Source organism: Limnobacter sp. UBA3528, from assembly GCF_002377005.1.
GTDB lineage: Bacteria > Pseudomonadota > Gammaproteobacteria > Burkholderiales > Burkholderiaceae_B > Limnobacter.
Genome location: NZ_DFOZ01000046.1, coordinates 1 through 46,729 on the forward strand (window position 1 = coordinate 1; position 46,729 = coordinate 46,729).

The following is a 46,729-nucleotide window of genomic DNA, read 5'->3' on the forward strand; positions in this document are numbered from 1 at the left end:
GAGCGAGGTGAGTCAGGGTGAATATCAAAAAGGGAAATACAGGTTTTCTGGCGAATGATTGGGATTCGCGCTGGTTGAGAAGACAATTGCGATGATTCGACACAAAACCGCAACATCACACTGGCATAAAGGGAAGTTAGTACTTTTTCAACACTTCCTTGTATCGCCTAAATGAAAAAAATCTTCGAGACTTTGCACGAACAGCGCTGGGACGACCACCGCTATTATCACCACAGCCGTATCAATCAAAGCCTGCACTTGCTCAGCGCGCTGTCTTTCCTGTTTGGCTACGTATTGTTGTTTATCGATCCAGTATCCGCAGCCTTGGTGGCATGGTTGGTGGCCATGACAAGTCGCCAAATCGGTCATTTCTTTTTCGAGCCCAAAACCTACGACTATGTGAACGATGCCACGCACGATCACAAAGAAGACATCAAAGTGGGCTACAACCTGCGCCGCAAAGTTATCTTGCTGAGCATTTGGGGTGCCTTGCCGATTTTGATCTGGTTTAGCCCGTCTACCTTCGGATTGTCTCCCACTGGTGCAGACATGACCAGCTTTGTGCGCAGTGTGGGTGAATCGTGGTTGTGGCTGGGCTTGGGTGGTTTGGTGTTTAGAACCATTCACCTGTTCTTCATTCGTGACATCGAAACAGGTTTGGTTTGGGCCCTGAAAATTATCACCGACCCATTCCATGACGTGAAGATTTATTACAAGTCGCCGTTCTATCTGCTCAAAGGTCAGCTGATTGATCCCATGGACGATGTCAAGGCACGCCAGGTTTCTTTTAGTACCCGCCGCTGAATCTTCTTGTTGCTGTTGCAGGCCTCGCTGGTGTCCCACCATCCGTCGGCCTGCATGCAACGGGCTGCTTGAATAAAGCGGTCACAAAATACATCAAAGTCTGCATCGGTGTAGTTGTGGCTGAAAATCATTCGCCCCGACCCAACCCAACTCAGCATCACGCCAGCTTGCAACAGGTAAAACTGAAACATCCAGTTAAAGCGCGACGGCGTGTTGTACAAAATCGTGAATATTGAAGTCATGTTTTGTACTTCAACGGGCAATTCCAGCTCCGTCAGTCGTTTGTTCAATGCCGCGCGTCGTGTATTCCACGCAGTGTCCACATTCTGATACATCCGTTCTATTTCAACGCTGTCGATGTGCTTCAAAAACAGGTTCATGGTTTGCATCACATAAGGGTGAGAATTGAATGTGCCCCGTGCAAAGCAGATGTCTGCTGGCTTGTTGTTGCGATAGCGCTTCATCAACTCGGCCTTGCCGCACAACACACCCACAGGCAAGCCTCCGCCCAATGTTTTGCCATAGGTCACCATGTCGGCACGCACACCAAAATAATCCTGTGCGCCACCTTTGGCCAAGCGGAAACCCAAAAACACTTCATCAAGAATCAACACGATTCCATTTTCTGTGCACACCTGTCGAAGTTGCTTCAACCATTGGGTATAAGCCTCTTTGTCATAACTCGCTTTGCGACCACTGCTGATCAGGGCTGAATCGCCCGGCGCATTGGTGTTGGGGTGCAAGGCTTGCAGCGGATTCACCAGTACGCAGGCAATGTCCTTTCGGCTGGCCAGCACATGCAATGTGCGTTGGCTCATCTCCTGCAATGTCAATGTTCTGTTCGCGTTCACAGGGTTGCCAATTCCAGGCTGAACATCGCCCCACCAACCATGATAGGCGCCGGCAAAACGCACAATGCGTTGGCGGCCAGTGTGGTATTGCGCAAGGCGCACGGCCTGCATCACGGCTTCCGTACCACTCATGTGATATGAAATTTCGTCCTGACCAGCCAAGGCCAGAATTCGGCGTGTGTTGTCCAGCACCACTGGGTGGTAGGGGCCAAGCACCGGGCCAAGCTGGTCCATGTCAACAGCCGCCTGCCGTATAAAGCTTTTGTAGGTGTCGTAGCCCAACAGGTTTGTACCGTAGGCACCAGTCACATCAATGTACTCATTGCCGTCGATATCCCACAGATGAACCCCTTCCGATTTACTGAGAAACAGCGCCGGCAAAAGGTTCTCATTGACCATGTTTCTGAATTGAAAGGGCACACGGTACTTGTGCGTAAATTGCGCGTCAGAAATACTGCTGATTGCTTGTTCCAGCAAACGTTTGCCTTGCGGGGCCCGTCTCAGCAAATCTTGTGACAAGCTTTGAAAGCCCTTGCGACGTTTCTCGACGAGCAAATCATCGGCACCGTCACAATTGAAAAATGAATCTGCTTCCAGGCTGTAATGCGGTATCAGCTTCGACACACGCTTGGCCATGCGTACATGCCCACTCAGGCCGGGGTGTTTTGCGCGCGACAATTGGAGTCGGCGATGTGCTTTCAATACAAGGTATGCGCTGGCGCTGGCGCCAAGCAGTAAAGTCAGGCTGTCAAGGTTCATACACATTTCTGTCAAATACAACAGGTATGGTTGTACGCCATCTCGGTGACAGGCTGATTAAATTGCAAAAAAATACACAGGCAACTTCTGCGCTTCAAGCGTCCCGCATTCAGTTGCAGGAAAGTGCCAACTTCATGTTGACCAATCGAATTCCCCGCTTGTTCAGCTCCTGGTTGATGGGCAAGGTCAGCAAAATCAAACACCCGTGGTTTGCACAACCAGCCTTGTGGCTGTGGCGCCATTTTGCAGATTTAAGCTTGCACGAAGCGCAAAAGCAGCAATTCAACTCCATTCACGATTGCTTCACTCGCGCACTCAAGCCGGGTATGCGGCCAGTGGCGACGAATGCCCTTGGCACCTGCCCCTGCGATGGAATTCTGGGTGCCCATGGCTTGGTTGAGAACGGCAGTCTGCTCCAAGTAAAAGGCTTCCCTTACGCCATAGAAGAGCTACTGGTAGACCCTGTATTGGCCATGAAATTCCATGGTCATCGATACCTCACCATTCGGATTACGGCTAGCATGTATCATCGAATGCATTCGCCACTGGATGGGGTGGTGGAGCAAGTGGATTACATTCACGGGGACACCTGGAATGTGAACCCAGTGGCACTGAAGCGGGTAGAAAAACTGTTTTGTAAAAATGAAAGGGCGGTGTTAAGCGGTAAAACCGCACAAGGTGAGCCGTTCGCAATTGTGCCGGTGGCGGCAATATTAGTGGCTGGCATTCGTTTGCACTGCACTGGCCGTGTATTCAATCAAAACGACCGCGGGCCTCAACGTGTGCGTACCCACACCCCCATTCACAAAGGTGAAGAGCTGGGGTGGTTTGAGCACGGTTCAACCATTGTATTGCTGGTGCCACCACACTGGAATCTGGCGCAGGGCCTGACTGAAGGAAGCCGTGTGTTCATGGGGCAAGCCCTGTTCGAATAATTCGGTTATTCTTGCGCCCTATGGACATATTGATCAGCGAAGAAAAGGGCGTTCGCCAACTTCATTTTGGCAGTGACTGGGTGCAAGGGGCCATGCGAATCGCAAGGCCGTATGCGCTCGAGCTTGAATACACCCGTGAAATGATGGCCCCGTTACTCTTGAACCCCGAAGCAAACTGGCCGCGCAATGCCCTGTTCGTGGGTTTGGGGGTGGGTGCACTGCCCAAGTTTTTACACAAGCACAGGCCCAGTTGCAAAATTACCGTGGTGGAAATATCACACGCAGTGGTTGCGGCTGCACAAATGCATTTCAAGCTGCCGCCCTTATCCCCGAACTTTCAGGTTGAAGTGAATTGCGGTGCCGACTACATGGCCAGTGCAGTGAGCAAAACTGACCGTCAATTTGATTTGATCATGGTGGATGGTTTCGATGGCAAAGCCAAAGTTGGCCCCTTGAATTCAACTGCGTTTTACTTGAACTGCAAAGCCTTGTTGAGCGAGCAGGGGTATTTTGTGGCGAATCTGTTAAGCAATCAGAAAGATTCCACTCAAAGTAAACAACGCCTGCTGGACGCATTCGACGGTCATGCCATGGCCTTGGCGCCTTGTGCCAGCGGCAATGTGATCGCGCTGGCCCATGTGGGTACTGGTTTTTTCTCCATCGAGGCTGATTTGTATGCCAATTGCCATCGATTGAAAGAAGAAACTGCCCTGAATTTGTCCAATACAGTGGCCAAACTAATCGAGGCCGCTCCAAAAGTTTAAATTGCATGCCTAAAATAGGACACAAATTAAACTTAAAGAGACTTCGCAGCCATGCAAAAAGATCAACAACCCATTTGGTTTTCCACGCCCGATCTGGAAAACATGAATGCCATGTGTAAAAACACAGCCTGTGAGGCCATGGGCATTGAAATCACCGAAGTAGGGCCTGACTACATTCGCGGTACCATGCCAGCCGATAGTCGTACATTTCAGCCATTTGGGCTGGTTCACGGCGGGGCAAATGTGGTGCTGGCTGAAACCCTGGGCAGCATCGCGGCCAATTTGATGGTCGACAACAGCAAATTTTATTGTGTTGGGCAAGAGGTCAACGCCAACCATTTGCGTGGCGTTAGAAGCGGCAAAGTAACAGGCACTGCCAAATTGTGGCATGCCGGCAAAAGTTCTCAAGTCTGGAGTATTGAGTTACATGATGACAGCGGAAAACTCAGTTGTATTTCCCGACTCACCATGGCTGTTGTGCCTGTTCCCGGTTCAAAATAACTCATGTCGAAAGTCACTGTGAAACAAGATAAAAACGTGCTTGGCGGCCCCTTGCTCGCCTGTTCCTATGCGCCCCTTACCGGTTTTATGCGAGATGGCTGTTGCAGCACTGGCCCCAACGATTTGGGTCGTCACGTCGTGTGTGCAAAGGTCACTCAGGAATTTCTGGAGTTCCAGTTGCGCATGTGCAACGATCTTATCAGCCCCATGCCCCAGTATCGTTTTGCCGGGCTGAAGCCTGGAGACCGTTGGTGCGTATGTGCCAGCCGCTGGCTGGAGGCCTATGAAGCGGGTATTGCTCCACCAGTGTATCTGGAGGGCACCAATCAAACTGCGTTGGAAATTGTGCCCCTGGAAACCTTGCTTGAACATTCAATCGTGTAAAGGATCTCATGGTTAAAAAACTTGCCTCGCAGTGGCTTTCTGCAGCCCGTATAAGTCCCACGGCCTTGTACACGGGGCAGGTTTGGCAATCCACAGGTCGATCCATTCCCGAACTTAAATCCATGCCGGCCAGTGCGCTTCACATGGCGCTGGCACCTTCCATGTTTGTGTCCAGAAGCTTCGGTGGGCCGACACTGGAGGATTTTTTGCTGGCCCGGCATGATCTCATCGATCACCATCTGACTGAACTGATTGAATCGGGCAAAGCCACTCAAATCATTGAGATTGCAGCGGGTTTGTCGCCCCGCGGCAGTCGTTTCGTTGAGCGTTACGGCGACAAAATTACTTACATTGAAGCCGACTTGCCAGGCATGGTTGCCCAAAAGAGAAAGTTACTGGCTACCCGGCTGCGTGCGTGCCCCAATCATCACGTCAAAGTAGTCGATGCTTTTGCAGAGCAGGGCGCACACAGCCTGGATGGTTTGGCCATGCAGTTGGATACCAGCCAAGGTTTGGTTGTGGTGACAGAAGGATTGTTGAATTATTTTGACAAAGATTCCGTGTTGAACCTGTGGGCCCGAATCTCTTCAACTTTGGCTCAGTTCCCGCAAGGGGCCTATCTTTCCGATATTCACTTGCAAGCCCAAAATTCAGATCCCCTCGCGCAGGCTTTTGTTGCCGGGCTTGGTATCTTCGTTCGTGGCAAAGTGCATCTTCATTTTGAGACAGCCGGTCATTTGCAATTGAGTATGGAAAATTTGGGTATGGCCTGCCAGGTACTCAAGCCCAGCGACTTTGCTCAGCAAATACCTGCGTGTTCAGGCAAAGGTGCAGACTTTTGTCGCATCTTGTTTGCGCGCCCTGCCAGTGCGGTAAAGTAGACGCACAACAAAAAATCAGAACCACCAGCAGGAGACAAAATGCGATTTGAATTATTGCGAGGCATGTTGGCCTCGGCAGTGTGCTTTGCGCTCAGCGGCACGGTAGCAATGGCTCAGACAGGTTCAGTAAACGCCTTGGGTGCTGAAATAGCGGGCAATGCGGCCGGTACTATTCCGGAATGGACAGGCGGGCTTACCAAAGCGCCTGCTGGGTTTGATCCCAAGAAGGGCTACGTCGATCCATTTGCAGGTGAAAAACCCTTGTTTGTGGTGAATCAAAGTAATTTGGCCCAGCATGAAAAATTTTTGCCTGCGGGGCAAATCGCCTTGATCAAACGTTATGCAAACTACAGTATTCCCGTTTATAAAACGCATCGCACTGCTGCTTTTTCTTCAGAAATGATGACGAGCATCAGCACGGAATCTGGCAAAGCCAAGTTGGCGCATGGTGGTTTGGCGATTGAGGGTGTGCAATCTACCAGCGTGCCTTTTCCTCAGCCCAAAAACGGGCTTGAAGCAGTCTGGAATACTTTGCTTCGGCGCCCGGCACAAACGTTAAGGTCGCACACCGCGGGCTTTGTGGCAGGCAATGGCAGCAAGCCGATTACATTTGCCAGCAGCCAAACCATTGCTTGGGCGCCATCCATCGGCAAAGCAGGCAGTACCTTGTTGTTCGCGTTGATTGGCGAGTCTACAAAGCCTTCAGCACAATCGGGTGAAGCCCTGCTGGTGCTTGACACCCTGAATTTCAAAGAAGACACCCGCAACGCATGGATCGTGAATTCTGGCCAGCGGCGAGTATTGCGCGCACCTGAACTGGTGCACGCTGCCCCGGCCGGAAATACCGATGCTTTGCGCACAGTGGACGACATTTACGGATTTAACGGTTCGCCTGAACGTTTTGAGTGGAAGTTGCTGGGCAAGCGTGAAATGTACATTCCTTACAACAACTACAAGCTTAGTGACAAAAGCCTGAAGTACGACAACATGATCAACGATGCTTTCGTGAAACCAGAATTAACCCGATTTGAGCTGCACCGGGTTTGGGTGATCGAAGGCACCTTGAAGCAGGGCGCAGAGCATATCTACTCCAAGCGCACCATGTATGTTGATGAAGACAGCTGGTACGTTGCCCTGATGGATCAATACGACACCAAAGGTGAACTGTGGCGCGTCAAAATGCTCTATTTGATGCAGGCGTACGATGCACCGGGCTTGTACACCTCTGGTGAAGTGCAGCATGATTTGAATGCACGTAAATCCGTATTCAGCGCATTCCAGAATGAAGAACCAGCCACAGAGTTCAATGTGCCTGTTAAGCCAGGAGACTTTACGCCCGCAGCACTGCGTAAATTGATGCGCTAACCTGGTGTGAAATTGCACCGCGATTTAGAGTGCTTTTTCATCAGTACCGGGCGACCAGCCACTACAATGTCGCCCAACTCACTTTGTATTCGCAAGGACCTTTCGCAGCATGGCTGAGCAGGACAAATCCGACAACGTAGAAGCCAATGCCAAGGCTGATGCCGATGGCAGCACCATGGATCGCATCAAAACCGGTGCATTCGAACGCAACGTTGCCTTGACACGCATGGGCGTGGGTGCGGGTGCCAAAATTGCCAGCCACACCGTGCGAAATTTCTTTCGTCGTGGTGATTCCAAAGACGAGGCCAACCGAAACTTCTACCGCGCTCAAGCCAAAGAACTGGCCGATGAGTTGGGTCGTTTGAAAGGCAGCGTGATGAAGGCGGGGCAAATGTTGTCTTTGTATGGGCAATATTTTCTACCCGAGGAGGCTGTGGAAGTGCTGGCCACACTTCAGGACAACACGCCGGCAGTCAGCTGGTCATTTGTTGAGCCACAGTTGATTGATGCGTTGGGCGAAAAGACCATTGCAAAGCTCGATATTCAGCGAAAACCCATTGCTGCTGCATCTTTGGGGCAAGCGCACCTGGCCACCATCAAAGCGACCGGTGAACAGGTTGTGGTCAAGATTCAGTACCCCGGCGTGGCCAATGCCATCGACACCGATATACGTACTTTGTCCCGGTTAATTTCCGCGACTCGACTGGCACCCAAGGCACTTGATTTGACCGATGTATTCAATGAACTACGCGACATGCTCGTTCGTGAATGCGATTATCTGCAGGAGCGTGAGTTCACGGAAACTTTTCACGACCGGTTGGCAAACAACTCACGGTTTATAGTGCCCAAGGTTTACCCGGAGTTTTGCGCCCAGCGCGTGCTGACAACACGTTATGAACCTGGATATTCTGTGTCTTCCAAAGAAGTGCAGGCCTTGTCGCAAAGCCGCCGAAATGCCTTGGCCAAAAGTTTTGCAGAGTTGTTTGTGACCGAGTTTTTCGATTGGAATCTGGTTCAGACCGATCCTCATTTTGGAAACTACCGGGTCCGCATCGATTCTCAGGGTGAAAACGACCAAATCGTGACGCTCGATTTCGGGGCAACCCGTCCTTTCGACAAATCTTTTGTGGAAAGCTACGGACGCATCGTTCGGGGATCACTTCAGGCGGACAGGCGCGAGGTTGCCCAGGGCGTCCTGGAGATTGGTTTGATGGACGCCAGCACCCCACAATCATTTCTGGAGGGATTTGGCGACCTGACGGAACTGATTGTTGAACCGTTTCGAAAACCATTTGACCCCATGGTGCCTGATCGGCTTTACACCCCCGGTGGTGCTTACCGATTTGGCGACACCGATTTGCCAGCGCGGGTTGGTCAAACTGCAGCATTGAAAATGATGTCCAAGCATTTCAAGATACCTCCGCAGGAAATTATATTTCTGCATCGTCGCATTGGTGGCGTACTCGTCACCCTGAAAACCTTGCGGGCTGAGCTGCGCCTGCATGAGTTACTTAAGCCTTATTTGGGTTTGAGTTAGTTCTAGAAACAACTCGATTTTCCTTTGTCCGAAATTATCAATTAAAACTCTGCTTTGACGCCAAAGCAGCAGGAACCTTTGTACCTTAGCGCGCTCTAAATGTGCGTTAATGGTTATCGCACTGCATATTAATTATCTTTATTGAGCATATAGAGTAATTTGCATTGCTCTGCCCATAGGCTTGTGGTCAAATAGTTCAAGTTGTCCTAGACAAAAAGGCGAACAAGATGTCAACAGCGCAAGACTCGATCGGTGTGGTGGTACTGGAGCCCAACAAACAGTTGTTGGACAAAATTTGTGCGTTCGCTCAAAAAGTATGGGGGCAGCATGAAGTGTTGCCGCGTCAAACTGGCAAGGAACTGGCGTTGGCTGCCGAGAATCTGAATGTGGGTCTGGTGGTTGTGCGCGCAAGCTTCCAGCGTTCAAGTGCCTTGATTCAAAGCACTTTGCTGGACATGTATGCCGCGGGCTCACAAATTCTGGTTATTCAGGACACTCCCTTCAGGGTGTCGGAGACAAATTGGGCCTCTTTTGCGGGCCTTCACTTTTTGTCCGACAAAGCCACCGACGACCAGCTGAATGATCTGCTCACAATGACCTTGGTTCGTCACTGTATGCCCCAGTTCAACAAATTGATTTGACCTAGACAGACAATCTAAGTCATTTACAATTTCTTCAACTTTCAACGTAAATTAATCGTGTCGCCGTGGCCCAGTAACTCAAAGTCGCTGGGTTGCACACTGTGTTTTTCCAAGGCAAGTTTCAAATCGCCAATGGGTTGATCGAGAGGTTCATCGGTCAGTTCAAAAGTACCCCAGTGGATACCCATTGACTTGGATGAACGAACATCTTTGTGAATTTGCACGGCCTCATCCGGGTTAATGTGTTGTGCTTTCATAAACCACCGAGGCTCGTAGGCACCGACTGCAATTGCGCTGAAGTCGAATGGACCCAAACGTTTTCCAATTTCTTCGAAGTCTTTGCTGTAGCCGGTATCGCCAGAGAAATAGAAGTTCAGCTTGGGGTTTTTCATCGTCCAGCCTCCCCACAGCGATTTATTTCTGTCTGTCAGCGTACGCGCTGACCAGTGATATGCCGGTACGAAAGTAATCTGATTCTCCCCGATGGTGTGAGTTTCCCACCAGTCCATTTCCTTGACGTTTTCAACACCCCAGCTTTTCAGCAGTGACTCAAGGCCAAGTGGTACAAGAAAAAGAGTATCAGGTTGTTGTTTGGCCAGTTTGACCACTGTGTTGTGATCCAGGTGGTCATAGTGGCTGTGGCTAATCACCACAACATCGATTTTTGGAAGGTTTTCAACACGGCTTGGTGATTGAACCTTTCGGGAAGGTCCAGCCCATTGCACTGGAAATGCGCGAATCGAAAAGTGGGGGTCGGTCAACATCGTAAAACCATTTGCACGAACCATTACAGTGGCGTGTCCTAGCCAAGTGGCTGTGGTTTCCGAGTATTTGGAAAGTTGGCTTTTGTCGAAGGCCTTCAGGGGGAAATCGGCATAACTGGCGATGAATTCGCCGGGAGGTGGTGGCAGGTCTTTGCCGAATCGTTCCCGGTACCAACGAAGCAGATCCGACATTGGTTTTGAAACAATCGTGCCATCCGAGTTCACAAAGCCATCAGGTCGATGGTGGGGTTTGCTTGAGTCGAAATATGGATTCGATGCGGCACAACCCTGTATTAAAAAACCTGCAATGACACTAAACAAACCAGCTACGACATACTTCATGATTCAACACGGATGAATTAGAGTTCCTTCCACTGTGTTGCGAGGTAAACAGCAACAGGCAAGCCAAAGTAGAGCAAACAAAGTACTCTGAAATGATCCAGTGATTCTACCGCAGTGCTGTTGTTTGTGTTCAATTCCAAACCACCCAATTGTCCGGGGTTTCCGGCAAAAGCCAGCTCTAGCGTGCTGCTGGTTTCAAACAAGGGTGCAATAAATGCAGGCTCCAAAACAAAGGCACAGCCCAATACCCACAGCACAAAAAATACAGTAAATCGCTTGATGCTCATCTTGAAAACTCCTTTCACTGTTTTTATATCGCCCTGGAAACAACTGTACAATAAACACTGTAACTGTGTACAGTATTATTTCTTTTCTGTGGTTTTTTGTAGTCTTGTAAAGTGCGCCCGAACAATATCAGGCTGTTACAATCCAAGCTCACTTGTTTCGTCCACACAGAGAGGAGCTTTATGCAGTCTCAAAGAATCTCGATCAATGCCAAAGACGGCGGCCAGTTCGGTGCTTATCTGTCCCTTCCTCCCACAGGCAAAGGCCCGGGTATTTTGTTGATTCAAGAAATTTTTGGCGTAAATCAGCATATTCGTGAAGTAGCAGACCAGTACGCCAGCGATGGCTTTGTGGTGCTTGCTCCCGACGTATTCTGGCGCCAGGAAGCAGGTGTAGATATTGGCTACGACGACGCCGGTTTCAAAAAAGGATTTGGTTTGATGCAGGGTATGGACTTCCCCAAGGCGGTTGAGGATTTGTGTGCCGCTGCCAATGCATTGAAGGCGCGGCCTGAAGTCATTGGCAAAGTAGCGAGCCTGGGTTTTTGTATGGGTGGCATGTTGTCTTATCTGGTAGGCACTACACCAGGTGCTGTGGACGCAAGCATTTGCTATTACGGTGGTGGTATTCACACTGCACTTGATCGCGCACCACAGGCGAAAATTCCAATGTTGATGCACTTTGCCGAGAAAGATGGCTTCATCCCAATGGAAGCTGTTTCCCAAATTAAAGCGGCATTTGATTCCAATCACGGCGTGGAAATTCACACCTATCCGAATGTGGATCACGGCTTTAATTGTTGGGGACGTCCAATGTATCAACAAAAAGCGGCAGCATTGGCCAGGGGGCGATCGCTGGAGTTTTTGTCCCGAACTATCTCGGCCTGAGCCAATTTTGAAGGCGATCTTTTTGAAAGCAACCTCGGCGAGCGCCGCATCTCTGAGCAAGATCGTCTCAAAAGTCATTGACGATTCATGGCGCAAGAACCCATTGCTGTGTTTGTTGTTTGCAGTCGGTGTTGTCGGTTCAATTGTATTTTGGACGCAATTGGGCGACTTGGCCTGGTTTGGTCAGCTTCTGCTGTTGATTGTCGTTGTGGCGGTGTCCTATGTCGCGGGCAGTGTATTGACCCGCGCATGGATGAGTTTTCAGCTGAAGGAAAGTTTGTTGAGCCTGGGCGGTCAGGAAGCGACCCCCGACTATCTGGCAGGCAATGACTTTTTCGAAACACTGGTCAACACGGTACACAGGTTGAATCAGCAGCAGCGAATGTTGTTGGCGGCTTTTGAAGAAGAAAAACGCCGCTTTCTCAGTGTCGAGAACTGCCTGAACGGTTTTGTGGTCGAGTTCAGTGTGACCGAGCAGGGCAGGGTGCGGGTTGAAAACGTAGACAGCTCTATTGAGCGTTTTTTTTCGCTGAGCCGCGCTGAATTCATTGCCGATTGGACTCTTGTTCTCAAGCACATTGATTCAAAGTATCACGCCGCGATACGTACTGTATTGTCGCGCCCGGAGGCCTTTCCCAATCGCGAGTCGCTGGTTTTTTCAACCACGCGGCGTAGTGGGGTAGAGCCACAATATTTCCAGTTGACACTGCAGCGCGAAGCAAAAGCGCCGGGAGTCAGCATGTATGCGGTTTGTCTTGATGTGAGCGATTTGGTGCTGGCCAAAGAGCAAGCCGAAAGTGCTGATCGTGCGAAATCGGAATTTTTGGCGACCATTAGCCATGAATTGCGTACACCATTGAATGCCATTATCGGTTTTTCAAAGTTGCTTGAGGAGCAGTTGGACGATCCAGAGTTACGTGGTGATGTTCGCAATATTTCCAGCTCTGCAACCAGCCTGCATTTGATTTTGAGTGATGTGCTTGAGTATTCAAGAATCCAGGCCAATGGTTTAAAGCTGGATCCTTCGCCATTCGATCTGGATGCCATGGTGCGTCAGGTGTATTCACTCAACCGCAACCTGGCTCTCAAAAAGAACCTGGAATTTTCGCTGGTCAATGAGACTGACGGCCCTTGCTTTGTGCATGGCGATGCCAACAGGCTGCGACAGGTTGTGCAAAATTTGGTATCCAATGCTTTGAAGTTCACTGACACCGGTTACGTAAAAATGCGTTTAATGACCTCGCAACCCGCGCAAGGGCGAATCGAGGTATTTATTGAAGTGGTTGACAGCGGAATCGGGATCAGCCAGCCAGCCTTGCAAAAACTGTTTCAACGGTTTAGCCAGGCCAGTCGAGAGATCAATCGCCAATATGGTGGTACAGGTTTGGGCTTGGCTATTTGCAAAGGGCTTGTGGAATTAATGGGTGGGCGTATCGATGTCAGTTCCGAGTTGGGGGTTGGCTCGGTGTTTACAGTCAGTTTGAATTTGCCACTGGCCTCCGCTTTGAGCCCGGCCAAGTCGGGTAAATCAGTCGAATCGCCCTCCAAGGCGTTGAGTATTCTGGTGGTAGACGATCACCCCATGAATATCAAGCTGCTAGACCGTTATTTGAGCAAAAGAGGGCATCAGGTGGTGCAAGCCACTGGCGGTTTGCCGGCAGTGGAATTGTGCGAGAAACAGTGTTTTGACTTGGTGTTGATGGACATTGATATGCCGGATCTCGATGGGCATGAGGCCACGAAAGTGATTCGGGGGTCCGAGAGCGCCGCTTCGAAACACAGTTTTATTTGTGCCCTGTCGGGATTGTCGGACGACAAAAGTATCACCATGTCGTCGCAAGCGGGGATGAACTTGCACATGACCAAACCCGTTTCTTTTGAGAAGCTGGACAAACTGATAGAAGAGATTGCTCAGAAAACGGTTTGAGAATTACCTGAAAAACCGGGCTTCGTTTAAACAATGCCCAGTTGTTTCTCTAGATAAGACTTTGCTTTTTCCAGCCAGATGGTGAGTGCGGCTAGCAAGTCACTTTGACTGAATGAGCAACTTTCCCCGCCAAACATGGCGGTGCTCTCCAGGCGCTCAAGGATGCTTTCCAGTGCGCCTTCGAACACCGCAGGTAAATCGCGTAAAAGGTCTTTCTCTTGGCGGAACGCAAAAATTAGAGCACTGGTGTTTTCAAATTCGTTATTTTCGAGTGAATCTGATAGTTTTTTAATCCGCAACAGTGGATCTGCTGGTATGTTACTCATGAGTATTATTTAACCAAATTATTATTCCGGCAGTGTACTCCAGCATACGGTGCACGGCCTTAAAACTGAGGAGAATTTGACATGGATAGCAAACTTTCACTGGATAAAACAGCCTCTGTGGCCTTGAATTACGATGCCGTTTTGGCCGACCTGGAAGCCATTGAGCCGTTGATCTCAATTTTCCCAAAATTGGAAAGCCTGAACAAGCTCGGTCCGAATACTTTTGAGTGGAAACTCAAGCCCATCGGCGCCATGGGCGTCTCGCATGCAGTTCACTACGCAGCCACTTATGAAGTGGACAAAGCCAACGGACGTTTGAGCTTCAAAGCCAAAGAGGGCGTGGGCAATGCAAGTCTTTCCGGGGCGTTTCAATTCAAGCCGAATGGCAAGCAAGTCGACATTGAAATTGAAATCAATGGGCAGCTGCGGGACATCAAGGTTCCCATGTTGTTGAAAGCAGCCACACCTGGTTTTATTAAAACCATGTTTGACGGTCTGGTGGATCGATTCATTGAAAAACTGGGGGAGAAGTATGGCAAGTAACAAGCCAGCCAATTACGACACAGGCAAAGCCATGCGCACCAAGGTATTGGGTGCCGACTATGTGGCCAAGGCTGTATCAAATCCCGATGATTTTGCGGCACCGCTTCAAGACATAGTCACAGCGCATGCTTGGGGTACTGTGTGGCCACGCGAAGGGCTTGAGCCCAAAATTCGCAGTATTGCAACAGTGTCCATGTTGATCGCCTTGAATCGTCCCAATGAATTGAAACTGCACATGCGCGGTGCGATCAACAATGGCGTTACCGCAAATGAGCTGCGCGAGTTGATCATTCACGCCAGTGTGTATTGCGGCTTTCCGGCAGCCATGGATAGCATGCGCCACGCCAAGGCTTTGCTGGAAGAACTGGAAGCTGAGAAAACGGCTGCCAAGTAGTTGGGTGGATTTACAACTGAAAAAAAACCGGCGTTGAGGATTAATCCTGACGCCGGTTTTTTATGGATATCTCGGATCACTTTTCCACGAATGCACGTTCGAATACGTAATCGCCGGGCTCACCCACGCCGGGCGACACTACAAAACCCTTGGCATCCAGAATACCGCGAATATCTGCCAGCATACTGGGGCTTCCGCAGATCATGGCGCGGTCGGTTTCAGGATTCAGGGGTGGCAGGCCAACATCCTTACAAAGCTCCCCATTTTCCATTAGCGTCGTAATACGCCCTACGTTCTTGAACTCTTCACGGGTCACGGTGGGGTAGTAAATCAGTTTTTCGCGCACCATGTCGCCAAAAAACTCATTGTTGGGCAATTCCTCAGTAATGAATTCGCTGTAAGCCAACTCGTTCACGTAGCGCACACCGTGAACCAAAATTACTTTCTCAAAGCGCTCATAGACGTCGGGGTCTTTGATCAGACTCATGAAAGGGGCCAAACCAGTGCCGGTACCGAACATGAACAGGTTTTTGCCGGGTTTCAAGTCATCAAGAATCAGCGTGCCTGTGGGCTTTTTACCCACCAGTACGGAGTCTCCCACCTTCAAATGCTGCAAGCGGGATGTCAGTTTGCCATCGGGCACCTTGATGCTGAAAAACTCAAGATGCTCCTCGTAATTTGCGCTGGCGATGCTGTATGCGCGTAGCAGTGGCTTGCCTTCAACTTCCAGGCCAATCATCACGAAGTGGCCGTTGTGAAAACGCAGCCCAGGGCTTCGCGTGGTTTTGAAGCTAAAGAGCGTGTCGTTCCAGTGATGGACTTCAGTGACTTGTTCTTGAATCAGGTTTGACATGGTTGCGGCTTTAATTCTCGTAAGTTTTTCAAACGGCCCAATAATAACGCACTGCATCAAAAAACGCTGTAAGTCATTCTATTTTTTAGTTATTTGCTTATTTGGAGTTGCCACTCTAACCCGTTGGAAAGAATACGGCTTCAATGGGGGTTATAAAGTGGAGTCGAAGGTACACCACAACAACATCCAATAAGGGCAAAAAACCCATGACAGAGACAAACGAAAAACAGCGGCAGATGAGCCAAATGGTTGTACATTCAAGCGACGTGGAATTGGCTGTGAGCAGCCATGGCGAGCCGCACAACCCAACCATTATTCTCGTGCACGGTTACCCCGACTCGAGCAGCGTGTGGGATCCGGTTGTCGATATTCTGAAGCATCATTTTCATGTGGTCACCTACGACGTGCGCGGCTGTGGCAAGTCAACCGAGCCCGGCTGGATGTGGGACTATTCTCTGGGCAAACTTTCCGAAGACTTGCAGGCTGTCATGCGGGCCGTGTGTCCCACTCAACCGGTTCATTTGGTTGCACATGATTGGGGCTCCATCCAAACCTGGGAAAGCGTGACTGACCATCGTCTTAAATCACGCATTGCCAGCTACACCAGCATTTCAGGCCCATGTCTTGACCACATTGGCATGTGGATGCGCAACAGCTTTGCTGCCAACAATCGCAAAGCCTTGGGCAACGTGATAGGACAGTTGATGCATTCCTGGTACGTGTATGCCTTTCAATTGCCTTTTTTGGCACCGGCCGCCTGGAAAATGGGCTTGGACAAAGCGTGGCCGGGCATTGTGAAAAAAATGGAGGGCGTAGAACACGATGCCAACCCAACACAGCGCAAAGATGGCGTGAACGGCATTAACTTGTACCGTGCCAACATGCTCCCTCGCATCAGTAACCCGCGCTTGCGTCAAACCGAGGTGCCTGTGCAATTGCTGGTGCCTACCAAAGACAAGTTTGTAACCACCGCACTGGTAGAGTCTTGTTATCCCTATGCTCACAACGTGTGGCGCCGCGACATTGATGCACAGCATTGGGTTGTACAAAGCCATTCCGAGTGGGTCGCCAATTGCGTGTCGGAATTTGTGGAGTTTGCTGAAACCGGCCGTGAAAACCCAGGCCTCGCCAAAGCCCGGGTGCAGATTTAAATGCAGTGAGATAAAAACCCCGGCAGTGCCGGGGTTTTTGTTTTTGATACTTCAGCGTTTAAATAATGCCCAGCTTGATCATAGTCATCAATTGACCTTCACCCACTAGGCCACCCAAAATGGCACCGGTCATAATCAAAATCCATTCCTCTTGCTTGAACACAGGGCGCAACAGTCCTTCGAATTCCAGCGGTGTCATGGCCTGCATTTTTTTGCCCACCACGTTCTCGATATCAAGCGAGGTTTGAACATAGGTTTCGGCGTGCATGATTACGTCGGCCAAGCGCGCCATCAACATTTCAGAGGTGTCTTGCTTCATGCGCTGGAATGATTCCGCACCCACAGCCATCACGACGAAAGGTTTCACAATGCTGGCTTTGCTGTCCACCATCTCGCGCACACGTTCATCCACCATTTTTTGAACACGCTCGGAAAGGGGGCCCGCCACCATTTCACCAATAATGGTTTGGGGCGTCAGAATATCCCGAGCGATAATTTTTGCGTAATCAGCAGCCACTTTTTGCTGGCGTTTGAGAAACAGGCCCTGAATGGTGTAAGAGCCGAATGGAATAGGCTTCTTGGGTTCGAACAAAATATTCAGTGCGATCCAGTCGGAAATAAAACCCACCAGAAAACCGAACACGGGCAAGATCCAAGGCTCTTTGAGCAAAATCCAGAGAACCATCTGAACCACGCCAATCATAAAGCCAAAATACAAGCCTGACACACCGAAGAATTTGAACTCTTCTCGACCCACTTCCTGGAAAATCCGGTTCAGCAGGTGTTTGTCCTTCATCAGGATACGAATCACCAAAGCCTTTAGGTCAAGAATTTCATCGATGTTGCCTTTGATGTCTTCCATCACGCTGGCTATGACACCCGGCACATCTTTCTTCACTCGATCAATCAGCTTCTTCTGCGCAAAGTTAGGCAAGCTTTCCCAAAGCCTGGGCTGATGTTTGGACATCACCTCACGAATGATGGTCTCGATCACCTCCATTGCAGGGCCTTCCAGCTCCTTGCCCAAACGTTCAGAGTCCAGTTTGGAAACCACTTCATTGACCGACACAAGCTTGGTCGTAATGGTGTCGACAGCAATCGAAGCCATGCGAAGGGCATTGCGCGGCACAATGCCTTGCCAGCCGAAGAAGGGAGGAATGCCCACAAACTTCATGGGGTAGAACATCATTTTGACCGCGGCGATCTTGGTGACATAACCAAGGATGGCGGCAACTACAGGGATTGAGAGGTAAAAGAGGTAGTTTTGCTGAACATCAGCGTAAATAGTTGCCCAATCCATGAAAGGCGTCCCCTTAGAATCTTATTTTTTGTTGGTAAAGTATAAAGATATATAGTCGTCGATCTATTTTTTGGACGGCTTTTTCTAATCTGTCTTGTCTCGTTCGCCAGTATAACGATCTATAGCTGCCCTTCAGGGGGTGGAAATTAGATCAATTATTTTAATAATTACTTCAGGATGACCGTTTTGGATTTTTCCTTCCTACATTTGGGGCTTCCTGCATGGGCTGTTTTTTTAGCCATGGCAGCAACCGGACTCTTTCTGGCCTGGTTTTTCCAGGCTGCAGCACTCTGGTTGATGTTCAATCCAAAAGAATTCAAGGGTTGGCGCATTCCGCTTTTCAGAAAACTGGGCTTACACCAGTTGGGCCTTGAGGGCTTGGGCTGGCAGGGTTTGGTACCGCACCAAAAATCGGTGATGGCCGAAATAGCTGTGCGCTTGATGACTCACAAGCTACTGCCCCTGGATGAAATGATCAAGCGCATTCCTGCTCAAGGTTTGTCGGATCGCCTGACTCCACCCATGCAGGAAACGGCAGACCTGGCCTGCCGCGAGGTGATGCTCAAACACAAGCCGACATTGTGGGAAAGCCTGCCGAGCTTTTTACAGAATTCAATTATTTTCAGAATTCGCGGCATTGTGCCGGAAGTGGCCAAGCAGATTATTCTGGATCTACAAAAGAAGCCCGCCTACTACCTTAGCCTTAAAACACTGGTATTGGATGTGGTCACCAGCAAACCATTCCTGGTCGTAGATTTGTTCAAAAGTGCAGGTAAAGACCCCATGGCTTACCTCATTCGTTTTTCGCTGGTTGCGGGGTTTGTGGTGGGTGTGTTGCTGGCAGGAATTTCACTGCTTGGCATTCAATGGTACTGGTTGATCGTGGTGGGTGTGGTACTCGGTGCGCTGGCCAACGAGCTGGCGCTGGAAAGTCTGTTTTTCCATCCAGATCACGGCACGATTCGTTTGGGCAAGTTCACGGGTTTCTTCTTCCGCGATCAAAAACATATTTCTGAACTGTTTGCACAAACCGCTGCACGTGAGGTTCTGACCACCGAGAATATTGTATTGGCTCTTTGTCGTGGACCCAATGCAAAGAATTTGTCATCGTTGATTGATTACCATGTGCAAAGGGTGATGGACTTGGAGTCCAGTGGAATTAAACCTTTACTGGTCACTATCTTGGGCGCAGAGCAATGGGTGGCCATCAAGCGCGACGCTGCAAAAATTTTCGCCAGCAAACTAGAGGCACACCTGATGGCAGCGCGCGTGTACCTCAACGATGCCTTGAGAATTGAGGAAGTGATTGTCGAACGGTTGTCTGGCCTGCCTGCCATGGAGTTTGAAAAGGCCTTGCGCCCGGTATTTTCCCGATATGAATGGATGATGCCCTTGATCGGAGCTGTGTGGGGTGCGGTTTTGGCTGCGGTTTTACTGATTCTGATTTAAATCAAACCAGTTTTGAATCCGCATTTGGGTTGTCAGAGTATTACTTACAAATTCGACAACACAAACACTTATAGATTTTTGGAGGCGACATGTCCACACAGGTAATTGGTTCAGTCAATGAGTTGGAAGGCCCAGTCAGCATCATGCGTGACGGCGAAACCCGTTCCCTGGCCGCTGGTGACTCCATCATGGCTGGCGATGTAATCACTGCCAGCGATTCTGGACGCGCATCCATTATTTTGTCCAACAGTTACGGTGAGCCCATTGGCAATTTGCTGGTTGCTCCAACCGGAAGCGTGATTGCGGACACCACATTGAAAAACGGTCAAACCGCGTTGGTTTTCGAAGCCTTGTCGGACGACGGCGTGACCATTGCAAACCTCGACCCTGATTTTGCGGAAATGGTTGAGTTGCAGGGTGTTGATCAAGCTGGTTCTGAGGGCGGCATGTTTGGTTTGTTCGGCGGTGGTTTTCTCGCCGGCGGTTCAATGGGTGGCACAGCGGCCGCCGTTGGCGCCGGTGCTGTCGGCCTGGGCTTGTTGGCTTCCTCCAGTGATGACGAAGGTTCAGGCCCGACCAGTTCCACGGGTGGTGGCACAGTGGGCGACAGTGATGGTGGCAGCGATGGTGGTGGTGACGACGGCGGTGGCGACACCGGCGGTACAACAGGGACGCCTCTGGATGCTGTGCTGGATCCAGTTTTGGACGCTTTGGCAGGAACTCCTCTTGTGGCTGTAACTGAACCTTTGGCTGATGCACTGGGCATGTTGGGTGATGCCGCAGGTGGTGCTGACGGTGGTGAAACAGACGGCCCAACCGGAACACCTTTGGACGCACTGCTCGGCCCATTGGCCGATGCCGCAGGCGGTGCTGGCGGTGGTGAAACAGACGGCCCAACCGGAACACCTTTGGACGCAGTGCTCGGCCCATTGGCCGATGCCGCGGGCGGTGCTGGCGGCGGTTCTACGGGTGGCACAACCGGTACGCCACTGGATGCAGCTCTTGATCCTTTGCTGGGAATGGCTGCCGATTCGCCTTTGGCGCCGATTACCAGCATGCTGGACCCAGCCATCATTACTGACGCAATCGGTGGTGGTTTGCCAGTTTAAGCAAAAGCTTTACAGTGAATTCGCCTTTCTAGCGGGGGGCAAAACGTGACAAAATCGGGCAAGTCTAACTTGCCCGATTTTGTTTATGGATCTGATCAACGCCAATGGCGTGCCGTCTTGGGGACGATTGTCTTCCTTGCCCAGTCGTATTAATTGGCAGCACTATGACGCACGCAATGCCATGGGTGCAAAACGCATGGCCTGGCAACGTCGTTTTCTGTTCAAGCACTTTGATTTCTATGGCGTACTTGGCGAAGGGTTTACTTTTGGCTGCGGCATGGTTCGCTTAGGGCTGCTAAATTCAACTTTCGCCTACCTGCACACCGCACAGGGTTTGCATCGAATTCAATTTGATTTGCCATTGGATTTCGGTTTTTACAGCGACTACAAGCCGATTGGCCAAAGTACCTGGACACATCCATTCAAAAAAAACCATCAAGTGCTGGCGGTGCGCACGGAAACATCACGTTTGCTGAACTTCAGGTTTGGTGATTCATTTCACGGCCAGGTATCCATTGATTGTCGCGAATCTGAAACCCTCGCTCTGAATACGCCTGTCGCCAACACAGGTTTCGCCTATGCACAGAAAAGCAGTGGCGGGGCGGTTACCGGCCATGTGCATTTGAACGGTGTTGATTACCTGATCAATCCAGAGAAAGACGGTTGCTACCATGATTGGACTGCTGGGTTTTTGCGGCGGGAAACCTTCTGGAATTGGGCATGTGCCAGCGGCCGTACTGAACTTGGGCAGCCCTTGCTTTCATTAAACGTGGCGCGTGGAGTGAATGAAACGAGTGCCCACGAGAATGTGCTTTGGGTAAACGGTCAGTTGCACAATTTGCCACTGGTACTTTTTGACTATGACCGGGACAATGTTCACGCGCCTTGGCGTGTGTATTCGCAGTGTGGCGCTGTCGACTTGCAATTCACACCCAAAGGCAGCATTGATGATCACAGAAACCTGTTGGTGTTGGCCAGTCGGTTTAACCAGTGTTTTGGTGAGTTCAGGGGCACCGTCACATTGGAAGAGACAGGTGCCACTTACTCATTGAATGGTTTGACGGGTTGGTGCGAGGACCATTACGCCAAATGGTAGTGCCCGGTAATGCTTACACCTCGACCATTTCGAAGTCGCTTTTGGCCACACCACAGTCTGGGCAAAGCCAGTCTGCAGGCACATCAGCCCAAAGGGTACCCGCTGGTATGCCTTCAGAGGGCATTCCCGCAGCTTCGTCATAGATCAAGCCACACACGATACATACATAAGTTTTCATTTCAAGATCTCCAGCAACATTTGAATTTTTGTGCCGCAATCCTATCAAGTTGTGTCTGGAAAAAGTTGGAGTGACCCTCAAGTCATAGAAATTGACGATTGCAGCGTAAAATTTAATAGCTTTAGGGTAAACGACAATCATTAGAACGCAAGGCTTTCCATGGGGTGTAAGCCTGCTGTGTGAAAAACAGGCTAGACTCACGCCTATACAGAGAAAGACCATACCAGACAAGATTCGAGGAGAGTGTGTATGTCAGTGAGTACCGACACCGTACGCGAGGCATTGCGTAGTGTCATTGACCCCAATTTGAACAAAGACTTCATCAGCGCCAAACTGATCAAGAACATTCAAGTAGACGGCGGCGATGTCAGTTTTGAATTGGAACTAAGTTACCCGGGCAAAAGCCAGTTGGACGGTTTGCGCAAAGCGGCCATTGCTGCCGTGCGCGCGCAGGTTCCCGGCGTTGAAAACGTCAGCGTAAACGCAACCATCAAGATTCAAACGCATGCAGTGCAGCGCGGCTTGAAGCCGATGCCCAACGTGAAGAACATTATTGCCGTGGCCTCTGGCAAGGGTGGTGTGGGTAAAAGTACTACCGCAGTGAACCTCGCTTTGGCGTTGGTCGCTGAGGGTGCTCGTGTGGGTATGCTGGATGCCGATATTTATGGTCCGTCACAACCCACGATGTTGGGAATTACCGGACGTCCCCAATCTGACGACGGGCAAATTATCGATCCCATGGAAGGGCACGGCGTTCAGGCCATGTCGATCGGTTTCCTGATCGATGAAGACACTCCTATGGTGTGGCGCGGCCCGATGGTGACCAGCGCGCTTGAACAATTGTTGAAGCAAACAAATTGGAAAGACCTCGATTATCTGATTGTGGACATGCCACCCGGTACTGGTGATATCCAGCTGACACTGTCGCAGAAGGTACCAGTGACTGGCGCAGTCATCGTGACTACGCCGCAAGACATCGCTCTGCTTGACGCCCGTAAAGGGCTGAAAATGTTCGAAAAGGTGGGTGTGCCCATTCTGGGTTTGGTTGAAAACATGGCCATTCACGTGTGCACCAACTGCGGTCACAAAGAACATATTTTTGGTGATGGTGGTGGCCAGAAAATGGCCAAAGACTACAATATCCATTATTTGGGCGGTTTGCCATTGGACATGCGGATTCGCATGCAGGCCGATTCTGGTAAACCGACGGTGGTGGCTGATCCGGACGGCGATTTGGCGAAAACCTACAAGGAAATTGCGCGCAAAGTGGCAATTCGCATTGCGGAGCAATCCAAAGACATGTCCTTGAAGTTTCCGTCAATTGTGGTGCAAAACACCTAAACTGTTGTTTCCAAGGCGCCTTGGGGGCTTGATGTGCCTAAAGACGAACTGACCTTTCACAAAATAGCCAGCCCCGCGCCAAAAGCGGGGTTGACTGGCGTATGGTCGGCTCCGCAGCACATTCTGGATTCCGGCGGAAATCTCGCCGTGTGGGCTGAGCAGGGTTTGGCACAACCACTTGCTGACAGCGTACGACAACTTCCTTGGTTGGTACTTCACGGGGGGCCTGGTGGAAGCCTGGGCGCCTCTCATGTGGCACCAATCCGATATGCTGGTTTGCCTTGGTTCGGTTTTGATCAACGTAACAGTGGCTTGAGTGAAGACCTGGATCTCAGCGTGATCGACCTGCAGAGATTCGTTGACGATGCGCTAGAAGTCGCTGATCGACTGAACATCCCTAAGTTTCATATTTTGGGTGGTTCTTGGGGTGGTACTTTGGCCTTGGCCATTGCAGCTTATCGCCCAGAGCAAGTGGCCAGCGTCGTCTTGCGTGCCCCCTTTTTGCCTATGCGTCCACGCGTCGATGCATTTTTTGAGTCTCTCGAGCGTATTGCTCCAGATTATTTTGCAGAACACTTCGGGCCGGGTGCCCGGACTAACTTTGTTTGTGAATGCTTCGAGGTGGCGACACCCGAACATTTGCTTGAGTTAGCGCTCGCCTGGAGCAAACTGGAAACTGCCTTGCTGACGGGAAAAGCAGGGGGGGTTGACAGCAAAAGACCGTTTTTAAGCGATGTTCAAGAGCTTGCGTTGGTGCGCAAATACCGCTTGCAAGCTCATTTTCTAAGACACGATTGTTTTTTGTGTCCTCAGGATCTGAATTCCCTTCTGTCTAACATCACTCAGGCGGAATGGCCTTTGTCAATCATTCAGGGCCTGAACGACCGGGTATGCCCGCCTGGAGGTTCAAGACTCTTGTCTGAAATTGTGTTGCGTTCGACTTTGATTGAATTACCCAACACCGGTCATCTCGCAGAATCTGGTGGCATGCTGACGGCCATTTCGCAAGAAGTCTCCCGCCATAATCTGCTGGTGTGAAGCAAACCGGCGCGGAACCTTCTTCGCATCTCGTCTACTCAATACATGTTCAGTTGATTGAGTCGCTTTAATTCATGAATAAAAATCACACACCTCGCTCTCCTGCGGGGGCCTCTCCCAAGGCGCCTTCGACCACGCGTATGGAATCGGGTTTCTCGGCAGCAGAGGCAAGCCTGTTGCACGAGGCTATTGGTCTGGCGGGTATGCGTTGGTTCGATGGCTTGGGTATGATCATGGCCAAGAAAGAGCAGTTCGAACTGTCATTTCGCGCGGGTGAGTCACAGAACGCGAGATGGGTGGTAATGGCATTTCCTCTGTACAACATGAATGAGCCTAGCTCGGCTGAAATATGCCTGCATTTTTTGGCCGAAGCACATGCTATGGTCCATGTGCTTGATTTTCAGTATCAGGTGGGCATCAACATGGAAACGGAGAACCTTGAGTTCCTGATGCAATTACCCCTCCAAGGGGTAACTGGTGCACAAATGGCAAACTTGATTCAGGTGTTTTTTGACGCTCTGGCCAATTCAGTGATGCAGGAATTAACCGAGATTCTCGATGGGATGAATCAGTAATCACTTGTCTCATGTAACATTTCGCGTATTGAACTTCATTAAAGTAAAGTGAGCATGAGCATTAAATCGGACAAGTGGATTCGCAGAATGGCTGAGAGCACGGGGATGATCGAACCCTTTGAACCCGGCCAGGTTCGTTACGCAGGCGACAAAAGAATCGTGTCGTATGGCACGTCCAGCTATGGCTACGATATCCGTTGCGCAAACGAGTTCAAAATTTTCACCAACATCAACAGCACCATTGTTGACCCCAAAAACTTCGATGAGAAAAGTTTTGTGGATTTCAAAGGCGATGTTTGCATTATCCCGCCGAACTCTTTTGCCTTGGCTCGCACCGTTGAATACTTCCGCATTCCCCGCAATGTGCTCACCATTTGCCTTGGAAAAAGTACCTATGCGCGATGTGGCATCATTGTCAACGTCACTCCGTTTGAGCCTGAGTGGGAAGGTTATGTAACGCTAGAGTTTTCGAATACCACGCCATTGCCAGCCAAAATTTATGCGGGTGAAGGCTGTGCCCAGGTACTTTTCTTTGAGAGCGACGAGGTATGTGAAACGTCGTATCGGGATCGTGGTGGCAAGTATCAAGGGCAAGTTGGCGTGACTTTGCCAAAAACCTGATTTTTTAAGGGTGGTTGAATGTTCCCTTTCCAGTCATGAGTTAGCTGAACATTCAACTTGGCCAATATCAAGGCCAGCAAGGCAGCACCACAGGCCATGGCACCTACGGTAGAAATCCCGATCAGAAACGGCGACATGGGCACTGAAATTGCAGCCGCCGCGCCGACAGAAGCAGTCATCCCCAGGCGACAGCCCAGCACATTACCCAGCTTTTTATTTAACAAATAATTGCCGATGGCGGTTCCAATGTGCTTGTCATAAGACACGAGCAATTTGTTGATGCCCTGAAATGTGCCGTACGCCATATGCATCAGCGACCGTGTAACCGGGCCATACTGGTGAAGGTTTTGCCAAATATAGTTGCAGTTCCCTTGCCGTTTCGACACCAAATGTTGTGGCACCGAGCTTTGGTGCCTGGACATGTGTTTAACCCAGCGGCAAATAGTATCGTTGCGTCGACTTCCGGGCTCACCTGCTTTGTCCAGTACCTTGGTAAGAAGCCTCTCTTTGCCTGCCAGTAGTTTCCTGGCCACGATCAGGTAGGCGCTCGAATCAAAATTTGAGCGTGTTCGTGCAAGAGATACTTCATTCTGGGTTCGTCGCGCCGCGTGGCCTGATTTGATCAAACCCAAGGCCACAAGACTCAAAATTGATGAAATGCCATAAAGTGCAGCACCGACCACTTTGTGAACTGCCATACCTCCCAAATTCAGTTGACCCGAGATTACCCTCCCAACAGCCGAGGCAATCACCAGAGCCATGTCTGATTTTTCGCCTGACGAAATCAGATTTCTCGTCAAACGTTCGGCCAAACCAGATATGTCGGCGATACCCTCCGCCATTTCTTCGGTGTGTTTGGCCAGGTGAATTAACGCTCGAAGCCCTCGACTTCGATATTGCTCAGGAACCACCAAAGCGCGGTCATACATATGCGCATCACCGGTGCCGCCCAAAACCTTGGCACGCAGCTTGGCAATGCGTTCAAAGCCCATGTCGTAGTTATTCATGTAGTTGTCCAGCCTTTTGGTCAAGCCGCGGGCCGGTTGGCATGGCGCTAGAGGCTGCATGAAGTGGCGGTTAAGGGCTGAGGTGGAGCCGATCTGCATGGGGGCCAAGTGAGCAGGAAAGTCGCCTATTGAACCCGTGCAAGATGACATTTCTGTGAAGTCACTACATGGAGGGATAAATGCGTGACAATAGGGCTTGGAACAGGGGGCTGCGTAGTGGATAATGCAGCCTTGTTTTGTGTTGAACCCCGATCACAGGAAGATCAATGAAATTTCGTTTTCCCATTGTCATTATTGACGAAGATTTCCGCTCCGAGAACGCATCTGGTCTCGGCATTCGCGCCTTGGCAGACGCTATCGAGAAAGAGGGCGTAGAGGTATTGGGAGTCACGAGTTATCACGATCTTTCCCAGTTCGCACAGCAGCAAAGCCGCGCCAGTGCCTTTATTTTGTCCATTGACGATGAGGAATTCGGCTTGGGCAGCAAGAAGGAAATTGAAGATGCGCTACAGAATTTGAACAACTTTGTACAGGAAATTCGCTTCAAAAACGCAGACATTCCAATTTACCTGTACGGTGAAACCCGGACATCCCGTCATATTCCCAATGCCATTTTGAAGGAATTGCACGGCTTTATTCACATGTTCGAAGACACCCCTGAATTTGTTGCCCGGCATATTATTCGTGAAGCGAAAAGTTACCTGGACTCACTGGCCCCCCCGTTTTTCCGCGCCTTGGTACATTACGCGCAAGACGGTTCTTACTCTTGGCATTGCCCAGGCCACTCAGGCGGCGTGGCGTTTCTGAAAAGTCCGGTTGGGCAAATGTTTCACCAGTTTTTTGGTGAGAATATGTTGCGTGCTGATGTGTGCAATGCTGTGGACGAGTTGGGTCAGTTGCTCGACCACACAGGCCCGGTTGCGGCCTCCGAGCGCAACGCGGCGCGTATTTTTAATGCAGACCATTGTTTCTTTGTGACCAATGGCACCTCGACCTCCAACAAAATGGTGTGGCATGCCAACGTGGCCCCAGGCGACATCGTGGTGGTGGACCGCAATTGCCACAAGTCAATTTTGCATTCAATCACCATGACCGGTGCGATCCCCGTGTTTTTGACACCTACGCGCAATCACTTGGGTATTATTGGCCCGATTCCGCTCGATGAATTCAAGCCAGAAAGCATCGCCAAGAAAATTGCGAATCACCCGTTTGCCAGCAAGGCCAAGAACAAGAAGCCCCGCATTTTGACGATCACGCAAAGCACCTACGATGGTGTTTTGTACAACGTGGAAATGATCAAGGAAGTGTTGGGTTCTGAAATCGATACTTTGCACTTCGATGAAGCCTGGCTGCCGCATGCAAGCTTCCATCCCATGTACAAAGACATGCATGCGATTGGCCGCGATCGCCCGCGCACCAAAGATTCTTTGGTGTTTGCCACGCAATCTACCCACAAAATGCTGGCAGGTTTGTCGCAGGCGTCTCAAATTTTGGTGCAGGAAAGTGAGAACCGCAAACTTGATCGCCATATTTTCAACGAAGCCTATTTGATGCACACCTCCACCAGCCCGCAGTACGCGATTATTGCGAGTTGCGATGTGGCTGCAGCCATGATGGAACCCCCAGGCGGTACCGCCCTGGTTGAGGAAAGCATCATGGAAGCACTCGACTTCCGCCGCGCCATGCGCAAGGTTTCTGAAGAGTTTGGCGACGACTGGTGGTTCAAGGTTTGGGGCCCCGATGTGCTGAGCGAAGAGGGCATGAGCCCACGGGACGACTGGTTGATCCATACCACGGACACTTGGCACGGCTTTGGTAAGATGGCCAATGGCTTTAACATGCTCGACCCGATCAAGGCGACGATTGTTAACCCCGGTCTGGATGTGAATGGTCAGTTTTCTGATGCCGGCATTCCGGCTTCAATTGTGACCAAATACCTGGCAGAGCACGGTGTAATTGTTGAAAAAACAGGTTTGTATTCGTTCTTCATCATGTTCACTATCGGCATTACCAAGGGCCGCTGGAACACCTTGGTGACTGCGCTTCAGCAGTTCAAAGACGACTACGACAAAAATCAGCCTTTGTGGCGCGTAATCCCCGAGTTTTGCCAGGCACACCCACGCTATGAGCGTGTGGGGCTGCGTGACTTGTGCAACACCATTCACGACATGTATCGCAAGAAAGATGTGGCGCGTTTGACCACAGAAATGTATTTGAGCGACATGCAACCTGCAATGGTGCCAGCCGATGCTTATGCCAAAGTGGCGCACCGAGAAATTGAGCGCGTGGCAATTGATGAGTTAGAAGGTCGAATTACCTCAGCCTTGCTGACACCTTATCCACCGGGCATTCCATTGCTAATTCCAGGCGAAATTTTCAACGCCACGATCGTGGATTACCTTCGCTTTGCACGCGATTTCAACAAGCAGTTCCCTGGCTTTGAAACCGATATTCACGGCTTGGTCGAGATTGAAGACGAGCAGGGCAATGTGAGTTACTTTGTGGATTGTGTGAAGGTATAAAAGTTTTCAAGGGCGCGTTGCTGGCCGCAGCGCGTCGTTCATCGAACTTCAGTTACTCTCGGTTTTCACCACCAAGTGCTTGCATCAAATCGGCAATCAAATCAGCCGGTTCTTCAAGGCCAATCGCCAGTCGAAGAATCGGCCCACAAGTTCCCATAGAGTCTGTCAAGTGGCGTCGGCGGCTGTCGGGTATGTTCACCACCAAGCCCAAACTTTCTGGTCCACCCCATGAATAGGCAATCTTGAATAATCGGAGCCGGTCGATGATGGCGCAGGCTTGTTCATCGGTGTACTCCGATTTCAATACCACCGAGAAAATACTGGCAAATCCATTGAAATCTCGTTTGTAGAACGTATGGCCTGGGCACTCCGGAAACTCAGGGTGAAGCACCCTCGCAACTGCCGGGTGTGCCTTTAAGGCAGTGGCCACCTGCAAACCGTTTTTGGCCTGTTGCCTGTAACGTAGGTGCAGGGTGAGTAGCCCCCGCAACACCAGGTCGCAATCGGCAGGTGAAACGCCAAGGCCCAATATCCGGTTTTTCCTTTCCAAATCTGCAAAAGCTTTCGTGTTGTTACTCAACACGGCACCCATCAATACATCGGCGTGGCCACACTGGTATTTGGTCAAGGCCTGCACACTGAAGTCGAAACCGTGTTCGAAAGGTTTGTAGGCAATTCCAGCGGCCCATGTGTTGTCGATACCTGTTCGTGCTCCATGGGCTTTCGCCAGTGCAACAATGGCTTGCAAATCGGGCACTTCGAAGGTCAGCGAGCCAGGCGCTTCTGTCCATACCAGGGTGGTGTTGGTGCGCAAGCCTGCCGCCACACTGGCTGTGTTGCAGGGGTCGTACTCGGAAAACTCGACGCCATAGTCTATATACAGGTTTCTGGCCAGAGCTTGTACCGGGCCGTATACATTTTCAGGAATCAGCCAGTGGTCACCGCTTTTCAGGCAGGCTTGGGCCACCAGTGCAATGCCGGTCAGCCCGGAAGGGCACACCAGCGCATGTGTGGCGCCTTCTATTTCGGCCAGTTTCTTGGCAAGCGTGTACTGCGTGGGGTTGCCGTGCAAGCCATAGCTGTAGTCCAGCCCGATAGGGTTGACGGTTGCGCGTTGTGCTGCGGTGTTTTCAAAAAACGTGCTGGAACCCCGGTATACGGGCACAGGCAATGCAGCGAAGCCATCGTGACTGACCGGCTTGGAGTGAATGATTTCAGTGCTTGGACCGTGTGCCGGTGGCTTGTGTTTGAAGGTACTCATGTTGCACGCCTTGTTCGCTTGATCACAACGTTTTAATCATGATTTGCGACTTTCTATTCCAGTCGTACAGGCGCTTGCGCTCAATGGGGAGTTTGTCAATGTCGCCCACCACAAAACCACGTTTCAAGAAGAAATGCGACGTTTGCGTGGTCAGCACAAACAACTGTTTCAAGCCTTGTTTGCGTGCATCGTGTTCAATTTTCTTGAGCAAACGCTCGCCATCACCCGTGCCTTGCCAAGAGGGATGCACCACGAGGCAAGCCAGTTCAGCCAAACCCTCCGCGTGGTAAGGGTACATGGCAGCACAGCCCCACAAAATACCATCGTGTTCCAGCACAATAAAGTGGTCGATGTCGCGTTCAATCCGGTCACGACCTCGGCGCACCAAAACGCCAGCCATTTCGAGGGGTTCAATCAGGGTTTTGATACCGCCCGAATCATCCAGTGTCGCCTGGCGCAAACTTTCCAGGTTTTCTTCTGAAACCATGGTGCCTACGCCGTCGTGCGAGAACAATTCCAGCATCACACCGCCATCCAGGTTCAGCGGCACAATGTGCGCGCGTCCCACGCCACCTTGCACTGCCAGAATGCAGCATTCAAGATAGTCTTTGGTTAGTTCTGGCAGGTCATGCTGAAGCATGATTTCACGCGCCCGATCCAGCTCAAGTTCTTCCAGTAGCTTGCCGCTTTTGTCAAATATGCCTTCGATCTGGCTGACGAAAATCAGCTTGTCGGCCTTGATCGCTCGCGCAGTGCTGGTTGCAACGTCTTCCATGCTCAGGTTGAATGCCTCACCCGTGGGCGAGAAGCCGATGGTCGACAGCAACACAATTGCACTGCTGTTCAAGCTCATCTGAATGGCGGTGACATCAATTTTTCGAACCAGACCGGTGTGCTGTAAATCCACGCCATCCAGAATGCCCATGGGGCGAGCTGTGATGAAGTTGCCCGAAATAACGCGCATGGATGAATGCGCCATGGGTGTGTTGGGCAAACCCTGTGAAAATGCAGCCTCGATGTCCAGCCGCAATTCACCAGCGGCTTCTTTCGCGCATTCAAGTGCACCTTTGTCGGTAATTCGCCAGCCCTTGTGAAAGGCAGGTTGAATATTGCGCAAGGCCAGTTGTTCTTCAACCTGTGGGCGAGAGCCACACACCAAGACAATGCGCATGCCCATGGCGTGCAACAGCGACAAATCCTGAGCCAATGAATTCAGATAGCCTTGATGGGCCAACTCACCATCAACAGCCACCACGAAAGTTTTACCTCGAAAGGCATGAATGTAAGGCGCAACAGTTCGCAGCCATTGAACAAAGGTTTGGCTGTTCATGGAAAGGTCGTCGTTGCTGGGGGCGTTACTCATTGGCTTTGGGGCTGTCCTGAAAAAAGGGAATACACTGTGGGCAGCCGCGGCCGCTCGTTCGATTGATTATAATTTCCGATTGTGCGTAGTCCAGCCTTCGTACTGTATTTCCCCGATTTGATCGGAATTTGAACCCAATATTGGTCATTTGTGTTGTCAAAAGAACAAACCCTCCAGTCCCTACCCGAGATTCGATACCCCGAAGAGCTGCCGGTTTCCCAGCGTCGTGAAGAAATCAAGGCGCTGATTGCCTCGAACCAGGTGGTCATTGTGTGCGGCGAAACTGGTTCCGGTAAAACCACGCAGTTGCCGAAAATGTGCCTGGAACTGGGGCGAGGGCTGAAAGGCCAAAGCATTGTTCATACGCAGCCCCGTCGCCTGGCAGCGACCGCCACGGCCAAGCGGATTGCGCAGGAATTGAATTCCGAACTTGGGCAATGGGTGGGTTTTAAAATCCGGTTTCAAGATCAATCCAATGCCAACACCGCAGTGAAATTGGTCACCGACGGTATTTTGCTGGCTGAAAGCCAGACCGATCCGCTGTTCAAGAAGTACGACACTATCATTATTGACGAAGCGCACGAGCGTAGCCTGAATATTGATTTTTTGTTGGGTTATCTCAAAGAGGTGCTCACCAAGCGGCCCGATTTGAAGTTGATTGTGACTTCCGCCACCATCGACGCCGAGCGTTTCTCCAAACATTTTGAAAATGCCCAGGGCAAGCCCGCTCCGGTGATCGAAGTGTCTGGTCGCCTTTATCCGGTCGAAGTTCGTTACAAAGACCCCAACGATTTCGACACCAGTCGCCGAAAAAATGCACCGGTTAACCCGGCCGATGAAGTGGATGAAGATGCTTTTCAGGCAGCCACACTCGATGCTGTGGAAGAACTTTGCCGTGAGGGACAGGGCGACATATTGATGTTCCTGCCTGGTGAACGTGAAATTCGCGACATGGCAAATTTTCTGGGCAAGAACATGCGGCAAACGCTGGAAGTTTTGCCCCTGTTTGCACGATTGACAGCGCAAGAGCAAGAGCGCATTTTCAAGCCCAGTGGCCGGCGGCGGATTGTGTTGTCCACCAACGTCGCGGAAACTTCCCTAACTGTTCCCGGCATTCGCTATGTAATTGATTCAGGCGTGGCTCGCGTGAAACGCTACAGCTACCGCAACAAAGTTGAAATGTTGCAGGTAGAGCGAATTTCAAAGGCGTCGGCCAATCAGCGGGCGGGGCGTTGTGGTCGAGTGGCCAATGGTGTTTGTATTCGCTTGTATGCAGAAGCAGATTTTGCGGGTCGCACCGATTACACCGATCCTGAGATCCTTCGTTCTTCGTTGGCGTCTGTCATTTTGCGGATGAAAAGCCTGCATTTAACTGAGGTAGAGGATTTTCCTTTCCTTCAACGCCCAATGGGGCGCGCAATCGCCGACGGTTATCAACTGCTCAGCGAGTTGAATGCCTTGGACGATGCCGGGCAATTGACCAAAATAGGCCGTGCGCTGGCCAAGTTGCCACTGGACCCCAGAATTGCCCGAATGCTGTTTGAAGCCAGTCAGCGGGGCTGCCTGAATGAATTGCTGGTGTTGGCTGCGGCCTTATCGATTCAGGATCCGCGTGATCGCCCAATTGACGCGCAAGAAGCTGCAGACAACGCTCAGCAGCAGTTCGACGACACAGAGTCCGATTTCATGTCGTTTCTGAAGTTGTGGAAGTATTACTCTAATTTAAAAGAACAAAATTTAACGAATAGAGAAATTAAGAACACGTTACAACGCAAATATTTGTCTGCCAACCGCCTGCGCGAGTGGGGCGAAGTTCACCAGCAGCTTACCGCCATGGTGAAAGATCAAAAGTGGGTTTTGAATACCAAGGCGGCGGAATACGATCAAATTCACATGGCCTTGATGGCTGGTTTGTTGGGCAACATCGGTTTGAAGCACGAAACGGATCCGGTTTACCTGGGGGCACGAAGCATTAAGTTTTCAGTTCACCCGGGATCGAACCTGTTCAAGAAAGGCGGCAAGTGGATCATGGCTGCTGAACTGGTTGAAACCACCAGGTTGTATGCCCGCAGTGTGGCCAAAATTCAACCGGACTGGATCGAGAAGGTGGGTGCACACCTTGTCAAACGCAACCACAACAATCCGCATTGGGAGAAGGGATCTGGCCAAGCGGTCGCCCTGGAAACAGGCACCATTTATGGTTTGCCGATTTACTCTCAGCGCCGTGTGAGCCTGGCCAGGTTCAACCAGGCCGATGCGCGCAGGTTGATGATTCATGAAGGCTTGGTGCCGGGGCAAGTAAAAACGAATGTGCCTTTTTATGTACACAACCGCAAGCTGGTTGAAGACCTTGAAAAGCTGGAGCACAAGGCTCGCCGCCAGGATATTTTGGTAGATGAGGCGCTGATTGCCCAGTTCTACGATGACAAACTGCCAGCGGGAGTGTACAACCAGCAAACCCTGGAAAACTGGGCCAAACAAGCCAGCAAAGAAGACCTTGCTGCGCTGTACCTGAACAAGCAAGACCTGCTCAGCAAGAAGGCCGGTGACATTACCACCGAGTTTTATCCCAAGAAGCTTGAAATGGGAGGCTTGGCCTTTGACCTGAGTTATCACTTTGAACCCGGTAGCCCCCGCGATGGCGTCACCTTGACTATTCCCCTGATGCTGCTGAATCAAGTGAATGTGGGTCGTACAGAATGGCTAGTGCCCGGAATGCTGAAAGAGAAAGCCCTTCTGTTATTGAAAAGTTTGCCGCAGAAGCTTCGCCGTCACTGTGTACCAGTACCGCAATTTGCGGAAAAGTTTGCCCAAGCGCATTTTGATTCAACGCTGTATGAAAAGCCGCTTCTGGAACGCCTTCGCGATTTTGTGGCCAGTGAAACGCCGGCCCGGCCACTCTTGAGCGACTTCCGGATCGAAACCTTACCGCCACACCATTTCATGAACTTCAAATTGGTGGACGAGCACGGGCGTCAGCTTGATATGCAACGCAGCTTGTCGGCCTTGAGGGCTGAATGGGGCCGCAAAGCACAAGAAAGTTTTAAAAGCTCGGATGTGGTGGAGCAGGTGCGTGCCCAGGTGGGGGCCACTGTTGGCGGCGCTTCACAATCTTCTACAACAAAGCCATCCAATTCAGCCAGCTCCAGTGCGTTCAACGATCAGCCGATCACCGACTGGAGCTTTGGTAGCTTGCCCGACATGCTCGAGATCAAGCGTGGAGGCCAAACGTTTTTCGGTTACCCAGCCCTTAAAGACATGGGTGACCATTGCATTGTCGAAGTATTCGATGAAGAAGCGCTTGCCCGCAAAGTGCATCTTGACGGTGTATTGCGCTTGTTCAACATTGCCCTGAAAGAGCCTTTAAAGTACCTGACCAAGAATCTGATTGATTTTCAGAAAGTGGCCATGTTGTACATGCCTTTGGGTTCATCGGAAGAACTTCAGCAGCAATGGATCAAGCTAACCTTGATGCGGAGTGCGCTTGCTACGGGCTTGCCCGCTACGCAAGATGAGTTCAACACCAAGGCGCAAGAAGCCCGAAGCCGGATGAACCTGATTGCCCAGGAAATCGGAAAAGTTCTTTTGACTGTCTTGAATGAATACAGTGCGCTCAGCAAAAAACTTCAGGCATTGTCAAAATCATTTCCCGAGTGCGTTGCCGACATTCAAAACCAGTTGAACTGGTTGCTGCCGAAAGGCTTCTTGCTTAAAAAGCCTTGGGAGCAACTGGCCCATTACCCCCGCTACTTGAAGGCTGCACAAATTCGCCTTGAGCGAGTGCGCAATTCAATTGATCGAGACAAGCAGTTGATGAAAGATGTCATGGATCTTCAATTACACTGGGTCCGTGCCAGTTCACAATTGAAAGGTCAGGAAGATGAAAGCCTGAGCCAGTTTGCCTGGCAACTCCAGGAACTGCGGGTCTCGCTGTTTGCCCAAGAACTTCGTACGCCAATGCCAGTGTCTGTCAAGCGTTTGCAAAAAGCATGGGAAACCATGGCAAGGCGACAACAATAAAGGGAAGGTTTATGAACAACGCAATGTCCATTCTGTTTAACGCGCTGGTTGATTCATTTCGCCCGAAAATGCTGATGTTGACTTTGGTGTCTGTGGCGATTGCATCTGTGTTTTGGCTGGTGATTATCTGGTTGTCAATTGAGCCCTTGGTCAGTGCAGCCACCTGGGCCTTGGGGTATTTGGGCTTTGATTTTTCTGCTGAGGCCTTGGCCACAGATGCTGCATTCATGGGCTGGCTGAAGTTCATTTTGGTCCCATTGGCCGTGTTTGGCTTGTTGTGGCCCATTGTTGCAACCTCGGCAGTGCTGTTGGCAGGTTTGTACGTCACGCCACCCGTGGTCAACTACCTCACAGAACGTGAATTCCAGGGCATCGAAAAAAAGGGTGATTCCGGCATGGTCATGAGCCTTTGGGTCACTTTGAAAGCGGTTGTGATCTTCCTGATTGCATGGGTTGTCACATTGCCTCTGTGGCTGATCCCCGGCATGGCATTCGTGTTGCCTATTTTGCTGACCGCTTATTTGCTGATGGCCGTGATGCGGTTCGATTCTCTCGCCGGGCACGCCACCAAACTGGAAATGAAAGAAATCAAAAAGCGCGACAGTACCTCGGCCTGGCTGATTGGTTTGGTGTGTGCCTTTTTAAGCTTTATACCTCCAATATTGCTGATCATGCCTGTGATGTCGGCTTTGGCCTTCACCCGCCATTACATGGGCTCTTTGGTGCAGGTACGAAACGACAAAACGATCGACATGCCGGTGATTGAATCCAACTAAACAGAAAAGAGCAAAAAAATGGCAGTACCCAAAATAGGCTTGATTGTGGTGGGCGACGAAATTTTGTCAGGCTTGCGGCAAGACAAGCACATCCCAGCGGTTATAGAACGTTTAACAGCGCGCGGCCTACATTTGTCCTGGGTTCAAATGGTGGGCGATGACAGAGAGTTTTTGACGGACACCTTAAGGCGTTCATTCGCCAGTGATCACATCGTATTGAGTTGCGGGGGCATTGGCGGCACGCCAGATGATCACACCCGTCAGGCGGCCGCCCAGGCTTTGGGTTTGCCCATTGTGCGCCATGAAGGTGCTGTGGACTTGATTCGCCAGCGTTGTGAAGAGAGCGGACAGCCCCTGGATGAGTTTCGCCTGCGCATGGCCGATTTCCCGGCGGGTGCAAGCCTGATACCTAACCCCTACAATCGGATTGCCGGCTTTACCGTGGGGCAGCACCACTTTGTGCCAGGTTTTCCTGTCATGGCCTGGCCCATGATCGAGTGGGTGCTGGATACGCTTTATCCACAGTTTCATCATCAGGAGCTTGAATACAAGAAAGCCCTGTTGCTGTTCAACACGCCCGAAGCGCGTATCACACCGGTCATGGAGCAGCTTGAAGCGGCGTACCCGGATTGCAGGCTATACAGCTTGCCCAGTGTGGGTGACAACAAAATGGCACGGCACATCGAATTGGGCGTGAAAGCGCGGGGAGGGGCGGACAAGAAAGAAGTGGTGTCGCAGGCCTTTGTCGAATTGCTGAAAATTCTTGAAACCATGCAGTGCAAAGTCGAGTTGCTGGTTTAGGTATTTAAGATAAAAAAAAGCCTGCCACAGTTAAGGGCAGGCTTTGAGAATTCGTTCCAGGAGGAACGAGGAGACATCGTTACAGGCAAAACAGGCTTAAGCTGCTTTGCGGGCCTTGGTAGTGGCTGTGTTGGTGGCTTTGATGGTTGCCTTGGTTGCGGCTTCCACATTGGCTTCCGCCATTTCAACAGCTTGTTTTGTGGCCTTGCTTACGCTGTCGTAAGCAGTATTTGCTGCAGTAATCGCTGATTTCATCAGTGCAACAGCACTTTCTGAACCGGCAGGTGCATTCTTGCTGGCTGATTCGAACAGCTCAACGAATTTTTTGTTGTTCTCAGATACTTGTTCTTCAACCAGCTTGGCCGCTTCAGAAGCGATGCCAGAGGACAGGGAGTACAGGTCTTTGCTGTAGGACACAGCTTTTTCTGACAACGGTTGTGTTACAGATGTGGACACCGCAACGAATTCCTGAATGTCTTTTGCAGAAGACAAGGCTTTTACGGCCTCAACACTGTCTTCCATGTAAGCTTTAACAGCGTTAAGATTCAGTTCAACTACTTTTTCAACGTTGCTGAACGATTGCTGGCTAAGACCCAGGATCTTTTCAAGGTTGGCTTTTTGAACGTCGAGAAATTGTTCGGGGGTCATCATCATAGTTTGCTCCGTCAGGTTTCGTACCACTAGGGTTATTTTTCGACACCGTTTGATGCGGTGCACAAATTGAATTCTACCAAAAAAAATCCCCGTGTCAACAAAAATGTTGCAACGCAATAAATCAAGTTCGTTCTGTTGTATTAATCATGATTGAAGCCTTTTACACCGATGAATTTGTTCTTCCTTTGCCCCAAGGTCATCGGTTTCCCATGGAAAAGTATCGGATTCTTCGGGATAAAGTCGATTTAAGTGATTGCTTTATAAAGCTTTCGGTGCCGTATGCGGCGACGCTCGGTCAATTGGCCTTGGCGCATTGCCCTCACTATATTGAGCGAATAGAAACTGGCAATGTTTCCAGAGATGAACAACGCGATATCGGTTTTCCATGGTCAGAACGAATGGTGGAACGTTCCCGTCGATCCGTAGGTGCCACCGTATCAGCTGTTCGAAGTGCGCTGCAACACGGCGCCTCGGTCAACCTGGCAGGGGGCACACATCACGCCAAGCGAAACAAGGGGGGCGGTTTTTGTGTGTTCAATGATTTGGCGGTGGCTGCACGCGTTTATCAAACCGACTCGATTGCTCGGGTCAACACAAATCAAATCACGCCAAACAATCACAGCCGTGGTTGCAACGTGTTGGTGATTGACCTGGATGTGCATCAGGGCGACGGAACCGCTGAAATTTTAGAGAACGACGACAGTGTGTTTACCTTCTCGATGCACGGTGAGAAAAATTATCCCTTCCAAAAAGAGCGAAGTGACTTGGACATCGAACTACCGGATGGAACTGGAGATGATGAATACCTGGAACATCTTGAAAGGGCGTTGTACCAGATCAACCAGAGGTTTACACCGAACTTGATTTTGTATGTGGCTGGGCTTGATGTTCACCAAGCGGATCGCCTTGGAAAATTATCCTTGAGCGACCAAGGCGTTTTGCTACGCGACCAATTGGTATTGCAGTGGGCCCATAAACGCCAACTTCCAGTGGCTGCAGTGATGGCCGGGGGATATTTTCCTGATCTTGACCATTTAACTGACCTGCAACTTGGGGTAATCAAGCGCTTGGCAGACTATGGTAAGTACCATCAAGAGACCATAAAAACTACCTTGAACTGGTAGATTTAAGAAATCGCTCGAATTAGATGACTTAAAACCCTGTTATCACTCGATCTGGGGCCTTGGCGGTTAACCCAATTCTGCGTAGAATTCAACAAAACATTCGTTCGAATAATAAAGACAACACACCATGATCTACAAAGCATTACTCGGCTCAACATTTCTTGCTTTATCCATGGTGTTAAGCCCCGCTGTAAACGCTGCACCTGGTCAGTCTGAGCGTGCGAACCTGAAAGAAGCCCACGATCCCCTGTCACTGAACAGTTCAGTAGCCTTGGTGGCCGACGCCGACTCCCTTGAAGTGCTCTATGCAAAAAATCCATCGGCGGTCGTTCCCATCGCGTCAATTACCAAAATCATGACCGTTGTGGTCACGCTCGAAGCGGGACTTAATCTTGATGAAGTCATTACCATCACCACAGAGGACATTGATTACTACAAAAATACGCGTTCACGATTGAAGCCTGGTAGCGAATTTACCCGCCGGGAACTGATTCACCTGGCACTTATGGCCTCGGAAAATCGCGCTGCATCAGCTTTGGGGCGCAGTTATCCAGGAGGTTTGGCAGCGTGCGTGGCTGAAATGAATCGCCGCGCCGCCTCCCTGCGTATGTTCAATACCAACTTTGCTGAAACCACGGGTCTTTCTGTTGAAAACAAATCGAGTGCCAACGATCTGGCGCGCATGGTCCTGCACGCACAGCGTTTTCCCTTGATTCGTCAGTTTTCAACCGATCCACAATTTTCTGTACAGTCGGGCAAGGGGCAGTTGAATTTCAGAAATACCAATCGTCTGATCAAAAACAAGGAATGGGATATTCAGGTCCAGAAGACCGGCTTCATCAATGAAGCGGGGCGTTGCCTCGTAATGAAGGCCAAGGTCGGCGATCGCAACCTGGTGATCGTGTTGCTGGACGCTTTGGGTTCTCAGGCTCGATTTGCAGATGCAGAACGAATTCGGGAGTATGTGATGGCCGTGGCGCCCAGTGCAGCCACGTACGTAACCAAATAAAATTACAGTCTGAATCGACCGCTGGGAGGGGTTACCCGTCCTTGCCAGCCCAGGGATGCGCTAATTCGTTGTGCTGTATGAATAAGCTCTTGAAGCCAATCTTCCTGAATTCGATCAGCTGGCGCAGAAATGGATAAGCCAGCGATCAGTTTCGATGAATCGTCGTAGATGCCGGCCGCCATACAACGAACGCCCATTTCAAGTTCTTCGTTGTCTCGCGCAAATCCTTCAGTTCTGACCAGCAGCAGTTCCTTTTCCAGTTTTTCAAGCGTAGTCAAGCTGTTCAATGTAGTGCCGCGCAAGGTAGTTCTCTCGGCGTACAGCTTCAAATTCTCTGGTGATTCATTGGCCAGAAAAAGTTTGCCGGTCGATGTGAGGTGCAAAGGTGCTCGCCCTCCAATTGCACGCACCACCTGCATGCCAGAGCGTTCACTGTAAGCGCGGTCCACGTACACAATCTCATCACCTTGTCGAACCGACAGGTTGACGGTTTGGCCAGTCAGGCGATGCAATTTGCGCATTAGCTCGAGAGCAGCATCGCGCACATTCAACCGGGCTTTCACCAGGTTGCCAAGCTCGAGTAAACGCATGCCCAAGCGATACAGGCCCGGATCGGTTCGGTCAACAAGTCTGCAGGCCACCAGGTCATTCAAAATTCGGTGGGCAGTGGAGGGGTGCAGTTTGGTGTCGCGCGCCAAGTCTTTTAACGCAACAGGGTCTTGGTGTTCAGCCAAGGCGTCCAACAATTGCATCATTCGTTCAATCACCTGAATACTGGTGCGTCCAATTGACTCTTCGCTCATACGGGGTAGTTCCTTTTCATCCAGTGGGAAGTTTAAACCATATTGTGAAATACGTCACTCGTTATGGTTATCACTACTGGCTGGAAAGCGGCGTGCTGCATACACTTGACAAGTTTTCAGACATTTTGGGGAAATGCCTTGCGCGTCGGTTTGTTTGTTACCTGCCTTGTGGATTCCATGCGGCCCTCTGTGGGTTTTTCAACCATTGAGTTGCTGGAATCCGCCGGTTGCGAAGTGGTTGTACCTCAGGCCCAAACCTGCTGCGGCCAGCCAGCCTGGAATTCTGGAGACCACGAAAGTACGCACAAACTGGCTCAAAAATGGCTGGCCGAGTTTGAGCAGTTTGATTATGTGGTCGCGCCGTCCGGTTCCTGCGCTGGTATGACCAAAGTTCATTACACCGAAGTGTTCAAGAATGATCCTGACTTAAAGATGCGCGCAGCTCGACTGGCCGCACGCACCTACGAGCTTACCGATTTTCTGGTGAATGTTCTGGGCGTGGACAAGGTCAAGCTGGGCATCAGTGAACTTAAACAGATCACCTATCACGATTCCTGTAGTGGTCTGCGCGAGTTGGGCGTGCAAAAGCAACCCCGTACCTTGATTGGTAAAATGGGCGGTGTCGAGATTCTTGAGATGAAAGACAGTCGGCAGTGTTGCGGTTTCGGTGGCACGTTCGCCTTGAAGTATGGTGAGGTTTCCAGTGCCATTTGCACGGACAAATGTGAGCAGGTACAAGCCACCGGTGCGCAGGCGGTAGTGCTGGGTGACTTGGGTTGTATGTTGAACATTGAAGGTCGCTTGCGCCGCATGGGTGACAACACGCAGGTGTTGCATGTGGCCGAGTTGCTCACGGGTCGCAAGCCCGGTCAAATCTAAAGTAGGGCGGTAGCACCATGCAAGTACAAAGCATGTTTTTTGAAAGAAAGGCCAGTGAAAAACTGAACGACCCGCGCCTGCAGGAGAATTTGAAGCGTCTCTCGTCCAAGTTCGTAAATGCCAGGGCCACCAGCATTCTGGAGTTGGAGGATTTCGAAGGAACGCGTTCTGCGGCGGTTGAAATTCGCAACCGAAGCATCAAGAATCTGGATGTGTGGCTTGAGTTGTTTGAGCAAAAAGCCGCTGAAACTGGTGCGAAGGTTTTGTTTGCACGTACGCCTCAAGAGGCAGCTCAGCTGGTCGTGAAAATTGCCAAAAAGCACAGTGTGAAATCAGTGATCAAATCGAAGTCGATGGTGACTGAAGAAATGGCGCTGAACAAAGCACTTGAAGCTGCAGACGTGAAAGTGCGTGAAACCGACCTTGGCGAATATATTCTTCAAATCAACGACAACGAGCGACCCAGCCACATTATTGCGCCTGTGGTGCACAAGGACAAAGAACAGGTGGCTGACCTGTTTGAGAAGCATCACCATTTGCCGCGCAAAACCGACATTGCCGAAATGACCCGTGAGGCTCGCGAAATTTTGCGCCCCCAGTTTTTGGCCGCAGATATGGGTGTAACCGGTGGCAACTTCATTATCGCTGAAACCGGTTCTGTGGCCCTGGTGACCAATGAGGGAAACGAGGGTATGTGTACCATCAACCCCCGTGTGCACGTGGCCATCACTGGTGTAGAGAAAGTGGTGCCTACCCTGGAAGACTTCGCTACGCTGATTCGCTTGCTGCCGCGTTCGGCAACCGGGCAAAGCATTTCAAACTATGTGTCCTTGCTAACAGGCCCGAAGCGGGAGGGTGATCTGGATGGCCCTGAGCACATGTATTTTGTGATTCTGGATGGTGGCCGCACTGGATTGCTGGGCGGTGAGTTTGAGGAGATGCTTCGCTGTATCAAATGCGGTGCATGCATGAACCATTGCCCGGTATACCAAAAAATTGGCGGCCATGCCTATGGGTGGGTATATCCTGGCCCTATGGGGTCTGTGCTCACTCCCAGTTACACCGGCATCGAAAAAGCGCTTGATCTGCCACAGGCTGCCACGCTGTGTGGCGAGTGCCACGTGGTTTGTCCGGTAAAAATTCCATTGCCCGATTTGTTGCGAAAATTGCGGGAACAACAGTTCTCGAGAGGGCTTCGTCCCTGGCAAGAGAAGGCGGCATTCAAAGTGTGGGCTTTTGTGGCTCAACGGCCTGCCTTGTATCGGATGTTGTCACGCATCGGTATCAAGGCCATGGCGTGGTGGGGCAAGCGCAAGGGGGGTATTCATAGTTTGCCCGGAGCAAAGGGCTGGACCGATCAACGTGACTTTCCGGTACCGACCGGTGAGACTTTTTCAAGCTTGTATCAGCAGCGAAAAAAATGAATTGATTGGCGCTGGTGATTGTAATGAAAGCGGCTTTAATCAAGCCGCTTTTTTACTTCTTGCGTAGCTGTGGTTTGCAATTCACGCGAATGGTCGCAGCACATTCGGTCACTAGCTCCGGGCCTTTGTAAATAAGGCCTGTGTACATTTGCACCAGTTTTGCGCCTGCGCGAATTTTTTCGACAGCATGTTCTCCGCTGGAAATACCCCCTACACCGATGATAGGTATGTCGTCGCCCAGTTCGGCATACAAGCGCTTGATGACACGGGTTGATTTTTCCATTACAGGCTCGCCACTCAGGCCGCCTTGCTCTTCGCAATGCGGAAGGCCAGCCACGCTGCTTTTGTCGATTGTGGTGTTGGTCGCAATCACACCGTCAAAGCCAAAATGGGTTAGGCGTTGGGCAATCGCATCAATTTGATCGTCATCCAGATCGGGGGCAATTTTCAGGGCCATGGGTTTGTACAAACCGTGTTCATCGGCCAGTGCTTTTTGTTTCTCTTTCAGAGAGCCCAATAAAATATCAAGGCTATCGCCGCCTTGCAGGTCTCGAAGGTTCTTGGTGTTCGGTGAGGAAATGTTGACCGTGATGTAAGTGGCGTAGGGATACACCGCTTCGAGCGCAGCCAAGTAATCATCGGCTGCATTCTCGACCGGTGTTACTGCGTTTTTGCCGATGTTGATGCCCAATATGCCCGGGTAATTACTGGCCTTCACATTTCGTATCAGCGTGTCTACGCCCTCGTTGTTAAAACCCATGCGATTAATCAGTGCGTTGGCTTTGGGCAGCCGAAAAAGCCTTGGTTGAGGGTTGCCGGGTTGGGGCTTGGGCGTTACGGTGCCAACTTCAAGAAAACCAAAACCCATTAGTCCGAGTTCGCTGATATAAGCCGCATCTTTGTCCAGCCCAGCAGCCAAACCCACCCTGTTTGGGAAATCGATACCCATCACTTTCACGGGATCCGCCACTGCCTTGGGCGAGAATAGCTTGAGCAAACCGAGCTTGCGCAGCATTTGCAGGTTACTGAAAGTGATGTGATGTGCTTTCTCGGGGTCAAGGGAAAACAGTGCAGGGCGAACAAGCGAATAGGGCAGCAGCATGGCGGTTTTTCAAGTACCGGTAATTTGGATGGAATACCCCGCATTGTAACGGGGAAACCTTGCGCGATTAGCGGATCGGTTCAGCCAATGGTTGCCACGTATTGTCCTGAAGAACCTCTGCAGAAGAAAAGCGGGCCTTGTAAGCCATTTTCTCGCTTTCCTTAATCCAGTATCCCAAATACAGGTAGGGAAGTTCCAGATCTCGGCATTGTTCAATTTGCCAAAGCACCCCGTAAACCCCCAGGCCACTTCGTTCTTCGGGATCGAAGAAGGTATACACCGAGGATAGGCCGTCGGTGAGAATATCGATGATGGAAACCATGACCAATTTGCCTTCAGGGTTTCGGAACTCCACCAAGCGCGAGTTCACCCGGGTTTGCAGCAAGAACTGAGAATACTGTTCGCGACTGTCTTCGTCCATGCCGCCGCCATGGTGTCGGGCTGACTGGTATTTCAGGTATAGCGCGTAATGCTCTGAATTGAAGTGCAGGCGCTGTACGCTGGGTTTCAGCTTGGAAAAAGCCTTCACCGTGCGCCGCTGGCTGCGGTTGGTGTGAAACTGAGACACCTTCAGGCGCAAAGGTTTGCAAGAGGTACAACCGTCGCAGTGGGGTTTGTAGGTGAACAGGCCGCTGCGGCGAAAACCCATGCGGACCAGTTCGCTGTACACGTCGGCATTGATTAAATGGCTGGGGGTGGCCACCTGTGACCTGGCCAAACGATTGTCCAGGTAACTACAGGGGTAGGGCGCAGTCGAATAAAACTGCAGCGTGGAGAAGGGCAGTTCCTTAGGTCTGGTCATACGTCCATTTAAGTTCGCGAGGTTCCCAATTCAAGGTGGGCTGCACAATGGAATTCGCCATTTCAGTCTCAAACACCTTTCGGCTTACCGTGCGGGCACCCATAGACATCAAATGCCCGGTGGCCTGCTGGCAATCAATTATGTGCACATTCTGTGATTTTAGCCAATACACAAAATGAGCGAAGGCCACTTTGGATGCATCGGTTTGTGTGGCAAACATGCTTTCACCGTACACCATTTTGCCCAAGGCTACGCAATAGAGGCCTCCGATCAGTTGATCACCTTGCCAGTGCTCAACCGAGTGGGCCAGCCCGCGTTGGTGAAGGGCTGTGTACGCGGCGATCACCTCCTCGGTGATCCAGGTGCCATCCTGGCCTGGTCTGGGAGCTGCGCAAGCACGCATCACTTTCTCGAAGGCCGTATTTAAATGTATGGCGCTACCGGGAGTCGCTTGCATTTTTCGTATCGCTTTGGCCAGCGATCGGTGCAGCTTGAATTCGGCGGTGTACAACACGGCGCGTGGGGATGTGCTCCACCAAAGCACTGGCTCGCCGTGGGAGTACCAAGGGAATATGCCATGCGCATAACTTGTTTCGAGCCAGTCCGCGTTGATTTCCATGCTTGCTGCGAGTAGCCCTGGTGGGTACTCAAGTGCTTGGGTAGTGCTGGGGAATTCGCTAGGAGAGTCCAGCCAAGGTATGGTGGTTTTTGTCATCCGGCCTTGAATTGCGAATCAGTCCAGTCCGTGTGATCGAATACGTCGCCCGTATGCAGTGTGTAGCGACCTGCTTTTCGGTCTGCAAAAAACAGAGTCAATGTTTTTGACACGGTCTTGAAAGCCAACTCATCCCAAGGAATCTCTTCTTCGGAGAACAATTTCACGTCCAGGCTTTCTTCACCTGCACTAAACGTCGGCGTGGCCATTTCAGCCCGAAAAAAGATATGAACTTGTTCGGCGCGAATGACATCGAACATGGTGAACAGCGGGCCAAGCTCAACTTTGGCACCAGCTTCTTCCCATGTTTCACGTTCTGCGCCCTGGTGCGTGGTCTCGTTCAATTCCATGAAACCTGCGGGCAGGGTCCAGTACCCGTAGCGCGGCTCGATTGCTCGCTTGCACAGTAATACCTTGCCTTGAAAAGTCGGAATGCTGCCCACCACAATCTTTGGATTCACATAATGAATTGCGTTGCAGCCCGGGCAGCAGCTGCGTAGTCGGTTGTCGCCTTCGGGAATCCGGAGTTCAAGAGGAGTGCCACATGTGCTGCAGTATTTCATTTGTTGTTTGCTTCTATTTTTGTAAAAAACTACTTGCAGTGTACCCGACAAATATGTGTATAATTCGGGCTGCTCAAATTGCTGAGGCAATGCAGGCAGAAGGCAAAAAGAATTAAAAGTTTTGTTTAGAAATGTTCAACAACTTGTTGACAGCTTAAATAAAATAAATAATAATCTTGGTCTTCGCTTCGGGGGTATAGCTCAGCTGGGAGAGCGCTTGCATGGCATGCAAGAGGTCAGCGGTTCGATCCCGCTTACCTCCACCAAAGCACACGGTTTAGGTCCCCATCGTCTAGAGGCCTA

At 50.8% G+C, this 46,729-nt stretch carries 45 protein-coding genes and 1 tRNA gene; 30 read left to right on the forward strand and 16 right to left on the reverse strand.

The annotated features are described in order from the left end of the window. Positions 1–171: 171 nt before the first annotated feature. Positions 172–804 (forward strand): hypothetical protein, encoded by a 633-nt coding sequence (locus B4N58_RS12880; protein ID WP_171099252.1) that lies wholly within the window; start codon positions 172–174, stop codon positions 802–804. Here the strand turns inward: B4N58_RS12880 and B4N58_RS12885 are convergent. Further along, entirely contained in the window at positions 741–2,414 is a 1,674-nt protein-coding gene (locus B4N58_RS12885; protein ID WP_291750060.1) for an aminotransferase class III-fold pyridoxal phosphate-dependent enzyme, read from the reverse strand. The genes B4N58_RS12880 and B4N58_RS12885 overlap by 64 nt on opposite strands. A gap of 62 nt (positions 2,415–2,476) precedes the next feature. Between B4N58_RS12885 and asd the strand changes: the two genes are divergently transcribed. The 8 genes from asd (at position 2,477) to B4N58_RS12925 (ending at position 9,422) form a co-directional block, all read left to right on the forward strand. Continuing rightward, positions 2,477–3,349, forward strand: coding sequence for an archaetidylserine decarboxylase (asd, locus tag B4N58_RS12890; RefSeq protein ID WP_291750063.1), 873 nt, complete (start codon positions 2,477–2,479; stop codon positions 3,347–3,349). A 20-nt stretch (positions 3,350–3,369) separates the two neighbouring features. Beyond that, positions 3,370–4,113, forward strand: coding sequence for a hypothetical protein (locus tag B4N58_RS12895; RefSeq protein WP_291750066.1), 744 nt, complete (start codon positions 3,370–3,372; stop codon positions 4,111–4,113). A 51-nt stretch (positions 4,114–4,164) separates the two neighbouring features. Then, positions 4,165–4,614 carry a hotdog fold thioesterase gene (locus B4N58_RS12900; protein WP_291750068.1) on the forward strand — a complete coding sequence of 150 codons (450 nt, stop codon included), beginning with the start codon at positions 4,165–4,167 and terminating at the stop codon, positions 4,612–4,614. A gap of 3 nt (positions 4,615–4,617) precedes the next feature. Continuing rightward, positions 4,618–4,998, forward strand: a complete 381-nt coding sequence (locus tag B4N58_RS12905) for a DUF2237 family protein (protein ID WP_291750071.1) — start codon at positions 4,618–4,620, stop codon at positions 4,996–4,998. A gap of 8 nt (positions 4,999–5,006) precedes the next feature. After that, a complete protein-coding gene (locus B4N58_RS12910) occupies positions 5,007–5,879 on the forward strand; it encodes a class I SAM-dependent methyltransferase (RefSeq protein ID WP_050771212.1) in 873 nt (290 codons plus the stop codon). Positions 5,880–5,918: 39 nt separating this feature from the next. Further along, positions 5,919–7,244, forward strand: coding sequence for a DUF1329 domain-containing protein (locus tag B4N58_RS12915; protein ID WP_291750073.1), 1,326 nt, complete (start codon positions 5,919–5,921; stop codon positions 7,242–7,244). 109 nt (positions 7,245–7,353) lie between these two features. After that, positions 7,354–8,781 (forward strand): ABC1 kinase family protein, encoded by a 1,428-nt coding sequence (locus B4N58_RS12920; protein ID WP_291750075.1) that lies wholly within the window; start codon positions 7,354–7,356, stop codon positions 8,779–8,781. A gap of 227 nt (positions 8,782–9,008) precedes the next feature. Then, a complete protein-coding gene (locus tag B4N58_RS12925; protein WP_008250868.1) occupies positions 9,009–9,422 on the forward strand; it encodes a hypothetical protein in 414 nt (137 codons plus the stop codon). Between the two features lie 41 nt (positions 9,423–9,463). Here the strand turns inward: B4N58_RS12925 and B4N58_RS12930 are convergent, their stop codons facing one another. Continuing rightward, a complete protein-coding gene (locus B4N58_RS12930; protein WP_008250856.1) occupies positions 9,464–10,528 on the reverse strand; it encodes an MBL fold metallo-hydrolase in 1,065 nt (354 codons plus the stop codon). A gap of 17 nt (positions 10,529–10,545) precedes the next feature. Then, positions 10,546–10,815, reverse strand: coding sequence for a hypothetical protein (locus B4N58_RS12935; protein WP_008250850.1), 270 nt, complete (start codon positions 10,813–10,815; stop codon positions 10,546–10,548). Positions 10,816–10,995: 180 nt separating this feature from the next. Here B4N58_RS12935 and B4N58_RS12940 point away from each other — a divergent pair, with 180 nt between their 5' ends. Continuing rightward, positions 10,996–11,700 (forward strand): dienelactone hydrolase family protein, encoded by a 705-nt coding sequence (locus B4N58_RS12940; RefSeq protein WP_008250848.1) that lies wholly within the window; start codon positions 10,996–10,998, stop codon positions 11,698–11,700. A 22-nt stretch (positions 11,701–11,722) separates the two neighbouring features. After that, positions 11,723–13,627 (forward strand): hybrid sensor histidine kinase/response regulator, encoded by a 1,905-nt coding sequence (locus B4N58_RS12945; RefSeq protein WP_291750082.1) that lies wholly within the window; start codon positions 11,723–11,725, stop codon positions 13,625–13,627. Positions 13,628–13,653: 26 nt separating this feature from the next. Here the strand turns inward: B4N58_RS12945 and B4N58_RS12950 are convergent, their stop codons facing one another. Continuing rightward, positions 13,654–13,926: a hypothetical protein gene (locus B4N58_RS12950; protein ID WP_291750084.1), complete on the reverse strand. Its 273-nt coding sequence runs from the start codon at positions 13,924–13,926 to the stop codon at positions 13,654–13,656. Between the two features lie 108 nt (positions 13,927–14,034). Here B4N58_RS12950 and B4N58_RS12955 point away from each other — a divergent pair, with 108 nt between their 5' ends. Both B4N58_RS12955 and B4N58_RS12960 read left to right on the forward strand, forming a co-directional pair. Continuing rightward, positions 14,035–14,496 (forward strand): hypothetical protein, encoded by a 462-nt coding sequence (locus tag B4N58_RS12955; protein WP_008250840.1) that lies wholly within the window; start codon positions 14,035–14,037, stop codon positions 14,494–14,496. Continuing rightward, positions 14,486–14,890, forward strand: coding sequence for a carboxymuconolactone decarboxylase family protein (locus B4N58_RS12960; RefSeq protein ID WP_275270783.1), 405 nt, complete (start codon positions 14,486–14,488; stop codon positions 14,888–14,890). The genes B4N58_RS12955 and B4N58_RS12960 overlap by 11 nt, the downstream gene beginning before the upstream one ends. Positions 14,891–14,966: 76 nt before the next feature. Here B4N58_RS12960 and B4N58_RS12965 read toward each other — a convergent pair whose 3' ends face one another. After that, on the reverse strand, positions 14,967–15,743 hold the full coding sequence (locus tag B4N58_RS12965; protein ID WP_008250838.1) for a ferredoxin--NADP reductase: 777 nt from the start codon (positions 15,741–15,743) through the stop codon (positions 14,967–14,969). 206 nt (positions 15,744–15,949) lie between these two features. Here B4N58_RS12965 and B4N58_RS12970 point away from each other — a divergent pair, with 206 nt between their 5' ends. After that, positions 15,950–16,894 (forward strand): alpha/beta fold hydrolase, encoded by a 945-nt coding sequence (locus B4N58_RS12970; protein ID WP_291750091.1) that lies wholly within the window; start codon positions 15,950–15,952, stop codon positions 16,892–16,894. A gap of 58 nt (positions 16,895–16,952) precedes the next feature. Here the strand turns inward: B4N58_RS12970 and B4N58_RS12975 are convergent, their stop codons facing one another. Beyond that, a complete protein-coding gene (locus tag B4N58_RS12975) occupies positions 16,953–18,194 on the reverse strand; it encodes a DUF445 domain-containing protein (RefSeq protein WP_291750094.1) in 1,242 nt (413 codons plus the stop codon). A 240-nt stretch (positions 18,195–18,434) separates the two neighbouring features. On the opposite strand from B4N58_RS12975, the gene B4N58_RS12980 reads away from it, so the two are divergent. The 3 genes from B4N58_RS12980 (at position 18,435) to B4N58_RS12990 (ending at position 21,848) form a co-directional block, all read left to right on the forward strand. Next, entirely contained in the window at positions 18,435–19,643 is a 1,209-nt protein-coding gene (locus B4N58_RS12980; RefSeq protein WP_291750098.1) for a DUF445 domain-containing protein, read from the forward strand. Positions 19,644–19,732: 89 nt separating this feature from the next. Further along, positions 19,733–20,752 (forward strand): hypothetical protein, encoded by a 1,020-nt coding sequence (locus B4N58_RS12985; RefSeq protein ID WP_291750101.1) that lies wholly within the window; start codon positions 19,733–19,735, stop codon positions 20,750–20,752. 85 nt (positions 20,753–20,837) lie between these two features. Next, entirely contained in the window at positions 20,838–21,848 is a 1,011-nt protein-coding gene (locus tag B4N58_RS12990; protein ID WP_291750104.1) for a DUF2804 domain-containing protein, read from the forward strand. A gap of 13 nt (positions 21,849–21,861) precedes the next feature. On the opposite strand, the gene B4N58_RS12995 is transcribed toward B4N58_RS12990, so the two are convergent. Next, entirely contained in the window at positions 21,862–22,026 is a 165-nt protein-coding gene (locus B4N58_RS12995; RefSeq protein WP_040513190.1) for a rubredoxin, read from the reverse strand. A gap of 249 nt (positions 22,027–22,275) precedes the next feature. Here B4N58_RS12995 and apbC point away from each other — a divergent pair, with 249 nt between their 5' ends. From apbC to dcd, 4 genes are all read left to right on the forward strand, one after another. After that, positions 22,276–23,367: an iron-sulfur cluster carrier protein ApbC gene (apbC, locus tag B4N58_RS13000; protein ID WP_008250824.1), complete on the forward strand. Its 1,092-nt coding sequence runs from the start codon at positions 22,276–22,278 to the stop codon at positions 23,365–23,367. 147 nt (positions 23,368–23,514) lie between these two features. Then, complete coding sequence (locus tag B4N58_RS13005) at positions 23,515–24,405, forward strand: alpha/beta fold hydrolase (RefSeq protein WP_291750137.1); 891 nt, start codon at positions 23,515–23,517, stop codon at positions 24,403–24,405. A 74-nt stretch (positions 24,406–24,479) separates the two neighbouring features. Then, positions 24,480–24,980 carry a hypothetical protein gene (locus B4N58_RS13010; RefSeq protein WP_156799652.1) on the forward strand — a complete coding sequence of 167 codons (501 nt, stop codon included), beginning with the start codon at positions 24,480–24,482 and terminating at the stop codon, positions 24,978–24,980. A gap of 54 nt (positions 24,981–25,034) precedes the next feature. Continuing rightward, a complete protein-coding gene (dcd, locus tag B4N58_RS13015; RefSeq protein WP_008250820.1) occupies positions 25,035–25,601 on the forward strand; it encodes a dCTP deaminase in 567 nt (188 codons plus the stop codon). Here the strand turns inward: dcd and B4N58_RS13020 are convergent. After that, positions 25,565–26,608 carry a hypothetical protein gene (locus tag B4N58_RS13020; RefSeq protein ID WP_291750109.1) on the reverse strand — a complete coding sequence of 348 codons (1,044 nt, stop codon included), beginning with the start codon at positions 26,606–26,608 and terminating at the stop codon, positions 25,565–25,567. The two genes, dcd and B4N58_RS13020, sit on opposite strands and share 37 nt — an antisense overlap. Positions 26,609–26,874: 266 nt before the next feature. Here B4N58_RS13020 and B4N58_RS13025 point away from each other — a divergent pair, with 266 nt between their 5' ends. After that, positions 26,875–29,130: an arginine/lysine/ornithine decarboxylase gene (locus B4N58_RS13025; protein WP_008250818.1), complete on the forward strand. Its 2,256-nt coding sequence runs from the start codon at positions 26,875–26,877 to the stop codon at positions 29,128–29,130. Positions 29,131–29,182: 52 nt separating this feature from the next. Here the strand turns inward: B4N58_RS13025 and B4N58_RS13030 are convergent, their stop codons facing one another. After that, a complete protein-coding gene (locus B4N58_RS13030) occupies positions 29,183–30,391 on the reverse strand; it encodes a PLP-dependent transferase (RefSeq protein WP_291750112.1) in 1,209 nt (402 codons plus the stop codon). Between the two features lie 22 nt (positions 30,392–30,413). Further along, complete coding sequence (gene argA, locus B4N58_RS13035) at positions 30,414–31,754, reverse strand: amino-acid N-acetyltransferase (RefSeq protein WP_291750114.1); 1,341 nt, start codon at positions 31,752–31,754, stop codon at positions 30,414–30,416. A 150-nt stretch (positions 31,755–31,904) separates the two neighbouring features. Between argA and hrpA the strand changes: the two genes are divergently transcribed. Genes hrpA through B4N58_RS13050 form a run of 3 tightly spaced genes read left to right on the forward strand, consistent with a single transcriptional unit; the run spans position 31,905 to position 37,351 of the window. Further along, entirely contained in the window at positions 31,905–35,774 is a 3,870-nt protein-coding gene (gene hrpA, locus B4N58_RS13040) for an ATP-dependent RNA helicase HrpA (RefSeq protein WP_291750116.1), read from the forward strand. An 11-nt stretch (positions 35,775–35,785) separates the two neighbouring features. Further along, positions 35,786–36,550: an EI24 domain-containing protein gene (locus B4N58_RS13045; protein WP_291750119.1), complete on the forward strand. Its 765-nt coding sequence runs from the start codon at positions 35,786–35,788 to the stop codon at positions 36,548–36,550. Between the two features lie 18 nt (positions 36,551–36,568). Continuing rightward, positions 36,569–37,351, forward strand: a complete 783-nt coding sequence (locus B4N58_RS13050) for a competence/damage-inducible protein A (protein WP_008250804.1) — start codon at positions 36,569–36,571, stop codon at positions 37,349–37,351. A 96-nt stretch (positions 37,352–37,447) separates the two neighbouring features. On the opposite strand, the gene B4N58_RS13055 is transcribed toward B4N58_RS13050, so the two are convergent. After that, a complete protein-coding gene (locus B4N58_RS13055; RefSeq protein WP_138518222.1) occupies positions 37,448–38,002 on the reverse strand; it encodes a phasin family protein in 555 nt (184 codons plus the stop codon). A gap of 149 nt (positions 38,003–38,151) precedes the next feature. Here B4N58_RS13055 and B4N58_RS13060 point away from each other — a divergent pair, with 149 nt between their 5' ends. Together B4N58_RS13060 and B4N58_RS13065 are read left to right on the forward strand one after the other, a co-directional pair. Then, a complete protein-coding gene (locus B4N58_RS13060) occupies positions 38,152–39,129 on the forward strand; it encodes a histone deacetylase family protein (RefSeq protein WP_291750125.1) in 978 nt (325 codons plus the stop codon). A 127-nt stretch (positions 39,130–39,256) separates the two neighbouring features. Further along, a complete protein-coding gene (locus tag B4N58_RS13065; RefSeq protein WP_291750128.1) occupies positions 39,257–40,138 on the forward strand; it encodes a serine hydrolase in 882 nt (293 codons plus the stop codon). 2 nt (positions 40,139–40,140) lie between these two features. On the opposite strand, the gene B4N58_RS13070 is transcribed toward B4N58_RS13065, so the two are convergent. Beyond that, positions 40,141–40,941 (reverse strand): IclR family transcriptional regulator, encoded by an 801-nt coding sequence (locus tag B4N58_RS13070; protein ID WP_008253276.1) that lies wholly within the window; start codon positions 40,939–40,941, stop codon positions 40,141–40,143. Positions 40,942–41,079: 138 nt separating this feature from the next. On the opposite strand from B4N58_RS13070, the gene B4N58_RS13075 reads away from it, so the two are divergent. Further along, positions 41,080–41,820, forward strand: a complete 741-nt coding sequence (locus tag B4N58_RS13075) for a (Fe-S)-binding protein (RefSeq protein WP_040513805.1) — start codon at positions 41,080–41,082, stop codon at positions 41,818–41,820. A gap of 17 nt (positions 41,821–41,837) precedes the next feature. Further along, positions 41,838–43,244, forward strand: coding sequence for a LutB/LldF family L-lactate oxidation iron-sulfur protein (locus B4N58_RS13080; protein ID WP_008253266.1), 1,407 nt, complete (start codon positions 41,838–41,840; stop codon positions 43,242–43,244). A 52-nt stretch (positions 43,245–43,296) separates the two neighbouring features. Here the strand turns inward: B4N58_RS13080 and B4N58_RS13085 are convergent, their stop codons facing one another. The 4 genes from B4N58_RS13085 to B4N58_RS13100 form a co-directional block, all read right to left on the reverse strand. Next, positions 43,297–44,346: a quinone-dependent dihydroorotate dehydrogenase gene (locus tag B4N58_RS13085; RefSeq protein WP_291750132.1), complete on the reverse strand. Its 1,050-nt coding sequence runs from the start codon at positions 44,344–44,346 to the stop codon at positions 43,297–43,299. A 67-nt stretch (positions 44,347–44,413) separates the two neighbouring features. Next, entirely contained in the window at positions 44,414–45,148 is a 735-nt protein-coding gene (locus B4N58_RS13090; RefSeq protein WP_008253262.1) for an arginyltransferase, read from the reverse strand. Then, positions 45,135–45,863: a leucyl/phenylalanyl-tRNA--protein transferase gene (gene aat, locus B4N58_RS13095; RefSeq protein WP_008253260.1), complete on the reverse strand. Its 729-nt coding sequence runs from the start codon at positions 45,861–45,863 to the stop codon at positions 45,135–45,137. The genes B4N58_RS13090 and aat overlap by 14 nt, the downstream gene beginning before the upstream one ends. Further along, entirely contained in the window at positions 45,860–46,426 is a 567-nt protein-coding gene (locus tag B4N58_RS13100; RefSeq protein WP_291750135.1) for an NUDIX hydrolase, read from the reverse strand. Before B4N58_RS13100 ends, aat begins: the two co-directional genes overlap by 4 nt. Positions 46,427–46,616: 190 nt before the next feature. On the opposite strand from B4N58_RS13100, the gene B4N58_RS13105 reads away from it, so the two are divergent. Then, a tRNA-Ala gene (locus B4N58_RS13105) sits at positions 46,617–46,692 on the forward strand. Positions 46,693–46,729: the final 37 nt, after the last annotated feature.

Coding starts and splice junctions, on each gene's coding strand:
- B4N58_RS12880 (WP_171099252.1), top strand. CDS start 172: ATGAAAAAAATCTTCGAGACTTTGCACGAACAGCGCTGGGACGACCAC.
- B4N58_RS12885 (WP_291750060.1), bottom strand. CDS start 2,414: ATGAACCTTGACAGCCTGACTTTACTGCTTGGCGCCAGCGCCAGCGCA.
- B4N58_RS12895 (WP_291750066.1), top strand. CDS start 3,370: ATGGACATATTGATCAGCGAAGAAAAGGGCGTTCGCCAACTTCATTTT.
- B4N58_RS12900 (WP_291750068.1), top strand. CDS start 4,165: ATGCAAAAAGATCAACAACCCATTTGGTTTTCCACGCCCGATCTGGAA.
- B4N58_RS12905 (WP_291750071.1), top strand. CDS start 4,618: ATGTCGAAAGTCACTGTGAAACAAGATAAAAACGTGCTTGGCGGCCCC.
- B4N58_RS12910 (WP_050771212.1), top strand. CDS start 5,007: ATGGTTAAAAAACTTGCCTCGCAGTGGCTTTCTGCAGCCCGTATAAGT.
- B4N58_RS12915 (WP_291750073.1), top strand. CDS start 5,919: ATGCGATTTGAATTATTGCGAGGCATGTTGGCCTCGGCAGTGTGCTTT.
- B4N58_RS12920 (WP_291750075.1), top strand. CDS start 7,354: ATGGCTGAGCAGGACAAATCCGACAACGTAGAAGCCAATGCCAAGGCT.
- B4N58_RS12925 (WP_008250868.1), top strand. CDS start 9,009: ATGTCAACAGCGCAAGACTCGATCGGTGTGGTGGTACTGGAGCCCAAC.
- B4N58_RS12930 (WP_008250856.1), bottom strand. CDS start 10,528: ATGAAGTATGTCGTAGCTGGTTTGTTTAGTGTCATTGCAGGTTTTTTA.
- B4N58_RS12935 (WP_008250850.1), bottom strand. CDS start 10,815: ATGAGCATCAAGCGATTTACTGTATTTTTTGTGCTGTGGGTATTGGGC.
- B4N58_RS12940 (WP_008250848.1), top strand. CDS start 10,996: ATGCAGTCTCAAAGAATCTCGATCAATGCCAAAGACGGCGGCCAGTTC.
- B4N58_RS12955 (WP_008250840.1), top strand. CDS start 14,035: ATGGATAGCAAACTTTCACTGGATAAAACAGCCTCTGTGGCCTTGAAT.
- B4N58_RS12960 (WP_275270783.1), top strand. CDS start 14,486: ATGGCAAGTAACAAGCCAGCCAATTACGACACAGGCAAAGCCATGCGC.
- B4N58_RS12965 (WP_008250838.1), bottom strand. CDS start 15,743: ATGTCAAACCTGATTCAAGAACAAGTCACTGAAGTCCATCACTGGAAC.
- B4N58_RS12970 (WP_291750091.1), top strand. CDS start 15,950: ATGACAGAGACAAACGAAAAACAGCGGCAGATGAGCCAAATGGTTGTA.
- B4N58_RS12975 (WP_291750094.1), bottom strand. CDS start 18,194: ATGGATTGGGCAACTATTTACGCTGATGTTCAGCAAAACTACCTCTTT.
- B4N58_RS12980 (WP_291750098.1), top strand. CDS start 18,435: ATGGCAGCAACCGGACTCTTTCTGGCCTGGTTTTTCCAGGCTGCAGCA.
- B4N58_RS12985 (WP_291750101.1), top strand. CDS start 19,733: ATGTCCACACAGGTAATTGGTTCAGTCAATGAGTTGGAAGGCCCAGTC.
- B4N58_RS12990 (WP_291750104.1), top strand. CDS start 20,838: ATGGATCTGATCAACGCCAATGGCGTGCCGTCTTGGGGACGATTGTCT.
- B4N58_RS12995 (WP_040513190.1), bottom strand. CDS start 22,026: ATGAAAACTTATGTATGTATCGTGTGTGGCTTGATCTATGACGAAGCT.
- apbC (WP_008250824.1), top strand. CDS start 22,276: ATGTCAGTGAGTACCGACACCGTACGCGAGGCATTGCGTAGTGTCATT.
- B4N58_RS13010 (WP_156799652.1), top strand. CDS start 24,480: ATGAATAAAAATCACACACCTCGCTCTCCTGCGGGGGCCTCTCCCAAG.
- dcd (WP_008250820.1), top strand. CDS start 25,035: ATGAGCATTAAATCGGACAAGTGGATTCGCAGAATGGCTGAGAGCACG.
- B4N58_RS13020 (WP_291750109.1), bottom strand. CDS start 26,608: ATGAATAACTACGACATGGGCTTTGAACGCATTGCCAAGCTGCGTGCC.
- B4N58_RS13025 (WP_008250818.1), top strand. CDS start 26,875: ATGAAATTTCGTTTTCCCATTGTCATTATTGACGAAGATTTCCGCTCC.
- B4N58_RS13030 (WP_291750112.1), bottom strand. CDS start 30,391: ATGAGTACCTTCAAACACAAGCCACCGGCACACGGTCCAAGCACTGAA.
- argA (WP_291750114.1), bottom strand. CDS start 31,754: ATGAGTAACGCCCCCAGCAACGACGACCTTTCCATGAACAGCCAAACC.
- B4N58_RS13045 (WP_291750119.1), top strand. CDS start 35,786: ATGAACAACGCAATGTCCATTCTGTTTAACGCGCTGGTTGATTCATTT.
- B4N58_RS13050 (WP_008250804.1), top strand. CDS start 36,569: ATGGCAGTACCCAAAATAGGCTTGATTGTGGTGGGCGACGAAATTTTG.
- B4N58_RS13055 (WP_138518222.1), bottom strand. CDS start 38,002: ATGATGACCCCCGAACAATTTCTCGACGTTCAAAAAGCCAACCTTGAA.
- B4N58_RS13060 (WP_291750125.1), top strand. CDS start 38,152: ATGATTGAAGCCTTTTACACCGATGAATTTGTTCTTCCTTTGCCCCAA.
- B4N58_RS13065 (WP_291750128.1), top strand. CDS start 39,257: ATGATCTACAAAGCATTACTCGGCTCAACATTTCTTGCTTTATCCATG.
- B4N58_RS13070 (WP_008253276.1), bottom strand. CDS start 40,941: ATGAGCGAAGAGTCAATTGGACGCACCAGTATTCAGGTGATTGAACGA.
- B4N58_RS13080 (WP_008253266.1), top strand. CDS start 41,838: ATGCAAGTACAAAGCATGTTTTTTGAAAGAAAGGCCAGTGAAAAACTG.
- B4N58_RS13085 (WP_291750132.1), bottom strand. CDS start 44,346: ATGCTGCTGCCCTATTCGCTTGTTCGCCCTGCACTGTTTTCCCTTGAC.
- B4N58_RS13090 (WP_008253262.1), bottom strand. CDS start 45,148: ATGACCAGACCTAAGGAACTGCCCTTCTCCACGCTGCAGTTTTATTCG.
- aat (WP_008253260.1), bottom strand. CDS start 45,863: ATGACAAAAACCACCATACCTTGGCTGGACTCTCCTAGCGAATTCCCC.
- B4N58_RS13100 (WP_291750135.1), bottom strand. CDS start 46,426: ATGAAATACTGCAGCACATGTGGCACTCCTCTTGAACTCCGGATTCCC.